This window comes from Mycolicibacter kumamotonensis, assembly GCF_002086285.1.
In the GTDB taxonomy this organism is placed as follows: Bacteria; Actinomycetota; Actinomycetes; order Mycobacteriales; family Mycobacteriaceae; genus Mycobacterium; species Mycobacterium kumamotonense.
This window is the reverse complement of sequence record NZ_MVHU01000032.1, coordinates 1-54,730: the sequence shown is the minus strand read 5'-3', so window position 1 is coordinate 54,730 and position 54,730 is coordinate 1. Positions and strand designations below refer to the sequence as shown.

The window sequence follows — 54,730 nt, the reverse complement described above, 5'->3', positions numbered from 1 at the left end:
GGGTCGACGCCGATGACGGTCTTCACCTTGGGCTCGGCGGTCAGCGAGATCTCCTTCACCGCCCCGGGGGTGATGCAGGGCTGCCTGGAGAGCACCAGCGGCTTGATCATGCACGCCGACAGCAAATCGGCGCTGGTCGCCGAGCGGACCACCGGCGCGGTGAAGGAGATCTCGCTGACCGCCGAGCCCAAGGTGAAGACCGTCATCGGCGTCGACCCGGCCGGCGACGGCGGGCTGATGGACATCGTGCTGTCGCCGACGTACATGCAGGACCGGTTGATGTACGCCTACATCAGCACCCCCGCCGACAATCGGGTCATCCGGATCGCCGACGGCGATGTGCCCAAGGACATCCTGACCGGGATCCCCAAGGGGGCGACCGGCAACACCGGCGCGCTGATCTTCACCAGCCCCACCACGCTGGTGGTGCAGACCGGCGACGCCGGGAATCCGGCCGCTGCCGCCGACCCCGGGTCGACGGCGGGCAAGCTGTTGCGCATCGAGCAACCGACGACGATCGGTCAGGCCCCGCCGACCACCGCGCTGAGCGGGCTGGGCGCGGGCGGAGGACTGTGCATCGACCACGTCGACGGCTCGCTCTACGTCACCGACCGCAGTCCGAGCGGCGACCGTCTGCAGCGCATCACCAAGGACTCCCGCGTGTCGACGGTGTGGACGTGGCCGGACAAGCCCGGAGTCGCCGGCTGCGCCGCGATGGACGGGATCGTGCTGGTCAATCTGATCAACACCAAGCAGACGGTGGCGGTGCGCCTGGCCGCGGGCACCGGTTCGGTCACCAGCGAACCCGAGGTCATGCGCCAGGACACCCACGGTCACGTCTGGGCGGTCAAAATGTCGCCGGACGGCAATGTCTGGGGCGCGACGGTGAACAAGACCGCCGGGGACGCGGAGAAACTCGACGACGTCGTGTTCCCGCTGTTCCCGTCCGGCGGCGGGTTCCCGCGCGCCAACGACGACAAGGACTGAGCCGATCGCCCCGGAGCTGTGCGCTCATTAAATCGATTTAGGCGAACCTTTGTTATTGCCGGTTCCCCGGCTCTCGCCCGCGGAGCTCGGGCAGAACACTACCGCTCCGTTACCCGTCGGACAGGAACGAATAATGGACCGAATACTGCTACCACCTGCAATTTTTAATCGATGAGTCCGTTATTGTGGAAAGAAGTCGAACGCAATACTGACGCCCGCGTAAAACCCGTCGACCTCATTTGGTCTCCTAAGCTACTTTCAAGTAACTTTTCGCCTACTGTGCGACCCGTCACAGCAGATGTAACTAGGAGCCACATGCACAACGTTGTTCGCTCACCGTGGATCGTCGCCGGAGCGGCGCTCGTCGGCGCCGGCGCCATCGCCGCCACCCCGGTCACCGTGCCGGTGGCCGGCCTGCCGGCCGGGCACTCACCCGCGGTAGCGCTGACCGCCGACTTCGATCCGTTCGCCGCCTGGCAGGACGTGTTCGACACCGCCAAGACCAACGCCACCACGCTGTGGGACTCCATGTCTGCCGCCCCGATGGTGGCCGCGCAGCAGCTGATCGCGGACCTGATCAACGGCACGGCGATCGACCCGCAGGCCGTCATCGACGCCGTCGTGCAGCCCAGCATGCAGACCGACCTGCCGATGTCACCGCTGCTGTTGAGCAACGACGCGCTGCAGGCACTGATCACCTTGGTGATGCCGCAGTACATGCCCGAGGACTTCCCCCTCAGCACCGATGAGCTCACGCCGGTTCTCTCGTTCCTGGCGTCACCGCTCAGCGGGGTGCTGATCGGCGCCCTCGGCCCGTCCCTCAGCCCGCTGGTGGCGCTGAGCAACAGCATCGGCGAGATCAGCACCGCGTTGTCCGGCGACAACCCGGATTGGACGGCGGCGCTGCAGGATATGGCCAACATCCCTGCCAACATGGTCGGCGGGCTCCTCAACGGGGCCACCCTCAACCTGGACGCGCTGCTCCCGAGCCTGACCGAGGCCGGCCTGCTGCCCGCAGATCTGAACGTCACCTCGCTGAGCTACACCTTCGGCGGTCTGTTGTCGCCCGGCCTCACTGGCACCGACGTCGCGGGCTACGTCAACGAGATCAGCGACGGCAGCTCGCCCGGCATCGGCGGCTCGATCATCAACGGCCTGGGGCTGACCACCGGCCTGATGGGTTTCCCGCTGGTGGTTGAGGGCCAGGGTGTCGGCCTGCTGGGCGCGTGGCAGAGCCTGCAGGAGATCATTGCCAACGCTCTCGGCTGGGATGGGGTGGGCAACCCGCTCGACGACCTGGCCGCCGGCGGCAGCTCCGCGGCGAGCGACCTGCTCGCCGACCTGGCTGGTTCCATCGGTCTGTAATCGTTTCTCCAGCTCACGGGTGGCCCCCTCCGATCGCGGAGGGGGCCACTTTCGTCGTCAGAGCCACCGGATCGGTTCTCACAGAAGCATTACCGACTCCGCCCGACTGCCTTAAAAAAGCGGCCTACCTTGGAACTCAGTTCAGGAGCCCGGTAGCTGTGACCGCGACCGTCTAGGGAAAAGGGATGACGACACCATGTTGATCGACGTTCGGTGGCTGCAGTTCATGTTCGAGCACTGGGGCCACCAGTCCGCTCGACGCCTCCCGCAGACTCAGGGCGCCACCACCGGCTGACCGAACGGCCTACCCGCAGGCCTCCAGCACCAGCTCGCGTACCCGGGCGGCATCCGCTTGGCCCTTGGTGGCCTTCATCACCGCGCCCACGATGGCACCCGCGGCAGCCACCTTGCCGCCCCGAATCTTCTCGGCCACATCGGGGTTGGCGGCCAGCGCCTCATCGATCGCCGCCTGGATCACCGAGTCGTCGCGCACCACGACCAGGCCACGATCGGTCATCACCTGCTCCGGCTCGCCCTCACCGGCGAGCACCCCTTCGACCACCTGGCGGGCCAGCTTGTTGGACAGCTTGCCCGAATCCACCAACGCCACCACCTCGGCGACCTGCTTCGGGGTGATCGCCAGGGCATCGAGTTCGACGCCGGCCTCGTTGGCCTTCTGCACCAGGAAGTTCCCCCACCAGGCCCGGGCCGCCTCGCTCGATGCCCCGGCCGCCACGGTGGCCGCCACCAACTCGACCGCGCCCGCGTTGACCAGATCACGCATCACCTCGTCGGAGACGCCCCACTCGTCTTGAATCTTCTTGCGGGTCAGCCACGGCAGCTCGCCGATGGTGCCGCGCAGCTCCTCCACCCACGCTGCGCTCGGAGCCACCGGTTCCAGGTCTGGTTCGGGGAAGTATCGGTAGTCCTCGGCGGTCTCCTTGGCCCGTCCCGGGCTGGTGTAGCCGGCTTCGTGGAAGTGCCGGGTCTCCTGGATGACGGTTCCACCCCCGGTCAGCACTGCGGCCTGGCGCCGCATCTCGTAGCTGACCGCCACCTCGACGCTCTTGAGTGAGTTGACATTCTTGGTCTCGGTGCGGGTGCCGAATTCCGTTGTGCCGATAGGCATCAGCGAGACGTTGGCGTCACAGCGCATGGACCCCTGATCCATCCGCACATCAGAGACGTCCAGGGAGCGGAGCAGATCCCGCAGGGCGGTCACATATGCCCGCGCGATCTGCGGGGCGCGCTCACCGGCACCGGTGATCGGCTTGGTGACGATCTCGATCAGGGGTACGCCGGCCCGGTTGTAGTCCACCAGAGATTCACTGGCGCCCTCGATGCGACCGGTGTCGCTGCCCACGTGGGTGAGCTTGCCGGTGTCCTCCTCCATGTGGGCACGTTCGATGTCGACCCGCCAGACCGACCCGTCGTCGAGCGGCACGTCCAGGTGACCGTTGAATGCGATCGGCTCGTCGTACTGGGAGATCTGATAGTTCTTCGGCTGGTCGGGATAGAAGTAGTTCTTCCGGGCGAACCGGCACCAGGAGGCGATCTCGCAGTTGAGCGCCAACCCGATCCGGATCGCCGACCGCACCGCGGCGTCGTTGAGCACCGGCAGCGAACCGGGCAGCCCGAGGCAGACCGGGCAGACCTGGGTGTTGGGTTCGGCGCCGAACGCGGTCGAGCATCCGCAGAACATCTTGGTGGCGGTGGACAGCTCGACGTGCACCTCCAGGCCCAATACCGGGTCGAAGCGGGCGACGACGTCGTCGTAGTCGAGCAGTTCGGCGACAGCAGCGGTCATAGCCGAAAGTCTAGGTGAACCGATCAGACCGGCCAGTCCTCCATCCGGTAGGCGGCTTCGAAGAACATCCACTCATAGCGTGCGGTGGTGTGGAAATGCCGGCGCATCAGGCCCCGCTCGGTCGGCGACGCGTGCTCACCGACTCGGTCGGCGACGGCGAGCACCGCCTCGACCACCGCCTGAAACTCCGGGCCCCCGTACATGTCGATCCAGCGTTGGAACAGCGGCTCCGGCGAGCCGCGCTGTTGCAGGTGTTCGCCGACCTTGGCGTAGATCCAGTAGCAGGGCAACACCGCCGCCACACCTTCGGCGTAGGAACCGGATCCGATAACCGCCAGCAGGTAGCTGGTATAGGCCTGAGTGGCCGGGGCGACCGGTGATGCCGCGGCCTCGCTGCCGTCGAGGCCCAAGTCGGTGAGCAGCCCGGCATGCAGTTCGGCTTCCGCGCCGATCGCCACCCCGGCATGCTCGACGAACATCCTCACCTCCGCCTCGACCGGCGCCTTGAACGCACAACCCGCCAGCGCCCGCGCATAAGCCCGCAGGTAGTGGGCGTCCTGCTCGATGTAGTAGCGGAATCGGTCGTGGCTCAAGGACCCGTCGGTGAGTCCGGTGATGAACGGGTGCGCGCAGATTCGCCGGTAGATCTCGGCGGCCTGGTCCCAGAGTGCGTCACGTGTGCGATTGACCATGACCCACCGTAGCCCGGCCACTAAACTGGCCGGGTGTCCGAGCGCAACGTATTGGGCGATCCGCTAGAACCGTGCGGCAGTGACCCGATCACCGGTTTCTACCGGGACGGCTGCTGTTCTTCGGGTCCGGAAGACATTGGGCTGCATACTATTTGCGCGGTGATTACCGCCGAGTTCCTCGAGCACCAGCGTTCGATCGGCAATGACCTGTCCACCCCGATGCCGGCCTATCGGTTTCCGGGCCTGACCCCCGGTGACCGCTGGTGTGTCACCGCGGTGAATTGGCTGCGGGCGCACCGCGACGGGCGCGCTGCTCCGGTGGTGCTGGCCGCCACCCATGAACGCACCCTCGACGTGGTGTCACTGGGTGTGTTGCGCACGTACGCCGTTGACGTGCCCGATGACCTGGGCAGTCTGTGAGCCGCTACGAGCCGAGCACGGCGCCGATACCGCCGTTCTGTTGCTGTTGGCGTTGATGCACGTACCGGATGAATTGCTGCACCAGCTCGCCGTATTCGGGGCAGTCAGCCATCACCGATCCGGCCAGCAACTGTCCTGTCTGATCCTGGGGCAGACCGCTGGTGGCCAGGATGTGGTTGACCGCGCGTTTGACTCCCGCCAGGTTCGGCTGGTCGGCCATGAACCCGCAGACTTCGCGGCCGTGATCGTCGACGTATCCGGAGATGGCATCACCGCTGCCGCGGGCCGGTCCGGCGAGGACAAGCCCGATCGGCAAGGCGCACAGCGCCGCGGTGACCCGCGAGACCGTTCCCATTGCCGCCCCCCAACCTTCATCCATCCCGGCCAGCGAACCGCAGTCCGGCGAACACAAGTCAACCATTGGGTGACCATTGCCCCAACGCGTCATGCACAAACGCGAACTACCCGAAGAAGGCCGCGGCGTCGTCATAGCGACTCTGGGGCACCACCTTGAGCTGGCGCACCGCGTCGGCCAACGCCACCCTGCCGATCTCCTGGCCGCGCAGCGACACCATCATGCCGTACTCGCCGGCGTGGGCAGCGTCGGCGGCGTTGACTCCGAACCGGGTGGCCAGCACCCGGTCGTAGGCGGTCGGAGTGCCGCCCCGCTGCACATGCCCCAGCACCGTGGTGCGCACGTCCTTCTTGACGCGCTTCTCGATCTCGACGGCCAACTGGGCCGCGACCCCGGTGAATCGCTCGTGGCCGAATTCGTCGATGCCCCCGGACCTCAGCTCCATCGACCCGGCCGCGGGTTTGGCGCCTTCGGCGACGACGCAGATGAAGTGCGAGGAGCCGTGCTGAAAGCGTTGCTTGACCAGCCGGCAGACCTCTTCGACGTCGAACGGCTGCTCGGGGATCAGTGTCATATGCGCACCGGAGGCCAGCCCGGCGTTCAGCGCGATCCATCCGGCGTGACGACCCATCACCTCGACCAGCATCACCCGCTGGTGGGACTCGGCGGTGGAATGCAACCGGTCGATGGCCTCGGTGGCGACCTGCAGGGCGGTGTCGTGGCCGAAAGTGAAGTCGGTGCAGTCGATGTCGTTGTCGATGGTCTTCGGAACCCCGACCACCGGGACGTTCTCCTGCGACAACCAGTGCGCCGCGGTCAGGGTGCCCTCCCCACCGATCGGAATGAGCACGTCGATGCCGTTGTCGTCGAGGGTCGCCTTGACCTGATCCAGGCCGGCACGCAGCTTGTCCGGATTCACCCGGGCCGTGCCCAGCATGGTGCCGCCCTTGGCCAGCAGCCGGTCGTTGCGGTCGTCGTTGGCCAGCTGGATCCGCCGGTTCTCCAGCAGTCCGCGCCAGCCGTCCTGAAATCCGACCACCGACGAGCCATAGCGCGAATCGCAGGTGCGCACCACGGCCCTGATCACCGCGTTCAGCCCGGGACAGTCACCGCCACCGGTGAGGACTCCAATCCGCATGAGACCCATCTTGCCGGGTCACTCACCGCGAGGCTGTAGTTAGCGCGAGCTCTACTCGAACTTTTCCACGCCAACTACAGCCTCGGCGCGGCTAAACCGGCGTCGGCAGCGCTCCGCGGGCGGCCTCATAGGCGGCCCCCACCCGGTACAGCCGGTCATCGGCCAGCGCCGGCGCCATGATCTGCAGGCCCACCGGAAGCCCGTCGTCGCCGGAGAGACCCGACGGCACCGACATGCCGCAGTGTCCGGCCAGGTTCAGCGGCAGGGTGCACAAGTCGAACAGGTACATGGCCAGCGGGTCGTCGACCTTCTCCCCCAACCGGAATGCCGTGGTGGGCGTCGTCGGCGAGACCAGCACGTCAACGGACTTGTACGCCTCGTCGAGGTCGCGGGCGATCAGCGTGCGCACCTTCTGCGCCTGGTTGTAGTAGGCGTCGTAGTAGCCCGCCGACAGCGCGTAGGTGCCGAGCATGATGCGGCGTTTGACCTCAGGACCGAAGCCGGCCGCGCGGGTCAGCGCCATCACCTCCTCGGCGCTGTGGGTGCCGTCATCACCGATCCGCAAACCGAAGCGCATCGCGTCGAAGCGGGCCAGGTTCGACGAGACCTCCGACGGCAGGATCAGGTAGTAGGCGCTCAACGAGTAGTCGAAGTGTGGGCAGTCCACCTCGGAGATCTGCGCGCCCAGCGCCTTCAACTGTTCGACGGCGGCATTGAACGACGCCAGCACACCCGGCTGGTAGCCCTCCCCGCTGTGCAGCTGGCGCACCACCCCGATCCGTACCCCGGACAGGTCACCGCCTGCCCCCGCCCGCGCGGCGCCGACGACGTCGGGCACCGGGACGTCCAGCGATGTGGAGTCACGCGGGTCATGCCCGGCGATCACCGAGTGCAGCAGCGCGGTGTCGGCCACGGTGCGCGCGCACGGCCCGCCCTGATCCAGCGACGACGCGCACGCCACCAGGCCGTAACGGCTCACCGTGCCGTAGGTGGGCTTGACGCCGACGGTGGCGGTCAGCGCGGCCGGCTGGCGGATCGAGCCGCCGGTGTCGGTTCCGATGGCCAGGGGCGCCTGGAACGCCGCCAACGCCGCGGCGCTACCGCCGCCGGAGCCGCCCGGCACCCGCTCGACATCCCACGGGTTGCGGGTCGGGCCGTAGGCGGAGTTCTCCGTGGACGAGCCCATCGCGAACTCGTCCATGTTGGTCTTGCCCAGGATCGGGATGCCGGCCGCGCGTAGCCGCGCGGTGACGGTGGCGTCATACGGGGCCCGCCAGCCTTCCAAGATCTTCGATCCGCAGGTGGTGGGCGCGTCGATGGTGGTGAACACGTCCTTGAGGGCCAGCGGCACCCCGGCCAGCGCCGACGGCGCCTCCCCGGCGGCGATGGCCTGGTCAGCGGCTTCCGCCGCGGCGAGCGCCTCATCGCCGCCGACATGCAGAAACGCCCCGTACTGCTCGTCGGTGGCCGCGATCTGGTCGAGGTGTGCCCGGGTGACTTCGACCGAGGACACCTCGCGGGCGGCGATCTTGGCCGCCAGGGTTGCCGCGTCGAGTCGGGTCAGCTCACTCACTGGCCCTCCCCCAAGATCTGCGGGACCGCGAAGCGGCCGTCTTCGGCGCGGGGGGCGGCCGCGAGCGCCTGCTGCTGAGTCAGGCACGGCACGATCTCATCGGGACGGGTGACGTTGACGGCCTTGAGCGGGTTGTCCGTCGCTTCGACGCCGGTGACGTCGACGGACTGGATGGTGCTGACATGGGCCAGGATCGCGTCGAGCTGGCCGGCGAAGCCGTCCAACTCGGCGTCGGTCAGCGCCAGCCGGGCCAGCCGGGCCAGGTGCGCTACATCGTCACGGGAGATCTGGGACACGGCCGCCAAGCCTAGTCGGGCCTGTGAAACAGTGTTCGCCGTGTCTTCCTATCTGCTGCGCGTCGAGCTCGACGACCGCCCGGGCAGCCTCGGCTCGCTGGCGGTTGCCTTGGGCTCGGTGGGTGCCGACATCTTGTCGCTGGACGTCGTCGAGCGTGGCAGCGGCTCGGCGATCGACGACCTGGTGGTCGAGCTACCGCCCGGGGCGATGCCCGACGTGTTGATCACCGCCGCCGAACGGCTCACCGGGATACGGGTGCACAGTGTGCGCCCGCACACGGGACTGCTGGATGCGCACCGCGAACTCGAGCTCATCGACCGCGTCGCGGCGGCCGGTGACCGCCAGGCCAAGCTGCAAAAGCTGGTCGACGACGCGCCCCGGGTGCTGCGGGCCAGCTGGTGCGTGGTGCTGCACGGCGAAGGGTCCGACGGGAAGTTTCGCCGGCTGGCCGGTAGCCCCGGTACACCCGAGACCGAAGTCGGTGCGGTGCCCTGGCTGCCGCTCGACCGCGCCACCGCACTGGACAACACCGCAGACTGGGTGCCCACGGTGTGGCGGGAGATCGACACCGCGCTGCTGGCCGCCCCGTTGGGTGACCCGGGCACCGCGGTCGTCTTGGGCCGCACGGGCGGCCCGGCATTTCTACCGGCCGAAGTGGCGCGGCTGGGCTATCTGGCCGGAATCGTTGCGACCCTGCTGCGCTAATCCGTGGTCGGGTCCGCCGGTCCCTCGGCCAGCAGCCTGACGAAGCCGTCCTCGTCGAGGATCGGGACCCCGAGTTCGACGGCCTTGTCGTACTTCGAGCCGGGCGCATCGCCTGCCACCACATAGGCGGTCTTCTTCGACACCGACCCGGCCGCACGGCCGCCGCGCGCGATGATCGCCTCCTTGGCCTCGTCGCGGGAGAAGCCGGTCAGCGACCCCGTCACGACGATGCTGCACCCCTCCAGCGTGCGTTCGATGCTCTCGTCGCGTTCGTCGGCCATCCGCACCCCGGCGGCCCGCCACTTGTCGACGATCGCGCGGTGCCAGTCGACGTCGAACCATTCGGTGACCGCGGCGGCGATGGTGGGCCCGACGCCCTCGACCGCCGCCAGCTGCTCGGTGGACGCCGCGGTGATCGCCTCCAGGCTGCCGAATTCGGTTGCCAGCGCCCGGGCCGCGGTCGGACCGACATGGCGGATCGACAACGCCACCAACACCCGCCACAGTGGTTGGGACTTGGCCTTGTCGAGGTTGGCCAGCAGTTGCCGGCCGTTCTTGGACAGCCCACCGCCTTTGGTGGTGAACAGCTCGGTGCGCAGCAGGTCGTCTTCGGTGAGGTTGAACAGATCACCCTCGTCGGTGATGACGCCGGCGCTCAGCAACGCGGTCGCCGCTTCGTAACCCAGGGCCTCGATGTCGAAGGCACCGCGGCCGGCGACGTGGAACACCCGCTCGCGCAGCTGGGCCGGGCAGGACCGGGCATTGGGACAGCGGATGTCGACGTCGGCTTCTTTGGCCGGCGCCAGCAGGGTTCCGCATTCCGGACAGTGGGTCGGCATGACGAACTCCCGCTCGGTGCCGTCGCGCAGATCCACCACGGGGCCCAGCACCTCGGGAATCACGTCGCCGGCCTTGCGGATCACCACGGTGTCGCCGATCAGCACGCCCTTGCGCTTGACCTCCGAGGCGTTGTGCAGGGTGGCCAGGCTCACCGTGGAGCCGGCCACCTTGACCGGGGTCATGTAGGCGAACGGGGTGACCCGGCCGGTGCGCCCGACACTGACCCGGATATCGACCAGCGTGGTCTGCGCCTCCTCGGGCGGGTACTTGTAGGCCACCGCCCAGCGCGGCACCCGCGAGGTGGCGCCGAGCCGGCGCTGCAGTGCCCGGTCATCGACTTTGACGACCACACCGTCGATTTCGTGGTCGACGTCGTGGCGGTGCTCGCCCCAGTAGGCGATGCGCTCGGCCACCGCGGCCATGCCTTCCACCCGGGCGGTGTGCGGTGAGACCGGCAGGCCCCAGGCGCTCATCGCGGTGTAGGCCTCGTGCAGGGTGGCCGGGCTGAATCCCTCGGTGTAGCCGAGACCGTGACAGACCATCCGCAGGTTGCGCCGGGCGGTGACGGCCGGGTTCTTCTGCCGCAGTGATCCGGCGGCACTGTTGCGGGGGTTGGCGAACGGCGCTTTGCCCTCGGCGACCAGGCCGGCGTTGAGGGTTTCGAAGTCCTCCAGCCGGAAGTACACCTCTCCGCGCACCTCCAGCACCGCCGGGATCGGGAATTCGCTGTCCGCGGTGAGGGATTCGGGGATATCGACGATGGTCCGCGCGTTCAGCGTCACATCCTCGCCGACCCGGCCGTCACCGCGGGTGGCACCGCTGACCAACCGGCCGTCGCGATAGACCAACCCGAGCGCCACCCCGTCGACCTTGAGCTCGCACAGGTAGGTGGTGTCACCGCCGATCTCGCTGGTGACCCGGCCCGCCCACGCGGCCAGCTCATCGGGCGAGAACACGTCCTCCAGCGACAGCATCCGCTCCAGGTGCTCGGCGGGCGTGAAGTCGGTGGTGAAGCCGGCCCCGCCCACCAGCTGGGTCGGCGAGTCGGGGACGCGCAGTTCGGGGTAGGCGTCCTCGAGGGCGAGCAGCCGGTTGAACAGCTCGTCGAACTCGCTGTCGGGGATGACCGGCGCGTCTTTGATGTAGTAGCGGAACTGGTGTTCGCGCACCTCTTCGGCCAGGTCGTACCATTGCCGCCGCAGATCCGGGGTCACGCTGTCGGCCTCTGGACTCACCCCCGCAGGTTAGCTGCTGGCTACCCTGACGGCATGCCGCACCCGATCATGTATCGCGACGACGACCCTGGCCTGGCCCGGCTGCGGCGCATTGCGCTGGGCTATCCCGAAACGTTCGAGAAGATCTCTCACGGCCGGCCGGTGTTCTGCGCCCCCAAGATGTTCGCGGTCTACGGCGGCAGCAGCAAGACCACCGGGGCGATCGTCCCCTACCCCCATGCGCTGCTGGTCAAGGTCGACGAATCCGAGCGGCGGGCGCTGGAACAAGACGCCCGGTTCTTTTATCCGATGTATCTGGGGCCGTCCGGCTGGCTGGGGCTGGATTTCGGTGCGGCCCCGGTGGATTGGGACGAAGTAGGCGAGCTGGTCGACGCGTCGTTTCGGCTGGTTGCACCGCAACGGTTGATCCGGCGCCTGGACGGGGATTAGTCCTCGACTTTCTCCACGAACGCCCGCAGCCGCTCGATCGCGGCGTCCCAGCGGCGCGACAAGACGCTGAGATAGTCGCCGGCTTCGGCCAGCTGGTGCGACCGCACCGCCCAGATGCGTTCGCGGCCGCGACGACTGCTGGTGACCAGTCCCACCGTCTCCAGCACTTGCAGGTGTTTGGTCGCCGCCTGACGCGTCACCGGAATCGCGTGGGTGAGCTGCGAAGTCGAACACGGCCCGCCGTCGCAGAGGAGCCCGATGATCCGCAGCCGGTTCGGGTCGCCGAGCGCATCGAAAACCGGTGCCTCGATGCTCGTCACGCCGCCTGCAACTCCAGGTACTTGCGCACCAGCGCGACCTGATGCGCCCAACCGCCGGCGTTGGCCTCGAACGCGGTCGATCGCCGCGACGGCGGCAGTGCGTCGAAGCCGCTCTCGACGATGGTGAGCAACACCCCGTCGGGCGTCTCGGCCAGGGTGAACTCCACCAATGTTGTCGGTTCGTCGTCGGCGTCGGCGTCGGCGTCGGCGTCGGCGTCGGCAGCGAACGGGTGCCAGCGGTAGGCGAACCGTCGCTGCGGTTCGACCGCGACGACGTGCCAGGTTCCCCGGTTCCCGGCATGGGGTTCCTGCAGTCGGGCGACCTCGGCGTCGACGCCGGTCGGCGTGATCGTCGCGGTCACGGACGCACCGGCGACGAACGGCCCGTCGAAGCGGACGCCGAACCACTGCCCGAACTCCCCCGAGTCGCTGATCGCGCGCCAGACCCGGTCCAGCGTCGCCCGCAGCACGACCTGCTTTTCGATTCGATCGGTACTCATATGCAACCTCCCGGTTGCCTATCAGTAGAGCAGGTCGACGGTCGATGTGCAACCTTTCGGTTGCCTTTAGATCGCCTCGGGGTCGGTCGCCAGCACCTCACCGGCCTTGCGTACCAACCCTGCCGCGGTGCGCGCCCAGGCGGCACTGGCGCCGGCCATCCCGCAGACCGGGCTGATCCCGACCCGCTCGGCCAGCACCGAACGGGCGAACCCGATCCGGTCGGTGATCGCCGCGACCGCCTTCGCCAACTCTTCGACAGCGGGCGTTCGTGCCGGGGCGAGCGCGGGAACCAGCCCCATCACCACGGTGCGGCCGGAGTCGACGAAGGCACCGATCTGGTCGTAGTCACCCGGGCCCAACGCGGTGCAGTCCAGCGCCAGCGCGGTGATGGTGCTGCGCTGCAACACATTCCACGGGAGCTCCGATGCGCAACTGTGCACCAGTACCTCGCCGCCGATCGTTTCGGCGCAGCCGTCGAGCAGCGCGGTGGCCACCGCCTCGTCGACAGCGGGCACCGGGCTCAACGCGGTGACCCCGGCCAGCCGGCCGGCGACCGCGGCGGCCAGTGACGGCTCGTCGAGCTGCACGATCACCGGGGTGTCGAGCCGCCGCGACAGGTCGGCCCGCTGCGTCTTCAGTCCCTCGGCAAGCGATGCGGCCAGGTCCCGAACCGCACCGGGGTCGGTGATGGCGCGGTGCCCGTTGGCCAATTCCAACTCGGCGGCCAAGGTCAGCGGCCCGGGCGCCTGCACCTTGACCGGCCGTCCACCGCCGCGCAGGCCGGCGATCTCCCAGGCCTCTTCGAGGGCGTCGGTGTCCTCGGCGAGCAAGCTGACCGCGCGCCGGCTCACCGCGCCCGGGCGTGCCGCCAGCCGGTACCCGCGGGGGGCGGTGTCGATGGCGATCTCGACCAGCAGCGCGCCGGCGCGGCCGATCAGGTCCGCGCCCACCCCGCGGCCCGGGAGCTCGACCAGGTGGGCCAGGCTGCCGCCCAGCTCACCGACCACCACCTCGGCGGCCGCGCGCGCCGACGTGCCCGGCCACGACCCCAGCCCGGTCCCGGTGGCGAAAGAAGTCACCGGGCAACCGTATTGAACTGACATAGCCCCGGCTACGGCGGGCTAGCCTTCATGAGTGAGGTTCTCGCGGCTGGTGCCCGTCTGGGCGGTGATGGCCGCGGTGGTGGGCTGCACCCGCGTGGTCGGCGGGGCGGCGCTGCCAGCCGCGGGACCGCTGACGCCGGACGACGGCGTGGACCTCGGCCGGGTCATCCTCGACACGCCCCGGATGCGGGCCATCGTCGGCGCCGACGAGCAGCTGACGATCATCCCCACCATGGACTCCAGTGCACCGGCCGACATCGACGAACTCGCCGCGACCATCCCGGCACCATGCCGTTTCATCTTCGTCGAGACCGCGGTGTTCGGGGCCGCGCCGACGCGATTCCACAAGACCACCTACCAGTACCCGCCCAAGGGCGCGCTGGTTTCCGAGGGCGCGGCCGTCTACCCCGACGCCGAGTCCGCCCGTCGCGCTCTCGACGCCCTGTCAGCCACCGTCGCCGAGTGCGCCGACACCCCCGCCGGACCCGGATTGATCAGCGACTGGGCATCCGACGAGGAGTCCCTGCGCACCCGCGCCGGAGACTGCGGCCGGGCCTACCAGGTCAAGTCAGTGGTGCTGCTGGAGGTCACCTACTGCGGATTCTCGGAGTCCGACGCCGATCTGGTGCTGGTCAACATGGCGGCCGGGATTCCGGGCTAGGGATCAGTCGGGCCGCTACGTCTCAGTCGTCGGGCCTGACCCAATGCGAACCGGAGGCGCCACCGACCTCGGGTTCGTTGACTCCGAACACGAAGGGCGCGAAAACAACCTCGCGACCGTCGGGGTCGCGATACGTCTCGGCCCCGGTCGCCGCCCAATACGGGTGGGACTCGACCGGCACGACACCTGCGGCCCGAAGACGCCTCGTCGCCGCGCCCCGTGCTGTCTCGTCGGGGAAATAGAGGCACAGCTGTTCATGCGTGTCCACCGCGATGCCGTGCGCGGCTTCGACGATTTCGAGGGTGAGAGCGGAGCCCGGCAAGCCGAATATCGCACCGTTGCTGCCATAGCTTCCGGTGAACGTCGAATACAGCGGCAGTCCGACTAAGTCGCGGTAAAACGCCACCGCCGCAGTGAAGTTGGATGAGTGTCGGGCAAATCGGATCGCGCCGATCGAGCTCAAATCTTCGGGCCAGTCCGCCATGCTCACTACCCCTGCGTGCTGGGTTACGGCCGATCCGAGGTGCCCGAGATCGTCGCGCTGGCGATCACCTCGTCGCCTCGGGCATCCGGGCGGTAACAGGCCAGGGTCTGGCCGCGGGCCACGCCGCGCAGCGGCGCCCGCAGCCGCACCTGCAGCTCCCCGCCGACGAGTTCGGCCACCGCGCCGACGGTCTCGCCGTGCGCGCGCACCTGCACTTCGCACTCGACGGGGCCCGACCACGGAGTCCCCGAGGTGAACACCGGAGCCCGCCCGGTCAGCTCCACCACGTCCAGGTCGCCGGCAGCCCCGACGGTGACGGTTCCGGTGGCCGCGTCGATGCCGGTCACGTAGCGCGGCCGGCCGTCCGGGCCGGGTCCGGCGATGCCCAGGCCCTTGCGCTGGCCGATGGTGAAGCCGTGTACCCCGTCGTGTTCGGCCAGCACGGTCCCGCCGGCGTCGACGACGGCCCCGGGCCGCACCCCGATGTGGTTGCCGAGGAAGGTACGGGTGTCACCGGTCGGGATGAAACAGATGTCGTGACTGTCGGGCTTGCTCGCCACCGCCAGGCCGCGGTCGGCTGCTTCGGCGCGGATCTGGGTTTTGGGGGTGTCCCCGACCGGGAACGCCGCGTGGCTCAACTGCTCGGCGGTCAGCACCGCCAGCACGTAGGACTGGTCCTTGTCGGCGTCCACCGCGCGGCGCAGTCGTCCGTCTTCGAGCCGGGCGTAGTGGCCGGTGGCCACCATGTCGAAGCCGAGTGCCAGGGCGCGGGCGGCCACCGCGGAGAACTTGATCTTCTCGTTGCACCGCACGCACGGGTTCGGCGTCTCGCCGCGGGCATAGGACTCGACGAAGTCGTCGATCACCTCTGTTTGGAACTGCTCGGAGAAGTCCCACACGTAGAACGGGATGCCCAGCACGTCGGCGACGCGGCGGGCGTCATCGGAGTCTTCCTTCGAGCAGCACCCGCGCGAGCCGGTGCGCAGGGTGCCTGAGTTGCGCGACAGTGCCAGGTGCACGCCGACCACGTCGTGACCGGCATCGACCATGCGGGCCGCCGCCACCGAGGAGTCCACTCCGCCGCTCATCGCGGCGACGACCTTCACCGAGCCACCTTCATCGCGCCCACTCCCGCGGCGGCCAGCATGGCGTGACGGGCCCGGTCCACCGCGCCGGGCAGCACCGCCAGCACCGCGTCGACGTCACTGTCGACGCTGGTGTGCCCCAAGGACAGTCGCAGCGATCCTCGGGCTGCGACCGGGTCGGCGCCCATCGCGGTCAGCACGTGCGAAGGCTGCGGCACACCCGCGGTGCATGCCGATCCGGTGGAGCATTCGATGCCGTTGGCGTCCAACAACATCAGCAGGGAGTCGCCCTCACAATCGGCGAAGGTGAAATGTGCGTTGCCGGGTAGCCGTTGGGTACGCGAACCGTTGACGCGGGCGCTGTCGATCCGGGTCAGTACTCCGTCGATGAGCCGGTCGCGCAGGCCCGCAACCCGGGCGGCGGTGGCCTCCAACGAGCCGACGGCGACCCGCAGCGCCGCGGCCATTCCCACTGCCCCAGCGACATCGGGTGTGCCGGAACGGATGTCACGCTCCTGTCCCCCGCCGTGCGTGAGCGGGACACAGCTCACGTCACGGCGAATCAGCAGCGCGCCGGCCCCGCACGGCCCACCGAACTTGTGGGCGGTCAGGCTCAGCGCGGACAACCCGCTGGCACCGAAATCGACCGGCAACTGCCCGACGGCCTGAACGGCATCGGAGTGCATCGGCACCCCGAACTCCGCGGCGATCGCGGCCAGTTCGGCGACCGGCAACACCGTTCCCACTTCGTTGTTGGCCCACATCACCGACACCAGCGCGACATCGTCGGCGCGGCCGCCCTCCAATTCCTCGCGCAGCGCTTCGGGTGACACCGACCCGTCGATGTCGGTGGGCAGCCAGGTGATCTCCGCGCCCTCGTGTTCGGCGAGCCAGCCCACCGAATCGAGCACCGCGTGATGCTCGATCTCGGTGGTGATGATCCGGCGCCGCCGCGCGTCGGCATCGCGGCGGGCCCAGTAGATGCCCTTGACGGCCAGGTTGTCGCCGTCGGTGCCGCCGCCGGTGAACACCACCTCCGACGGGCGTGCGCCCAGCTGGGTGGCGATGGACTCCCGGGACTCCTCCATCCGGCGGCGCGCGCTGCGGCCGGCGGCGTGCAGCGAGGAGGCATTGCCGACGGTGCCCATCACGGCCGTCATCGCCTCGATGGCCTCGGGGTACATCGGGGTGGTGGCTGCGTGATCCAAATAGACCATGACCCGGCAAGGATACCGGGCACTTCGAGTAGGGCCCGCGCTGCGGCGGGCGGGCCGGGCGGTCAACAGAAGATGCAGGCCTGGCTGGTCGGCCGCGCCCGGCACCCCACCGCCGCCTGACAGCGGGCGGCCAGGTCCCGCCGATCCGTCCCGGGCAGCTGCAGGGACGCGACGTGTACCCGTGCGACGGTGCGCCGTGCGGTGATCACCCGCCGCATCGATGCGACCAGGCTGTCATCACCGACGAAGGCCGGCAGGGTCGAGCGCGATCCGTCGTGGTGGTGATAGCTGAGTCGCAGGGGCTGCACCGGCCGCGCGGCGTCCACGGCGGCCTGGAACATCGCCGGATAAAACCGCCCGTGCGCTCGTCCGCACCAGGTGGTCCCCTCCGGGAACGCCACCACGGTGCGTCCCTCCCGCAGTCTGGCCGCCACGGCCTCGACCACCGCCGGCAGGCCGCGCAGGCTGTCCCGGTCGATCGGGATGATCCGCGTCAGGCGGGCCAGCGCTCCGATGCCGGGCCAGCGGATCAGGTCGGCGCGCGCCACGAAGGTCCCCGGCGACACCGCACCGATCACGAACACGTCCAGCCAGGACACGTGTGGGCTGACCACCAACATGCCGCGCAGGTTGCGGACCGGCCCGCCGCTCGCGGTCACCCGCACCCCGAAGCAGCCCAACACCGCCCGGCAGCAGCCGCGCCGCAGCCGGGAACCACCCGGGATCGGCACCGCCAGCAGCGGCAGCAGCGGCGCCAGCAGCACCGCCAGGGCCAGCCGCAGCGCCACCACCGCCGGGGCCAGCCGCTCGGCGCCGCCGTGCGCGCATGCCGGCGTGCAGAACGCCCGGGGCGCCCAGGCGTGTGCCACGGCCCGGGTCACGCGCCGGCGGGGCCGTCTGCGGTCGGCGAAGCCGCCGACACCGACCGCAGGCGGCGCAGGTAGCGGGCATCGGCGTCGCTTCGGCACAGCAGCGCCGGGAAGTCGCCCACCCCGAAGGCGGGGTCGTGGGCCGGTTCGCCGCAGATCCGCGCCCCCAGGCGCAGGTAGCCGCGCAGCAGCGGCGGCAGCGCCAGGCGGGCCGGCGGCGCGATCTCCTCGAGGCTCTTGCCGTCGATTACCACCGGCCGATACGGCATCACCCGGTGCGGTGAGGTGTGGCGGCGCCGCACGAAGTCGCGGATACCGCGGATCTGACTGCCGGGGGCGCCCTCGCCGCACACCGGCACCGATACGCAGCCGGTGATGAAGTCGTACTGGTAGCGGTCCAGGTAGGCCAGGATCCCGGCCCACATCAACAGCACGACGGCACCGTTGCGGTGGCCCGGGCGCACCACCGCCCGGCCCATTTCGACCAGCGACGGCCGCAGCGGATCCAGCGCGCCGACGTCGAATTCGCTTGCGCTGTAGAGGCCTCCGGCGGCGATGGCCCCGGCGGGAGGCAGCATCCGGTAGCAGCCGACCAGCTCACCGGAGTCATCGTCGCGCACCAGCAGGTGCTCGCAGTATTGGTCGAATCGGTCGGCGTCTCGTCCGTCGGCACAAAGCGGCAGGGTGAATCCCGGCTCGGTGCTGAACACCTCGTACCGCATCCGCTGCGCGGCGTCGATCATGGCGGGGTCGGTGGATACCAGTAGCGAGTAGCGCGGGGTGTTGTCGTTCGTGGTGGCGGGCTCGGGGGCGATGAGGACAGAACCGGTGCTCACACTCAAGCACGGTCGCGCAGCGATGCGGCGCAGAGGCAATCACCGCATGACATGTGGGTGCACGCTCGGTGACGAATTGTGCGCACCACCCGAATGACGGCTCAGGTGTCGAGAAACACCACGTTCTCACCGACGGGGTTGCGTGGGATGTGCAGGCTGTTGGCCGGAAAGGCGGGGTCGGCGTATCCGATGCACACCCCGCACAGGATCCGGAGTTCGTCGGGGATCTCGAGCTGTTCACGCACGATGTCGGGATACATGGCCGTGGAGACCTGCACGCAGCTGTCCACGCCTCGTTCGGTCAGGGCCAACAACAGGGTCTGCAGAAACCCTCCGACACCGACGGCGTCGGCAAATCCCAAATCCCGATGCATACACACGATCCCGGCTACCGGGGCACGAAAGAACTCCCAGTTGCGGAGCTGGGCGTTCCACCGGCCGTCGCGGTCTTCGCGAGCGATGCCCATCGCCCCGTACACCAGTGCGCCAAGCTGCTGGCGTAACCGGTTGTGCGACTCGGGAAGTCCCCCGATCACCTTGGGCCGATTGGCGCGCGCCTCGGCAGACAGTGCCGCGACCAGACTTTCTCGGCGTGCGCCGGTGGCCAGGAACAGGTGCCAGGGTTGGATATTGGAATTCGATGGCGCCCGCATCGCCAGTGCGAGCGCCTCGTTCAGCAGTTCAACCGGGACGGGCTTGTCGGGCAGGAACATTCGCGATGAATGCCGCTGGTTGACCACGTCGTCGAAGGTGGACATCGTCCTTCCGATCTGCTCAGGCGGCTGCTCCGCCGCCGTCGGCGTGCAGGGTCGATCCGGTGATGAAGCTGGACCGCGGTGAGGCGAGGAACAGCACGGCTTCGGCGATCTCGGTGGCTTGTGCGGTGCGCCCGAGCGGAAGAGCCCGGCCCAGCTCGTCGTTGACGTCCCCCCATTCGGCGACCACTCCCTCGGTGGCGGTCGGCCCCGGTGCAACGCTGTTGACCCGGACGCCGTGCGGCCCGAACTCGGCGGCCCAGGTGCGCGTCAGCGACTCCAATGCGGCTTTGGAGGCGCTATAACTCGACGCACCGGCAACGCCCTTGAAGGCGACCATGCTGGTGACGTTGACGATGCTGCCGCGACCGCGTCGCATCATGCCCGGCGCCAAGCCGGCGACCAGGAAATAGGCGCCGCGCACGTTGGTGTCGAACGTCGAGGTGAACGACGCCACGTCCTGCTCGACGGTCAGCGCCCCGGGGAAGCTGGCGGCGTTGTTGACCACGATGTCGACGCCGCCGTCGCCGCATTGCCGCACCAACGATCTCACCGAATCGAGGTCGGCAAGATCGGCGGGCACGAATCGCACCCCGGCACCGAGTTCGGCGACGGCGGCGGCGCCACGTTGTGCCGAGCGGCCGGTGATGATCACCGAGGCGCCGTTTTGCGCCAGCAGCCGTGCGGATTCGAGCCCGATGCCCGCGGTCCCGCCGGTCACCAAGGCGGCCTGGCCGACCAGCTCGTTCACTGGTTCGCCAGCCAGTCGGCCAGACGGGTGGTCGCCAGCGTCGCGTCGTCGCCGGTGACCAGGCCGGTGTCGCCGACCTTGGTGCCGAAGTAGACCGCCGCCGGGTCGAGGACGATCGGAAGGTTCTCTCCACGGTGGGCCAGTGCCAGGGCGGCCATGTCGGCGAAGGTCATCTTCTCCGGGCCGCCGACGTTGACGATCCCGTCGACCGGGGCGGCCTGGGCGGCGCGGGCCACCTCGGCGGCCACGTCGGCGCCGGCGATGGGCTGGATCAGACCTTCGGGCACCCTGACTTCGCCGTTGACGGTCAGCGACGCGGTGATGGCGTCGGCGAACTCGTGAAACTGGGTGGCACGGACGATCGTGTAGGACAGTCCGGACTCGGCGATGATGCGCTCTTGGGCGACCTTGGCCCGCATATAGCCGCTGTCGGGCAGGCCGTCGCAGTTCACGATGGACAGCGCGACGTAGTGACCGACATCGGCGGCCTTGGCCGCGGCCACCAGGTTGGTGGCGGACTTGGTGAAGAACTCCAGCACCGGGCCGTCGGCGAAGTCCGGCGAGTTGACCACGTCGACCAGCACGTCGGCACCCGAGAGGGCCTCGGCCAAGCCCTCTCCGGTCAGCACATCGACACCGGTATTGCGGGCGGCTGCCACGGTCTCATGGCCGGCGGCCCGCAGCAGCTCGACGACCTTGGAACCGATCTGCCCGCTGGCGCCTATCACAGTGATCTTCATTCTCGACACATCCTCTCTGCACACGGTTTCGATACCTCGACACTGGCACCGCAGCGCCGTGGGGGAACCCCGGAAAATCCGTAGTCTGAGCGGGCGACCCCGGGGTCGGGACCCGGCTCAGCGCCCGACGGCGGTGTCGCGCAGCTCCCGGCGGGAGCGGATGCCCAGCTTGGCGAAGACCTTGCGCAGGTGCCATTCGACGGTGTGGGCGCTGATGAACAGCTGCGCCCCGATCTCGGCATTGGTCAAGCCGGCACCCGCCAGCTCGGCGATCTGCTGCTCCTGCGGTGTCATCACGTCACCGCCGGCCCCGGCCCGGCCGCTGACCTTCTCCCCGAGCGCCTGCAGTTCGCGGCGGGTGCGCTGCGCGAACGCCTGCGCCCCGAATCCGGTGAACATCTCGTGCGCCGTGCGCAGCTGCGTTCGGGCATCGCCGCGCCGCTTCTCCCGACGAAGCCATTCCCCGTACACCAGGTGCGCGCGCGCCGACTCCACGGCGATCCGGGTTCGCCCCAGCCGCTCAACGGCCTCGACATAGTGGTCCTCGACGGTCGACCCTTCGCCCAGCAGCGCCCGCGACCGGGCCAGCACACCCAGCCCCCAGTCCGTTCCGCTCACCGTGGTTCGTTCCTCGAGCTGCGCCAGCGCGTCCGCGGCCAGCGACGGCTCGCCGGCACGCACACCGGACTCCACCAGTTCGACCTGGTTCCACCCGTAGATGCCGAGATCTTCGTAACCGCCCGTCCGGCGCAGCGCCTCCACCGCCGACTGGTAACGGCCCAGCCCGTTGTACAACACCGCGGCGGCGTAGCCGATCAGGGCGATGATCCGGCCCTCCCCGCGGGCGGCCCCGCTGCGTTCGGCGGTGTCGATCAGCACGCGTGCCTCGGTTTCCTCGCCCGTCCACGCGGCCAGCGCCAACGCGTGGTAGCGCACCGGAGCCTGACCGGCCGCTGCGGTCAACGCGTCGGTGTCGGCGATCAGCGCCCGTGCCGCGCTGAATTCACCCGCCTGCACGTGAACGCCGGCCCGCGTCGCCAACGCGGTGGGCAGCATGCCCAGCGCGCCACTGTCGGTCGCGACCCGCACCGCGTCGTTGGCGATCCGATACCAGGACTCGTCGTCCCACAGGTCGTGTACGGCGGCTTCGTATCCGACCGGAAACGCTTGCCAGGACCAGGAGTCCGGGGTGAGCGCGGTGACCGCCGCGCGCAGCGGCGCCACACCGGCGCGCGGGCCCGCACTGATGCGGGTGGTCAACGCCCGCAATAACAGATCAGCCGGCCGGTCCGAGTCATGCGGCGAGCCGGCCGCCAGTACCGCCGCGGTGTGGTTGCGTACGTGTTTCCCGAACGCCCGGCCGGCGTACATCGCGGCGCTGACCGCCTCCAACAACGTCTCCTGCGCCATTGCCGGATCAAGCGACTCCAAATGGCTTGCCGCACTGAAGAACTGGTGAACCGAATCGAGAATGACGCGGGCGTGCCCGCTGCCGCGCCCCTGGGTGAAGCCCAATTGCGCCCGCATCCGGGCCAGCCGGGCGCGCTGCAGCTCGTCCAACGGCGCCAGCTCGGCGATGGCCAGCAGCTCGCCGGCGGCATCGATTTCGCCCACGGTGCGCTTGACGTCGGCGGCATTGAGCGCGCGGGACCCTCGCCGCTTCGCGTCGGGAGTGAGTTCGGTCGCGCGAGCCAGGAACGCCGCCGCGGCAGCGGTACCACCGCGCAGCGCCGCCCGGTCGGCGGAGCGTTCCAGCTCCGCGGCGACCGATTCGTCGGCGCTGGCTGCGGCGTGCGCACGATGCCATGCGCGCCGGTCCGGGTCGTGCGCCGGGTCGGTGGCCTGCGCCAACGCGCGGTGGGCCGCCCGGCGGTCCTGAAGCTGCGCCGCGCGGTAGATCGCCGAGCGCACCAGCGGATGGCGGAACCGCACCCGCGCACCGACTTCGATCAGGCCCGCCTCCTCGGCCGGGGCCATCGCCTCGGCGGTCAGGCCCAGTACCTGCGCGGCGCCCAACAGCAGCGCCACATCCCCCACCGGCTCGGCGGCAGCGACCAGCATCAGCCGTTGGGTGTCATCGGGCATGGCGCGAATCCGGCTCAGATAGTTGCGTTCGATCTGGCCGGCCACCGGCACCACGTCGGGCCGGTAGTAGCCCCCGGCCAGCTCGGCCGCAGACAGGTCCCGCGGCAACTCCAGCAGTGCCAGCGGATTACCGTGGGTTTCGGCGACGATCCGGTCGGCGACCTGGGGATCGATCCGGCCCGGCAACGCCGATTCCAGCAGGGCACGTGCCTCGGTGTCGGGCAGGCCACGCAGCATGAGCTTCGGCAGCCCGGTCAGGCCGTCAACGGGATGGCGCAGCGCGCACACCAGCACGATGGGTTCGGCCAGCAGCCGGCGCGCCACGAATCCCAAGGTCTGAGCCGAGACCCGGTCCAGCCACTGGGCATCGTCGATGAGGCAGAGGACCGGTTGCCGCCCGGCCTTCGCGGCCAGCAGCCCGAGCACCGCTAATCCGACCAGAAACCGGTCGGGGGTGGCTCCGGTGCTCACACCGAACGCGATGTCCAACGCGGTGCGTTGCGGCTCGGGTAGCTGCTCCAGGCTCTCGGCGAGCGGTGCGCACAGCTGTTGCAACCCGGCGAAGGCGAGTTCCATATCGGACTCCACGCCGGCCGCCCGGACCACCTGGAAATCCGGAGCGGATTCGACCAGGTCGTCCAGCAGCGCCGTCTTTCCGATACCGGCCTCACCGCGCAGCACCAGCACCTGACTACTGCCGCTTCGGGCAGCGGCGAGCAGGTCGCGCAGTCGGCTGCGTTCGACGTCCCGACCACGCAGCCCGCCGGGCTCCCCGGCAGACGCGAAAGCCCCCGACACGTCAGACGTGCGGGGGCTTTTGCGTCTGCTCACGCAGAAGAAATTAACCCTTGCGGGCCTTGACCGCCTCGGTCAGCTGCGGGGCGACCTTGAACAGGTCCCCGACAATGCCGTAATCGGCGATCTCGAAGATCGGCGCTTCCTCGTCCTTGTTGACCACCACGATGGTCTTGGACGTCTGCATGCCGGCCCGGTGCTGGATCGCGCCGGAGATGCCCAACGCGATGTAGAGCTGCGGCGAGACCGTCTTGCCGGTCTGGCCGATCTGGAACTGGCCCGGGTAGTAGCCCGAGTCCACCGCGGCACGCGAGGCGCCCACGGCCGCACCGAGCGAGTCGGCCAGCTCCTCGACCACCGAGAAACTCTCGGCGCTGCCGACGCCGCGGCCGCCGGCCACCACGATGGGGGCCTCGGTGAGCTCCGGACGGTCACCGGCCACCGCAGGCTCACGCGAGGTGATCTTGGTGGCGTTCTCGGCGGCTGCGGGCACCTCCACGGTGACCTGCTCGCCGGCACCGGCGCTCGGGGCCGGCTCGACGGCGCCCGCCCGCACGGTGATCACCGGGGTCTCGCCGGTGGGCTCGGCGTCGACGGTGTAGGCACCACCGAAGATGGAGTGCACCACCTTGGCGCCTTCTTTGACCTCGACCACGTCGACCAGCAGACCGGATCCGATCCGGGCTGCCAGCCGGCCGGCGACCTCCTTGCCGTCGGCGTTGGCGGCGATCAGCACCGCTGCCGGGGTCGCCGATTCGGTCAGCGCGGCCAGGACGTCGACGGTCGGGGTGACCAGGTAGTTCTCCACCACGTCGGACTCGGCGACGTAGATCTTCGCGGCGCCGGCCTCCTTCAGCCCGTCGACCAGCGGGGCGGCGGTGCCCGGGGCACCGACGACGACCGCGGACGGCTCGCCGAGCACACGCGCGGCGGTGATCAATTCGGAGGTGACCTTCTTCAGGGCTCCTTCGGCGTGCTCGACGAGCACCAGTACTTCAGCCATGTTTGTCTTCGTCTCTCTCTAAGTCCGGGGATCGCCTAGATGATCTTCTGAGCTACCAGGTACTCGGCGATCTTGGTGCCGCCGTCGCCTTCGTCGGTCACCTTCTCGCCGGCGGTCTTCGGCGGCTTCGGCGTCGAAGCGGTCACCTTGGACCCGGCGTTGGCGACCCCGACCTCATCGGCCTCGACCCCGATCTCGGCCAGGGTGAGCACGGTGACTTCCTTCTTCTTGGCGGCCATGATGCCCTTGAAGGACGGGAAGCGCGGTTCGTTGATCTTCTCGTTGACGCTCACCACCGCCGGCAGCGAGGCCTCCAGGGTGAACACGCCGTCGTCGGTCTCGCGCTCGCCGGTGACCTTGCCGCCCTCGACGGTCAGCTTGCGCAGGTGGGTCAACTGCGGCAGGCCCAGGTACTCCGCGATGATGGCCGGAACCGCGCCGCCGACACCGTCGGTGGACTCGTTGCCGGCGATGACCAGCTCGGTCCCCTCGATGGCACCCAGCGCCCGGGCCAGCGCCCAAGCGGTCTGCACCACGTCGGAGCCCTTCATGCCGTCGTCGAGGAGGTGCACGGCCTTGTCGGCGCCCATCGACAGCGCCTTGCGGATGGCCTCGGTGGCCCGCTCGGGACCGGCGGTCAGCACGGTGACGGTGCCCTCCGCGCCTTCGCGCTCACGGATCAGCAGCGCCTCTTCGACGGCGCGCTCGTTGATCTCGTCGAGCACGGCGTCGGCGGCGTCGCGATCCAGCGTGAAGTCATCGTCGCTGAGCTTGCGCTCCGACCAGGTGTCTGGGACCTGTTTGATCAGGACCACGATGTTCGTCATGAGTGTGGTTCGTCCTCCTCGAAGGGGTCCTGCAGCGGCCGGCCACAAGACTTGGGTCACGATTCACGCAGCCGCACAAACATATTACTCATCGGTAACTTAGTGCGGTTCGCCTGTACAGAGTAGCGGGTCGTGATAGAGCCACCACGGGGTAGCCGGTTCGTAGACGGCGCCGTTAGCGTTAGCCTGCCTGTGCAATGAAATCTACTGAGGGTCCCGACTCCCCCGCCGACACCACCCTGATGCTGACGGGCGAGCGCACCATTCCCGGGCTCGACGTCGAGAACTACTGGTTCCGCCGTCACGAGGTGGTCTACCGCCACCTCGCCCCGCGCTGCGCCGGCCGCGACGTACTAGAGGCCGGCTTCGGCGAGGGCTACGGCGCCGACCTCATCGCCGAGGTGGCGCGTCGGGTGATCGGTGTGGACTACGACGACGCCGCGGTGGCGCACGTGCGGGCCCGTTACCCCCGGGTGGAGGCGGTGCAGGGCAACCTGGCCGACCTGCCGCTGCCCGACGCCGCCGTGGACGTCGTGGTCAACTTTCAGGTCATCGAGCACCTGTGGGACCAGGCTCAGTTCATCACCGAATGCGCCCGGGTGCTGCGCCCCGGTGGGCTGCTGATGATCTCGACGCCCAACCGGATCACCTTCTCCCCCGGCCGCGACACCCCGATCAACCCGTTCCACACCCGCGAGCTCAATGCCGCGGAGCTGACCGAGCTGCTGGTCGGCGGCGGGTTCGAAATGGACGCGATGCTCGGTGTCTTTCACGGGCCCACGCTGCGCGAGATGGACGCCCGGCACGCCGGCTCGATCATCGACGCCCAGATCGAACGCGCGGTCGCCGACGCGCCCTGGCCGGCCGAACTGCTGGCCGACGTCGCCGCCGTGACCAGTACAGATTTCGACATCCTCCACGCCACCGAACGCACCATCGACGACAGCTTGGACCTGGTGGCGATCGCGGTGCGGCCGTGAGCGAAAAGCCCTTGGTGCCGGGCCTGTTCACCCTGGTGCTGCACACCCACCTACCGTGGCTGGCCCACCACGGCCGCTGGCCCGTCGGTGAGGAGTGGCTCTACCAATCCTGGTCGGCGGCCTACCTGCCGCTGATGCGGGTGCTGCGGACGCTGGCCGCCGAGGGTCGGCGAAACCTGCTCACCCTCGGGGTGACGCCGGTGGTCGCCGCCCAGCTCGACGACCCGTACTGCCTGGACGGCATGCACCACTGGCTGGCGAATTGGCAGCTGCGCGCCACCGAGGCCACCACCCTGCCGGACCTGCGCGACTTCGGCCGGCATCAGTGCGCCGCAGCCGAGCAGGCCCTCGAGGACTTCGCGCTGTTGTGGCGGCACGGTGCCAGCCCGCTGCTGCGCGAGCTGGCGCAGGCCGGCACGGTCGAGCTGCTCGGCGGCCCGCTGGCCCACCCGTTCCAGCCCCTGCTGGCCCCCCGGCTGCGTGAGTTCGCGCTGCGTGAGGGCCTGGCCGATGCCCGGGCGCGGCTGGCCTACACCCCCACCGGGATCTGGGCGCCCGAATGCGCCTACGCTCCCGGCCTTGAGCACGGCTACGCCGCGGCCGGGGTGTCGCACTTCATGGTCGACGGGCCCTCGCTGCACGGCGACACCGCGCTGGGCCGCCCGGTCGGTGAGACCGACGTGATCGCGTTCGGCCGCGACCTGCAGGTCAGCTACCGGGTGTGGTCGCCGAAATCCGGGTACCCGGGACACGGCGCCTACCGCGACTTTCACACCCACGACCACCGCACCGGGCTGAAGCCGTCGCGGGTCACCGGCCGCAACGTCGACCCCGAGCTCAAGGCGCCCTACGACCCGCTGCGCGCCGACGCCGCGGTCGACGCCCACGTCGCCGATTTCGTCGAAGTGGTCCGAAACCGGCTCAGCAGCGAATCCGAGCGGATCGGCCGCCCCGCCCATGTGGTCGCCGCCTTCGACACCGAACTGTTCGGCCACTGGTGGTACGAGGGACCGCTGTGGCTGGCCCGGGTGTTGCGCGCACTGCCGGAGGCCGGGGTCCGCGTCGGCACCCTGTCGGACGCGATCAGCGCCGGGTTCGTCGGCGACGCGGTCGACCTGCCGCCCGGCTCCTGGGGTTCGGGCAAGGACTGGCAGGTGTGGTCCGGCGAACAGGTCGCCGACCTGGTGCAGTTGAACACCGAGGTGGTCGAGACCGCGCTGGGCGCCGTCGACAAGGCTCTGTCCCAGACGGCGGCGCCGTCGGGCCCGGCGCCGCGCGACCGGGTCGCCGACCAGATCCTGCGGGAGGCGCTGCTGACGGTGTCCAGCGACTGGCCGTTCATGGTGAGCAAGGACTCCGCCGCCGACTACGCCCGCTACCGGGCGCAGCTGCACGCGCACGCCACCCGGGAGATCGCGGACGCGCTGGCCTCGGGGCATCGCGACACGGCCGAACGGCTCGCCGAGGGATGGAATCGGGCCGACGGTCTGTTCGGCGCGCTGGATGCCCGTAGGCTGCCACGGTGACCCCCCGCCCGCGCGACTGTGCGTGTCACCGGCGCGACACGCCGCGATACGACCACTCGCGCGCAACCTCGCGCCGACCGCGCCGACAAGGAACAGCCGCGTGAAAATCCTGATGGTGTCGTGGGAGTACCCGCCGGTGGTGATCGGCGGGCTGGGCCGGCACGTCCACCACCTGTCCACCGCACTGGCCGCCGCCGGTCACGACGTCGTGGTGCTGGCCCGCCGGCCTTCGGGCACCGACCCCAGCACCCATCCCCTGTCGGACGAGATCAGCGAGGGCGTGCGGGTCGTCGCCGCGGCCCAGGATCCCCACGAGTTCTCCTTCGGCGAAGACATGATGGCCTGGACCCTGGCGATGGGTCACTCCATGGTGCGCGCCGGGCTGTCGTTGAAGACCGACGGCGGGCAGACCTTGTGGCGCCCCGACCTGGTGCACGCCCACGACTGGCTGGTGGCACACCCGGCGATCGCCCTGGCCGAATTCTATGATGTGCCTTTGGTTTCCACGATCCACGCTACTGAGGCCGGACGGCACTCCGGCTGGGTGTCGGGCCGGCTGAGCCGCCAGGTGCACGCGGTGGAATCGTGGCTCGTTCGCGAATCCGACTCCCTGATCACCTGTTCGGCCTCCATGCGCGACGAGATCACCGATCTGTTCGGCCCAGGGCTGGCCGAAACCACCGTGATCCGCAACGGCATCGATGCCGCACGTTGGCCGTTCGCCCGCCGCCGGCCCCGCACCGGCCCGCCGGAACTGCTGTTCGTCGGGCGGCTCGAATACGAGAAGGGCGTTCACGACGCCATCGCGGCGCTGCCGAGGATCCGGCGGGCCCACCCGGGAACCACGCTGACCGTCGCCGGTGACGGAACACAACAGGACTGGCTGATCGAGTGCGCCCGAAAGCACCGGGTGCTCAAGGCGACCCGGTTCGTGGGGCGGCTGGACCATGACGAACTCCTGGCACAGCTGCATTCCGCGGACGCCGCCGTGCTGCCCAGCCACTACGAGCCTTTCGGGCTGGCCGCGCTGGAGGCCGCTGCCGCCGGTACCCCGCTGGTGGCATCGAACGTCGGTGGCCTCGGGGAGGCCGTGATCGACGGTGATACCGGTATGTCGTGCCCGCCGCGCGACGTGCCGGCCCTGGCCGCGGCGGTGTGCGCGGTGCTCGACGATCCGGTCGCGGCCCAGCACCGCGCCGTGGCGGCCCGGGACCGGCTCAGCGCCGACTTCGACTGGCACACCGTCGCCGAGGAGACCGCGCAGGTGTATCTGGCCGCCAAACGACGCGAACGCGAACCGCAGCCGCGCCGACCGATCATCGAGCACGCGCTCCCGGACCGGTAACCCCGCGCGTGTGGGACCGTATCGCGGCAGTAGTCACGCACCGTCGTTCGTGGCTGATCGCACTTGCGGTCCTCGCCGCCGCCGCCGCGCTGATGGCGTTGGGCGGCCAGAACAGCGACGCCACCACATCCCCCGCGCTGCTGCCCGACTCCGCGGAGTCCGCCGCAGCCGCCGCAGCGCAGCGCGGGTTCCCGGGCGGTGATCAGGCGGCCGCGATCCTGGTCGTGACGCGCCACGACGGCGTGGCGTTGACCGAGGCCGACCTGGCGGCGGTCGGGCAAGCACGCGAGCGGATGCAGCAGGTTCCGCAGGCACTGCCCGGCGCGACGGCTCCGACAGCGGTCTCCGCCGACGGCAAGGCGGCGATCGCCACCGCGCAGTTGAGCACCGCCCTGTCCGGATTCGAGCTTCGCGACGCCGTTGCGGCGCTGCGGTCGGCGGTGACCGACGGGTTGCCCGGTCCGCTCACCGGCCACGTCACCGGCGGCCCCGCGTTCGGCGCCGATATCGCCGATGCCTTCTCCGGCGCCAACATCACCTTGCTGGTGGTGACCGCGCTGGTGGTGGCCCTGCTGCTGATCGTCACCTACCGTTCACCGGTGTTGTGGCTGCTACCGCTGCTGGTGGTCGCGTTCGCCGACCGGGTCGCCACCGTGGTCGGCAGCCTGGTCGCCGAGGCGGCCGGGGTCACCTTCGACGGCTCGACATCCGGGATCACCAGCGTGCTGGTGTTCGGCGCCGGAACCAATTACGCACTGCTGCTGATCTCCCGCTACCGCGAAGAGCTGCGCCGTCGCGGCGACCACCGCAGCGCACTGTATGCCGCCGTGCGTGCCGCCGGCGCGGCGATCGTGGCCAGCAACGCCACGGTGGTGCTGGCGCTGCTGACCCTGATCGCCGCGAGCATTCCCAGCACCCGCAGCCTGGGGATCTGCGCGGCCTGCGGTCTGGTGGTGGCGGCCGTGTTCGTGCTGCTCGTTCTCCCCCCACTGCTGGCGTTGTGCGGACGAAACATCTTCTGGCCGTTCATTCCCCGTGTCGGCGAGAATGCGACGGACACCGGCTGGCGCCGGATCGCCGATGCGGTCGGCCGCCGGCCGGTCCCGGTCTGCGTCATCACGGTGGTGCTGCTGGCGCTGTTGACCGCCGGGCTGTTCGGCACCCGGATCGGTCTTTCCCAAACCGAACAGTTCCGGGTCCGCGCCGACTCGGTGACCGGGTTCCAGACATTGGCCGAGCATTTCCCGGGCGGGGCCTCCGACCCGACGGTCGTCATCGGAGCCACTTCCCGCACGGCACAGCTGCGCGACGCCATCACGCGGGTCCCCGGGGTGAGCTCGGCGGTCCCCACCGGGCTGTCGCCGGCCGGCTCGACTCGGTGGTCGGTCGTCATCGACGCCGCACCGTCGACCGACAGGGCATTCGACACCGTCACGGCACTGCGGGAATCGGTCCACGCCGCCGATCCCGGGGCACTGGTGGGCGGCGCCGACGCCCAAGCACTCGACATCCGCGACGCCGCAGACCGCGACCGCCGGGTGTTGATCCCGGCGATCCTGGTGGTGGTCCTGCTGGTGCTCTACGCGCTACTGCGCGCCACGCTGGCCCCGCCGGTGCTGGTCGCCGCGACCGTACTCAGCGCGCTGGCCGCACTCGGGCTGGGTGGCTGGGCCAGCACCCACCTGTTCGGATTCCCCGCCCTGGACAACAGCACGCCGCTGTTCGCGTTCCTGTTCCTGGTCGCGCTGGGCGTCGACTACACCATCTTCCTGGTGACTCGTGGCCGTGAGGAGAGCGCCGAGCACGGCACCCGCGACGGGATGGTGGCCGCGGTCGCCGCCACCGGCGGTGTGATCACCAGCGCCGGAATCGTTCTGGCGGCGGTGTTCTGCGTGCTCGGCGTGCTGCCGCTGATCGTGCTGACCCAGTTGGGCATCATCGTGGGGATCGGGATCCTGCTGGACACCTTCGTGGTCCGCACCCTGGTCATTCCGGCGTTGTTCACCGTGATCGGCGACCGGATCTGGTGGCCGAGCAGACCTGCGGGTGTCCGCGAATGAGAAGCCGCGCCGCGATTCTGCGGCGCTACGGCGCCCCGTGGTCGGTCGAGGAATTCGAGCTCGATCCGCCGCGTGCCGGCGAGGTCCTGGTTCAGCTGGCGGCAGCGGGACTGTGTCATTCCGACGAACACATCCGCCGGGGGCACCTGGCCGCCCCGTCGCAGCAGGCGCCGACGGCCCCGACCATCGGAGGCCACGAGGGCTCCGGGGTGGTCGTCGAGGTCGGCGACGGGGTCACCGACCTGTCCCCCGGCGATCACGTGGTGACCTCGTTCGTCGCGGTATGCGGCCGATGCCGTTGGTGTGCTTCGGGAATGGAGTACATCTGTGACGTCGGCGCGGGAACGATGCTGCCCGGCATGCCCACCGACGGGACCTTTCGGCACCACGACCGCGACGGGCGGGATCTGGCGCACGTGTCGAAGATCGGGGCATTCGCCGAGCACACCGTCGTGGCAGCGGCTTCGCTGGTCAAGATAGAACCGCAGCTGCCGCTGCTGCCCGCCGCCCTGCTGGCCTGCGCGGCGCCCACCGGATACGGCTCGGCGGCCTATCGCGCCGGGGTGCGCGGCGGAGACACGGTCGTGGTCATCGGGGTGGGCGGTATCGGCGTGGCCGCCGTGCAGGGGGCCCGTATCAACGGGGCCGTCCGGATCATCGCGGTGGATCCCGTGGCGTTCAAACGAGAGTCGGCACTGGCGTTCGGCGCCACCCACACCGCGGCCACCGCGGGTGAGGCCTTCGCTCTGGTCGCCGATCTGACCCGTGGAGTGATGGCCGACGCCGTGGTGGTGTCCTCGGCGGTGATCGCCGACACCGATATCGAAGACGCGCTGCGGCTGACCCGCAAGGCGGGGACCTGCGTGCTGACCGGAATGTCGGCGCAGGGCACCCGAACGGGTCTGGATCCGCAGGATCTCGTGCTGATGAACAAGACCTTGTGCGGCACGGTCTTCGGGTCGTGCAATCCGCGGACCGACATCCCGCTGCTGGCCACATTGTATGCGGCGGGACGACTGCGGCTCGACGAGATGATCACCAAGCGTTACCGGCTCGACGACATCAACGACGCCTACGCCGATCTGGCTTCCGGCTCGTTGATCAGGGGCGTCATCGATTTCGGCCTCGATTCGGCGACCGCTATCGGGTGACGGCGAGCCCGTCAAGGGTCCCGGCACTTCGCCAGGAGCACAGGATGTCGGCGTATTCGGTTGGACTGCCGAAGAAGAAGCTGTCCTGGCGCAGCCGCGCGTTGGCATGGCCCTCGCGGTTGTAGTAGCCGGGGGTGCACGTCTCTCGCCGGCCGGCGATGAACTCGGAGCGCGACACCACGGTGTCGACCCAGCGTTGTTCGGCGTCCGCGGTGGCCTCCAGCGTGGTGATCCCCTGCTGCAGCGCGTGGGCGATCACCCAGGCCACGTGGCGGGACTGGGTGTCGATCAAATAGGGGAAGTTCACCGTGAACCCGGATTGGGCGATGCTCTCGATGAAACAGTTCGGGAAGCCATGGGTGTGCAGACCGTGGAAGGTGCGCACCCCGTCGGCCCACCTGTCGGTCAGGCTCACGCCGTCGCGGCCGACGACCTCGAATCCGGTGCGTCGGCAATAATCGGTGCCCACCTCGAAGCCGGTCGCGAAAACCAAGCAGTCAAGCCGGTATTCGGTACCGTCGACCACCGCCCCGCCGCGGGTGATCCGCTCGACGCCGCGCCCGCGGGTATCGACCAGGGTGACGTTGGCACGGTTGAAGGCCTGCAGGTACTCGTCGTGAAAGCAGGGCCGTTTGCAGAAGTAGCCGTACCAGGGTTTGAGGGCCTCGGCGGTGGCCGGATCGGTCACCAATTCCTCGACCCGGCTGCGGATCTCCTCCATCTTGGCGAAGTCGGCGAGCTCGGCGCGAACGGATTGGTCCAGGACGGCGCCGTCACCGCTGACGATCGGCAACTTCTTGGTGAGGCTGGTCCAGGCGTCATCGACCAGGTCCTCGTCGGCGTGACCGCCGGCGGTGAGGATCTGGAAGTTCTCCATGCGCCGCCGCTGCCAGCCTGGCTGCAGCTCCGCTGCCCACGTCGGGTCGGTGGACCGGTTACCCCGCACGTCCACCGTGGACGGTGTGCGCTGGAAGACGTACAGCTGCCCTGCCGCCTCGGCCAGCCGTGGCACGCACTGGATCGCCGTGGCGCCGGTACCGATGATCCCGACCTCCTTGTCGCCCAGCCACTCCAGCGCGGTGCCGGTGTAGTGGTAATCCCACCGACTGGTGTGAAACGCCCGGCCGGAGAATTCGTCGATCCCCGGGATGCCCGGCAGCTTCGGTTTCTGCAGGTATCCGTTGGCCATCGACACGAATCGGGCCCGGATCGCATCTCCCCGGCTCGTGGCGACCACCCAGCGTGATGCCGCGGGGTCCCAACGGATTTCGAGAACTTCGGTCTGCAGGCAGGCGTCCCGGTACAGGTCGTAGTGCTCGGCGATGCGCCGGCAGTGCTCGAAGATCTCCGGTCCTTTGGCGTATTTCTCGCTGGGCACGTAGCCGAGCTCTTCCAGCAGCGGCATGTAGACATAGGACTCCACGTCACAGGCGATGCCGGGATAGCGGTTCCAGTACCACGTACCGCCGACGTCGGCCGCCTTGTCGATCAGCCGGATGCTTCGCACGCCGAGCTCGCGCAGCCGGGCGCCGGTCAGCAGCCCGCCGAAGCCTGCACCCACGATCGCGACGTCGACCTCGTCGGACGTCGGCTCGCGGGTGAATCCCGGGTCAGCCCACGGATCGTCGGCGAACCGCGCGAACCGGCCCGCCACCTCGAGGTACTGGTCGATGCCGTCGGAACGTAGCCGACGCTGACGCTCCCGGGAATATCTGTCCCGCAACGCATCCGGGTCAAAGGCCACACCTTGGCCATCCTGGCCGTTCGCCACGATCGAGGCACCTCCGGATCACCGCCGGCCCAGCAACCCGCTCAGCATATAATCAATCAGTTGATCACATCAATGAGTCTGGAACAGGGTTCCCCGGATCAACCGCTTGGCGGCGGCCAGCGCTGCGTGATACTCCCCCGGCGTACCGGTGGCGGCCAGCTCGGTAAGGCCGTAGACCAGCGCGTAGGTGACCTCACCCGCGGATTTCCGAACCGATCCGCCATGACGGCGGGCATCTTCGACGATGCCGGTGATGATGTCGCGCAACGCCTCGAGCCCCACGCCGCCGGCCTCGCCCGGGTACACCCTGACCGCACTCTGGGCCCGGATCGCCCACTCGAATGCGGCGAGATCGGGATACTCGCGCATCAGGCGGCCGGACTCGTCGAGCACGGCCTCGATGCGGTCCACCGCCGATCCCGGGCGCTGGGCGGCACGCCGCAGTCGCGGCAGCGCGATCTCGGCACGCGCGGCGATCGCCGCCGCCACCAGCTCGGCCTTGTTGGGAAAGTAGTTGTAGAGGTTGGCACTGGTGACGCCCGCCGTGCGCGCGATCTGGCGGATCGTGGTGCGCGAGTAGCCCGATTCGGACACGCAGCGCATGGTGGCCGCGATGATTCGCTGACGGGTCTGTTCGCCAACTGCGCCGACCGGGCGGCCCAGCTGCGATGTCGTCATGTGCACATCCTCCCAGCGGCCCCGCCTCGCCGCGCGGCAACCCGGCGGGAGTGTTTGACCGGCCAGATCGCCGACGGCCATACTCGGGTGATCATGCCCCCGCGTTCGTCGCCCCGGGGTCGGCCGGCCGGGACGACCGCCGACGAGACCCGTCAGCGGATCATCACCGCAGCGATCCGGTGTGTCGCCGAGGTCGGCTGGCAAGGTGCGACGATCCGCGAGATCGCCGCCACCGCCGAGATGACCAGCGGTAGCCTGTACCACCATTTCCCGAACAAGGCCGACCTGCTTGCCGAAGCGGTCGCCGCCGCCCGCGAGATCGCGCTGCCCCGGCTGCGCGCCGCCGCCCAGCGCAGCGACAACGTGGTGGATCAGCTTGTCGGCGTGCTCGATGAAGCCGATCGATTGGCGCGCGATCATCCCGACCTGGCCGCGTTCGATCGCGCGACCGGTGCGGTGCCGCCGTTGCGTGCCGCCATCGGCGAGATCGTCGCCGAGGCGCGACACAGCGCAACGCTGGCGTCCGGTATCGGCACCGACGCCGCCGCGGATGCGGTTTACGCACTGACCCGCGGGTTGACCGAACAGGCAGCGCACCTGTCACCGCCCGCCTACCGCGCCACCCTGCGCAGCGCCGCAGAGCTCATCCGCGGCACGTTGTTCTAACCGCTTGTCGCGGAGTCGATTCCCACATCTATCCATTCGGCCAGCTGATGCCGGGAGCTCACGTGCTCGGCATCGACATGGACCCAGCCGCGCACGATCCGCTCTCCCATCTGCATGGGCCGGGCGGCGGTGGTCCTCACGATCTCCTCGGCGCGCGCGGCGCCGACGCGCACCAGCAACCCGCCTTGGGCACTGGCGGCGACCGCGATCTTCCCGGCGACCAGGAACGCCAGCCCACCGAACATCGCCCTTTCCAGCACCGGTGGGCCATCGGCGAAGATCTCCCGCACCCGGGAGGCCAGCTGCATGTCGTAGGCCACTATGGCCCCGAAGGGGCGTTCCGGTCGCGGATCGCCACCGCGAAGTGCTCGGGGGCATCGAGGGGCACGAAGTGCCCGGCGGCTGACGACGGCACTGCGCCGGCCGGGGCCGACGGTGATGAATCGGCCCTACCCGCGTTCTTCGATCCGACTATAGCGATGCCAGGTACCTTACTCGGTGCGTGATAACCCGTTGCGACACATCGGTGCCGGGAGCCAACAGGTCGAAGGCGTGCGGGCAGCCGGGGTACACGTGCAGCTCGACGGGGACGCCCGCGGCGATCAGCCGGTGGGCGTAGCCGACGTCTTCGGACGCGAAGATGTCCAGCCCGCCGACATCGAGGTAAGCCGGTGGCAGGCCGGCCAGGTCGTCGGCGCGAGCCGGTGCGGCGTAACGGTCCGCAACGCGCCCATCCAGCAGTGCTTCCCAACCGGTCGCGTTGTCGTCGTAGCTCCAGGTGAGCAGCGTGGCCGCGCCCGTCCCGGCACGGGTCCGGTCGTCGAGCATCGGATAGATCAGCAACTGAGCACAGATCGTCGGCCCGCCGCGGTCCCGGGCCAGCAGGCACACCCCGGCCGCCAGGCCCCCGCCGGCGCTGTCGCCCATCACCGCCACCCGGGACGCGTCGACGCCCAGCTCGCCGGCGTGACCGGCAAGCCAGCGCAGCGCCGCGTAGCAGTCCTCCAGCGGAGCCGGATGCGGGAACTCCGGGGCGACTCGATAGTCGACGACCAGCATCGGCACTCCCGAGGCGGCGACGTAGCCGCGCACCGCGGCATCGTAGAGCTCGCCGACACGCTCGAGATCCAGGATCATCCCACCGCCATGCAGATACAGCGCGGCACTGCCGGGCTGATCGGCTCCGGCCCGCCGGTACCAGCGCATCCGGATGGTGCTGCCGTCACGGTCAAGGGAGAACTCCTGGGTCTGCACGCCGGTGATCGGTGGCCGCGACGCCAGCGCCCGGCGGAACGTGTGGCCCGCGTTGGCGCGGCGGGCGGCGACGTCACCGACCGCCGGCGGCGGGGTATCCCCGGCACCGTCCCGCAGCGCCAGCAGCGCGGCCAACACCTGGGCGTCGGGCGGTCCGGCCATCAGCTCCCCCGAACCGCGGTCGCGATCACCTTGGTCTCCAGATACTCCTCGAATCCGGCCAGCCCCATCTCCCGGCCTATGCCGGACTGTTTGTAGCCGCCGAACGGCACGTCGGCGCAGTACCACGTGCCCCCGTTGACGTTGACGGTCCCGGCCCGCAACCGGGAGGCCACCAGGGCGGCGCGGTCCTCGGTGCCGAAGACGGTGGCCGACAGCCCATACGGCGAATCGTTGGCGATCCGCAGCGCGTCGGCGTCACCATCGTGCGCCAACACCACCAGCACCGGGCCGAAGATCTCCTCGCGGGCGACCCGGGCATCGTTGGTCAGCCCGGCGATCACCGTCGGCTCGAGGTAAAAGCCCCGCTCCAGGCCGGCCGGCCGCCCGCCACCGCAGGCAAACATTCCGCCCTCGGCGATCGCCAGGTCCAGATAGGACTGCACCCGGTCTCGTTGCTTCCCCGAGATCAGCGGTCCACACAGGGTTTTCGGGTCACTGGGGTCACCCACCGGGACCCGCGACATGGCAGCGGACACCGCATCGAGCGCCTCGCCGTAGCATTCGCGCGGCACCAGCAGCCGGGTGGTCAGCGCACAGCCCTGCCCGGCGTGCATCGCCACCGTCGATGCGGCGGCGGTGCACGCGGCGGTTAGGTCGGCATCGTCGAGGACCACGAACGCCGACTTGCCGCCGAGCTCCAGAAAGACCTTCTTGATGGTCTGGGCCGCCGCGGTCATCACCGAGCGGCCGGTCGCCGTCGAGCCGGTGAAGGAAACCACGTCGACGCGCGGGTCCTCGGCGAGCCTGGCACCGATACGGTGGTCGGATGCGGTGACGATATTGACTACGCCGGGCGGAAAGTCGGTCTTCTCGGCGATGATGCGGCCGACTTCGGCTGCGCACCAGGGGGTGTCGGGTGCCGGCTTGAGGACGACGGTGTTACCCGCGGCCAGCGCCGGCCCGAGCTTGGCGAAGGTGACCTGGTGGGGGAAGTTCCACGGCGTGATCGCTCCGACCACGCCGAACGGTTCCCGAACCATGGTGCGCGCGGTGCTGATCCCCATCGGGGCGGCCACCCCGAGATCCACCCGCCACGGATAGCGCTCCGCGGTGGCGGCCGGGAACTCCAGATCGTCGACCGGGGTCTGCAGCTGACCTCGGAAGGTCAGCGAGCGGGGTGCCCCGGCCTCGGCAATGGTGATCTCACGCAGCGTCTCGATCTCGTCGTTGAGCGCGTCGCGTAGCTGGCCCAGGCAGTGCACCCGTAATGCGGTGTCACGGCACCAACCCGAGGAGTCGAACGCGGACCTGGCGGCGGCGATGGCGCGGTCGAGGTCGGCGGCGTCGGCGTCGGCGGCCACTCCGAGGGGTTCTTCGGTGGCGGGGTTGATGGTGAGAAATACGCCCGCGCCACCGGCGGCCAGCGCGCCGTCGATCAACAGCTGCGTCGACGGCCCGGTCACCGTCCTAGGCTAACGGCGGGCACGCAGCGTAATCAATCGATTGATTATTTCGTACGCTACGGTGACGCCCAGGAGGTGACCGGTCAGCCCCATGCCATTACTGAGCGCCCTGCGCCTGAACATGACCAACGTCCCCGGCGCAGAGCACGCCGAGCGGTACCGGGCGGCGCTGCAGATGGCCTCTTACGCCGACGCCAACGGGGTGACCGCGATCGGTTGCGAAGAACACCATCTCGCGGCCACCGGCTGGCTGCCCGCGCCGCTGTTGTTGGCCGCCGCCGTCGCCGGATGCACCACCGATATCCGCATCAGCATCAATGCCCTGCTGGTGCCGCTCTATGATCCGGTGCGCCTCGCCGAGGACATCGCGGTACTCGATCACCTGTCCGCCGGACGGGTCAGCTTCGTGGCCGGAATCGGTTACCGCCCCGAGGAATACCACGCCGTCGGCAAGGACTTCCGGCGGCGGGGCCACTTGATGGACGAATGCCTCGGGGTGCTCCTCCGAGCCTGGGGTGACGAGCCGTTCGAGTATCATGGCAGGTTGGTCCAGGTCACCCCGAAGCCGTACACCAAGCCGCATCCGGTGTTCTTCGTCGGCGGGATGAGCACCGCGGCCGCCCGCCGGGCAGCCAGGTTCGGGTTGCCCTTCTCTCCGCCGATGCCCATGCCCGAGCTCGAAGCCGTGTATCGAGCCGAACTGGAACACCACGGCAGACAGGGTTTCGTGTTCAGCCCCGAGAACGGCAACACCGTGACGCATCTGACCACCGACCCGGAGGCGGCGTGGGTCCGCTGTGGTGACCATTTCCTGCACGAGGCAGTCGAATACAGTTCTTGGGCGGTTCCCCACGTGCCTCGCCCCAACGAGAGCCCGGCCGCCACGGTCGATGAGCTGCGCGCGTCCGCCAAGGTGGAGGTACTGACCCCCGACGAGCTGATCACCCAGTGCCGCGCCGGTCGGACCGGGGTGACCCTGCATCCGCTGATCGGCGGGCTGCCGCTCGACGAGGGTTGGGAGAGCCTGCGGCTACTGGTCGAACAGGTGCTGCCCGCGCTGAGGCCCTAGCTGGGCCGGCCCGGCCCACGGTTTCTCCGATAGCATGGGCGCGATGGACCGTCCATCCGAACCCAGAGTCGACGCCCGTGCGCTCAATGGAGTTTCGGAAACCGCCCTGATGACGCTGAGCGGACGGGCACATCAGGCCGCACACTCCGACGCCGTCATCGAGGACCCGGAGGCAATTCGGCTCGTCGAGTCCATCTCGTTCGACTTTGAGAAGTTCGGACGCCGCGGCCAGGAGATGGCGTTGCGGTCGCTGGCCGTTGATCGATGTGCGACGGCGTATCTCCATGCGCACCCTGACGCGACGGTCGTCGCGCTTGCCGAAGGCTTCCAAACCAGCTTCCGGCGCTTGAACAGGGCGATACCGGGTTCGCGTTTCCGTTGGGTGTCAGTGGATTTGGAACCCGTGATGCGGCTTCGCGAACAGTTGCTGCCGGCATCATCACGCATCACCAACCTCGCGCAGTCGGCGTTGGACTACAGTTGGATGGCGCAGGTCGACACCAGCGCCGGCGTCTTCATCACGGCCGAAGGTCTGCTGATGTATCTGCAGCCGAGCCAGGCGATGGACCTCATCGCGGCGTGCGCCGATCGTTTTCCCGGCGGTCAGATGTTCTTCGACCTCCCACCGACCCTGGTCAAACGACTGGCTCCGCGCGGAATGCGGTCATCTCGGCACTATCGCGTGCCCCCGATGCCGTTCAGCATGTCGGCGCGTCAGCTCGCCGGGCTGACACGGACGGTGCCGGGTATCACCGCGGTACGCGATGTGCCGATACCGGAGGGGCGTGGCCTGTTCTTCGGGACAGTGTTTCCGGCGTTATGGCAGTGGCGGCCCATGAAGAACTTCCGGGGCGCCTACACGCTGCTGGAATTCGGCTGATAACGCCAGGCGGGATCAGGTGCCCGCGGGTACGGCGGTGATCTCCAGGCCGACATGCACCTTCTCGATGCCACCGCGAACCAGCGAATGCGGGACGAACCACCAGGCATGCCACCAGTACCGCTTCACGACGGCGTCATAGACCCGCCGGGTCTCGGATTTGGGCAGCACCCGGGCCAGCGCCTCAACGGGGTCGCCTTTGGGTTTGCCCAGGACTCCACATTTCTGGATGGTGACCCGCGGAGTGTTGTTGATCCGCTTGGTTTTCCACGACCCGTCATCGGTGATGACCAACAACCGGTCCCCGACCGGCGCCCCCCATACCGGCGTCGGTTTGGGTTTGCCGTCCTTGGTGAATGTCGTCAGCAGCAGGTATTTCTGCCGGTACACGTCGGAGAATTCCGGTTTCACCATCACCCGATTCTCGCATTTTGCAGCGGATCGTTGGGGCCTACGCCGCGGTAGATACCGCGCCGGACGATCCAGGGATACAGCACCCGCTCGACCGACCACGCCGGGAATCGGAGCGCACGCCCCGACGGCGCGAACACCTCCAGCCCCTCGGGCTGCACACCCAGCACCGAGCCCCAGCGCCTTCGAGGTGGCCGGTAGGTGCGCAGCGGCCTGTTGGCGGCACTGCTGATCGCCGCGGCGCCGCCGCCCACGACGACGACCGATTGCGCACTCGCCAGCCGGTGGTGCGCGGCGGTCAGATCCGCGGCGATGTCATCGGCCGACTGCGTCGTGGGCCGGCGCTAGAAGCCGTTGCTGACTCCGGTCGCGTCGATCAGGGCGTCGTAGGGCTCGTCGCGGGTGGAGCCGTCGGCACACGCCACGGTCACTGCTCTGGTCTCGAGGTCAACGCCGGACACCGCGCCGTGCACGGTGCGCACCGTATCCAGGCGGGGCAACCGGTCGAACGGCAGCCAGTAGTCCCGCGCCCACTGGTGCGGGCGAGCCAGCCGCAGACCGAGCTCCTGGCCACTGACCAGGGCGGGTTTCACCGAGATGCCGACCACGTCGGCGTGCCTGGCCAGCCGGATCGCGGTGAGAACGCCGCCGTCGCCCAGCCCCGCTATGACGACCCGCGGTCGCGTCACCGGCACGACTCAGCCCCGGGCGGCCTTCTTCCGTTCGATGTCGGCCAACGCGGCGGCCAGCTCGGCTCGCTCGGCGGCGGTGGTCTCCCAGGCCAGCTTGCGGTTCTTGACCACCTTGGCCGGTGCGCCCACCGCGATCGAGTAGTCCGGGATGACACCCTTGACCACCGCGTGAGCGCCCAGCACACAGCCGCGGCCGATGCTGGTCTCACGCAGAATGGTGACCTTCGCCGCGATCCAGGTGTCCGGCCCGATCCGCACCGGGCTCTTCACGATGCCCTGGTCCTTGATGGGCACGTTGATGTCGTCCATCTTGTGGTCGAAGTCGCAGACGTAGCACCAGTCGGCCATCAGCACCGAGTCACCGAGTTCGATGTCGAGGTAGGTGTTGATGACGTTGTCCCGGCCGAGCACCACTTTGTCGCCGAAGCGCAATGATCCCTCGTGCGCCCGGATGGTGTTCTTGTCGCCGATGTGCACCCAGCGGCCGATCTCCATATATGACATCTCCGGGGTGGCCTGGATCTCCACGCCTTTACCCAGGAACACCATGCCGCGGGTGATGATGTGCGGGTTGGCCAGCTTGAACTTCAGCAGCCGCCAATACCGCACCAGATACCACGGGGTGTAGGCCTTGTTGGCCAGCACCCAGCGCAGCGAGGCCAGCGTGAGGAATTTGGCCTGACGCGGGTCGCGCAGACGCGAACCACGCCAGCGTTTGTGGATTGGTGCACCCCACATGGTCGTCATGGCCGGAAAGCCTACGCGAGCGGATTCGACGCACGCGCTACCCTCACCTGGACTCGTTCACTGGCCTGCCGATGATTGGGGATTGCCACTGTGGTGCGGCGACGTGGTGTCCTGGCGGCCATCGCGGTGACGGCGATGGCCTCGGCGATGGGCGGCTGCGCCAACACCGATTCGTGGGTGGACGCCGCCCCCGCACCGGGCTGGCCCGCCCAGTACGCCGACGCCGCCAACAGCAGCAATACCGCCGCCGCGGGCGCCACCGACCTGCAATTGGACTGGACCCGCTCGGTCAAGGGCGAATTGGGAGCCGGCCCGGCGATCGGCGTGCACGGCTGGCTGGTGCTCAACGGGCAGACCGAGGCCGGTTGTTCGCTGATGCAGTGGGAGAACGCCGACCACGGCAGGCAGCGCTGGTGCACCCGGTTGCATCAGGGCGGCGGGTTCTTCGGCCCGCTCATCGACGGCTTCGACAACGTCTATGTCGGCCAGCCCGGTGCGATGCTGTCGTTTCCGCCCACGCAGTGGATCCGCTGGCGCGCACCGGTGATCGGGATGCCCTCGACACCGCGGATCCTCGGCGACGGCCTGCTGCTGGTGGTGACCCACCTGGGCCAGACCCTGGTTTTCGATGCGCACCGCGGCACCGTCGTCGGCACCCCGCTGGACCTGGTCGACGGCATCGACCCCACCGACTTCCGCCGCGGCTTGGCCGACTGCGCCGCGGCCCGGCCGGACTGCCCGGTCGCCGCCGCACCCGCGTTCTCACCGGCGAGCAACACCGTGGTGGTGAGCCTGTGGCAGCCGGGCGCCAAGGAGCCCGGGCTCGTCGGCCTCAAGTACCACCCGGGCGGCACTCCCCTGCTCACCCAGGAGTGGACCAGCGACGCCGTCGCCGGCGGGGTGCTGGCCAGTCCGGTGCTGTCCGCCGACGGCTCGACGGTCTACGTCAACGGGCGCGACCAACGGTTGTGGGCGATCAACGCGGCCGACGGGAAGCCGAAATGGTCGGTTCCGCTGAAGTTTTTGGCCCAGACGCCGCCGGCGGTGACGCCTGGCGGGCTGATCGTCTCCGGCGGCGGGCCGGAGACCGGCCTGGTCGCGTTCGCCGACCGCGGTGACTACGCCGAGCAGGTGTGGCGCCGCGACGACACCACTCCGCTGTCGTCGTCGAGCCTGGCCGGAAAGGTCGGGTACACCGTCGTCGCCGGCACCAGCGTCGGCCCGGCCGGCTTGTCGCTGCTGGTCTTCGACCCGACCGACGGTCATACCGTCAACAGCTATCCGTTGCCCGAATCGCGCGGGTTTCCGCTGGGGGTGTCGGTCGGCCATGACCGGCGGGTGGTGGTCGCCACCAGCGCCGGGCAGGTCTTCAGCTTCGCCCCCGCCTAGCGCTGGTCTTTCCCGCGCCGCAACGCCTCAGAGCCGTTACGGCGACCCGCCGCGCTCGCGGTCGCCTCAGACGGCCAGTGGCGGCAGCGCGGTGCGCGGCACCCGCACCGAGGTGGCACCGGCGCTCATCGGCAGCAGCTCGCCGGGAGCGAAGTAGAAGATCACTTCCTCGTTGGTGATGGCGAAGTTCTGGTAGTGCGACGGGTCCATCCCCGAACCCGGCGAGATCAGGATCGCCGGCACACCGGTCTGACGCTCGAGGTCGCGCTGCACCACCGGAAAGATCACCTCCAGCGGCTTGCTGTTGGGCGTGAACAGCGTCTCGAAGGTGATCGGCTTGCGGGCCGCCAGATCGTAGTTGAAGGACTGGTACCAGGTGGACGGCTGGGGGCCGCCGAGATCCTGGAAGATCTTGAGCACGACGCTCTGAGTTCCCCTGGGCGGCTGACCCGAGCGGTGCTGCTCGGAGGTGGCGTCCATTTCGTAGGGCAGGTCGCGTGAGCCGGGCGACTTGGCGACGGTCAGGAACCCGTCACGGTTCTGCACCAGGTAGTCGGTCAGTGTCTGCTGATCGGGGTAGTCCACCGGGAACTTCATGTCCAGGGTGTAGCTGGAGTTCGAGGAGTGGACGTGACACAGTCCGCCGGCCTCGATTGTCCCGCCCAGTTCGGCACACGGCGCGGCCGCCGTCGCCGAGGGCAGGCCGGGAACACCCAGCCACCCGCCTACTGCCCCGCCCGCCAACAGGGCGGCCACCACTATGCGCATTGTCGGTTCGTCTCGCTTTGTCTCGACTTGCCGCAGCAAGCAGGAATGGCCCCGAAGCGCATAGCCTACCGGGCCGCTCAGCGGGACGGACGGCAGACGAACGCAATCGGCCGAGCCGCTGCCCCCGTCCCGATGCGGGTGATGACCACCGACAGCGCCTGCTGCCCGCGCAGTCGCAGCCGCCGGCGTAAGCCGTCGGGGTCGGCCTGCACCTCGCGCACGCCGCGAACCAGGATTTCCAGAGTGCCGCAGTCCAGCGCCGCCAGCGCCTGACGCAACCGCTTCTCGCTGTAGGCCAGCGTCTCGAGCACCTCGAATCCGCGTACCCCGTCCGGCAGTTCATCCCCGGACAGGTAGGCGATGTCGGGGTCGAGCTGCCAGAGCCCGTGCCGGGCAGCGTACTGGCGGACCAGCCCGGCCCGCACCACCGCGCCGTCCGGGTCGATGATCCACCGCCCGGCCGGTGCCACGTCGCAGTCGGCGGGTTCTGCGTCGGTGACCTGCTCGTCACGATCGAGGATCACAGCGCGGCGGCGCACGCCCGGCTCGGCCAGGCCGGGCGACCACAGGCAGGCCTCGCGTACCGAAGCCCGCCATGAGGTCACTTCGATCTCGCCCTGAAAGCCGAGCCGTCGAACGCTGTCGAAATCGATTCCAGGAGCGGTCTTTACCACGATGTCGCGCCCCTGGTAGATATCCAACAGCCGGTCGAGGGCGGGTTGGTAGTCGGCCGGGTCGAAGCGGCGCCGGCCGCCCCCGCGGCGTCCCGGGTCGGCCAGCACCACCGTGTCGCTGCTGACCGGGGTCAACGCGTCGGCTTGAACAAGACCGAGCACCGCCTCGCCCAGGTTGTGGTGTGCCATCGCCAGCCGCACCCGGTCCAGGTCGCTACCCAGCACCCGGTCGGTCTCCTCGGACAGCGCCGCCAATTCGGTTCCGACCGAGCAGGTCACGTCGTGCACGACGGCGTCCGGCACTGTCGACGCGATCCGCCGGGCCCGGTGGCGTGCCACCGGCGCGGCGCTGGCCTGCTGCAGCGCTTCGTCGGTGAACAGCCACTGCGAGGTGCCCGGCAGCTCGGCGAGTTTGGCCGGCGCGCGTCGGCGCAGCAGGACGGTCTCGGCCAGTGCCGGTGTCCGCTCACCGAAACGGCGCCGTATGGCGGCGATGTCGGCCAGGTGCGTGGTGTCACTCAACGCGAAGCCGGCGACCTCGGCCAGGGCCGCGGTGCCCGCCGGCGACGTCAGGTATCCGACATCGGCCGGGCAGAAGGGGTAACCGCTGGTCAGGAGGGCTTTACCCCGGTGACCATCAGGTTGTAGAACCAGCCCTTCGGGACCACGCGACGCCACACGTTGGCGTCCACCCAGCTCAGCGCCGTCCAGCTGCGGAATGCGAATCGCGCCCAACCCCACCCGAGCTTGCCCGGCGGCACGGTCGACTCGAAGGTCCGAACCGGCCAGCCCAGCATGGCGGCGGTGAACTCCTCGCTGGCGGTGCGCACCTCGACGGCACCGGCGTTGGCGGCCATCCGCTCGAGGTCGCGCGGCTCGAAGGTGTGCAGGTCCACGATCCATTCGAGCGCAGCGGCACGGGAGTTTTCGTCGAGCTCTTCCTGCGGCCGGCGCCAGGAGCCCATCCCGGGCAGCTTCATCGCGGCGACCGTGGTCTTCCAGGTCAGGTCGGCCAGCCGGCGCGCGTAGAAGTTGCCGACCGTGGTGGGCTCGCCGGCGAAGATGAACCGGCCACCGGGTTTTAGCACCCGGACCACCTCACGCAGCGACAGCTCCACATCGGGGATGTGGTGCAGCACCGCGTGGCCGACCACCAGGTCGAAGGTGTTGTCCTCGTACGGAATGCCCTCGGCATCGGCGACCCGGCCGTCGACGTCCAGGCCGAGGGCCTTGCCGTTACGGGTGGCGACCTTGACCATGCCCGGAGACAGGTCGGTGACCGATCCGCGCCGCGCCACGCCGGACTGCATCAGGTTGAGCAGGAAGAATCCGGTGCCACAACCCAGCTCCAGAGCCCGCTCATAGGGCATGCGGTCGCGATCCGCGGCGGGCACGATCGCATCGAAGCGGCCGCGGGCGTAGTCGATACAGCGTTCGTCGTAGGAGATCGACCATTTCTCGTCGTACTGCTCGGCCTCCCAGTCGTGATAGAGCACCTGAGCGAGCTTGCTGTCGTGCCGGGCGGCCTCTACCTGCTCGGCGGTCGCGTGCGGGTTCGGCGTCGGGTCCGTGCTCGTCATGGTGAGACAGCCTAAGCGGTGGCTGCACGCGCGGCGAAGCCGGGCGCAGCCAGGTCACCACCGGTATGCACGGGTGGCCCCGATCGGGCTCAGATCGCTCCCATCAAACCGTCGGCGAGTGAGTCGGCGGCAGCGGCGGCGCCGCCCCCGAACGCGCCGGTGATGGTGTCGATCACCGCCTGGGGGAAAGCTTCGAACGCGGAGACAACCTGGTTGAAGCCGGTTTCCAACGCGGCGGTGATGTCGGCCTGGTCGCCGCCCTGGATGGCCTCCCAGATGTGCCACAGCGCGATCTGCGGCGCGGTGATCAGGTCGCGGTAGTCGACGAACAATCCGGTGATCAGATCCGGGGTCGGCGACACCGCTATCCCGTCCCAGCTGACCAGCGTCCAGCCGTCGGTGGGGTTGCCCTCGAGTATGGCCTGGCCGGCGTTGGGGGGCGGACCGCCGTTTTCGAGCACCGTCTGCAGGATCGGCCAGATATCGGGGTTCTTGACGTTCATCAGGATCCAGATGGCGATGTCGCCGCCGCTGGAGGACGCCACGGCGGTCGTGGGGCCGTCACCGGCAATGGTGTTGTCGTACATGGTCTGTACGGCTTGGTTGACCTGATCCTCGAAGACCACCCCGTTGTAGTTGGTGCCGGGCTCGGCGACGAAGAGGTTGCCGAGGATCCACATGGCCATCGGGAAGAAGAAGGAGGCTTCGCTGATCAGGTCGCGAGGCTGTCCTTCGAAGATGCCGGCGGGAATCTCGTTGAGATCCGACAGCACCTGCACGTCCGGCATCCCGGGCAGTGCGGCCAGCGCGGCCATGGTTTCCTGGGTCCGGATGAGCTCCGAGGCGTAGATCCCGGCGATACCGTCGGGGAACGCCTGCTGAATATCCTGGGCGACCTGCGCGGACTGCTGTTCTCCCAGGTCGGTGAGGGGGGCACCGGGCGGCAGCGTGCCGAGAATGTTGTTGACGTCGTCGGTCGATTGCCCGTGCCGCACGAGATCGAGCGTGATGTCCTCGGCGGTGAGCTGAATGTCGAAGGCCTGCGCGCCGGCCGGCGGTGGCGCCGTTACCGGCGTGCCTGCGACAAATCCGGCGCTGACCAGCGCTATTCCGGTGGCAGCGGCCCACGGACGGGTGACAAGTCCATTCATGTCCATTCCTCCCCTAGCGGACATATTGTGACTGAATTCACACTACATACGTGTGGCCGAGCCGGGCAACACCAATCCTTCAGCGAATCTCTGTTCGGTGCTCAGGCGCCGTCGCGACGGGTGCAAACGTAACAGCCGGGCGCAGCGGTGTCACCGCCACGCCCGGCTGCACACCGGTTGCCGGTCAGCCCGCCCAAGCCGCCAGCACGTCGCCGGCCGCGTCGCCGGCACTGCTGCTGGCGGCATCGCCCATCGCCCCGGTGATGGTGTCGATCACCGCCTGCGGGAACGCGGCGAACGCGGCGAGCACGTCATTGAAGCCGGTCTGCAGCGCGGCGGTGATGTCGGCGGGGTCCCCGCCGCCGATCGCCTCCCAGATGTGCCAGCCGGCCATCTGGGGCGCGACCATCAGGTCGCGGACGTCGACGAACAACCCGGTCAGCAGACCCGGGTTCTCCGCCACCTCCGTTCCGTTCCAGCTGACCAGGGTCCAGCCGTCAGTGGGGTTGCCCTCGATCACGACCTGGCCGGTGTTGGGCAACAACCCCTGCATCAACGACTTGAAGTAGAGCTCGAAGTCGGGGTTCTTCACGTTCATCATCACCCAGGTGGAGATCGCCGCCGCGTGCGAGAACGCCACGCTGTTGAGGTTTCCGTCGGCGTCGACAGTGCCGCCGTTGGCATAGATCTGCTCGATGGCGTCGGAGAACCGGTCCTGGAACGCCATGCCGTTCGGGTCGATGGTGGAACCCAGCTGCGGCACCCAGTATTGGCCGAACATCCACGCCAATGGGCCGACCAGGTACAGCAGGGCGGTCGCCTGGCTGGACTGCGAGGTTCCCTCGAGGAAGCCGGCATTGAGTTCGTTGAGTCCGGCTAACACCGTCGGCGACGTGTCGGTCGCTCCCGCGGCCGCCAGCCAGTCCGCCGCGGTCTGCTGTGTCCGGATGAACTCCGACGCGTAGACGCCGTCGTAGAAGCTCGGGTCGGCGAGATGCAGCGGGTTGGTGGGGTCGGCGAGGTAGGCCGCCTGGGTACCGCCCTCGTCGGTGAGCGGCGCGCCCGGCGGCAGGGTCCCGATGACGCCCTCGACGTTGTCGACCGACTGGCCGTGCCGCACCAGGTCGAGCACCATGTCGGTGGCGGCCAGCTGGATGTTGGGCATGGCTACCAGCGCGGGCAGCGGGCCGCTCACCGGCGCCGAGGGTGTGGCGACGACGCCGGCAGCGACCAGGGCGACTCCGGCGGTGATCCACGGGCGGGTCTGGTTCATGACCTTCTCCTTCAACGAACTACAGATTCCGTTACGCTACGCCGCGTAGCGCAAATAGTTCGCTGAGGGTAATCTGATGTTTTCCCTATTGTCAATGGGTTGCCCGCCAATTCTGCGGGCGACCGCTAACCGCTCAACGCACCGGTGAGGGTGTCGATCACCGCCTGCGGGAAAGCGGTGAGGGCGGCCACGACCTGGTCGAATCCGGTCTGCAACGCGGCGGTGATGTCGGCCTGGTCGCCGCCCTGGAATGCCTCCAGGATGTGCCAGGCGGCGATCTGCGGAGCCGTCGCCAGATCCCGCCAGTCGACGAACAGTCCGGTGAGCAGGTCCGGGGTGGCCGACACCTCGTGGCCGTCCCAGCTGACCAGCGTCCAGCCGTCGGTCGGGTTGCCGTCGAGGACCACCTGAGCGGTGTTGCCCAGGGGGCTGAGCGTCTTGAGCGCTTCGGTGAGGACCAGCCCGAAGTCGGGATTCTTGACGTTCATCAGCGTCCAGACCGCGATCGTGCCGGCATGCGCGAACGCCACACTGGTCGTCGGGTTGTCCGGGTCGGCAACAGTGTTGCCGTAGATGGCCTCGATCGCCTCGCCGACGCGGTCGTTGAACACCACCCCGTTGGTATCGATCGCGGAGCCCAGTTGGGGAACCCAGTACTGGCCCATGATCCACATGAGGGGGGCGAGGATGTAGCCGACCTCGGTGAGGGTGTTGAGCGGTTGGCCCTCCAGCCAACCCGCGTCGAGTTCGTTGAGTCCGGACAAGATGGTGACGTCCGCCTGCAACAGATCGGCCAGCGGCTGGGCGGTGTCCTGGGCGCGGATCATTTCCGAGGCGTAGAGCCCGGCGATCCCGTCAGGGAACGCGTCGTGGATCGCCGGGGCGACGTCCGCAGCCTGCTGATGCCCGAGCTCGGTGAGCTCGGCGCCCGGGGGCATGGTGCCCAGGAAGCCTTCGGCGTTGTCCACCGACTCGCCGTGGCGCACCAGGTCGAGGGTGATGTCCTGGGCGGCAAGCAGGATGTCGACCGCTAGGGCGTCGGGCAGCGGCGCGGCAACCGGCGTGACCGCGACGGCTCCCGCCGCGACGAGCGCGACGGTGGCGGTGACCCACGGACGGGTGGCACGTCGTTGCATGTGGTCTCTCCCTCGGCCCGCACAGCGCGGCCAACGCCGCGTGACTGAACGTTAGCTGATAGGAGCGTGAAAATGCGCGATTATCGGGTGTTCTCGCCGAGTCCGGCAGCAAACACCTGCGCGTAGCGGCGGCGGTCGGCTGCGGCCCGCTCGGCGGGGGGCAGCGTGGCGACGGTGTCGATCGAGGCTTTGGCTGCCGCCAGCGCCTCCCCCGGAGCGTCGACGAAGCGCCGGGCCCAACTCATGGCCGCGTCGTAGACCCCGTCGGGGGCCACCATGTCGTCGATCAGCCCCAGTGCCAGCGCTTCCTCGGCGTCGAAGAACCGCCCGCTGTAAGCCAGCTCCTTGGCGCGGCTCGCGCCGATGGTGCGGGTCAGCCGGGCCAGCCCCGCACCGTCGGCAACGAGGCCGGCCAGAATCTCGGTGGCGCCGAATTTGACGTTGTCACCGCTGATCCGCCAATCCGCCGCCAACGCCAGCGCCAGGCCGCTGCCCAGCGCATAGCCGGTGACCGCGGCCACCGTCGGCTTGCGGATCGCCGCCACGGCCTCCACGGCGTCATGGCGGATGCGAGCGAACCCCTCGGCCTCGGCGGGTATGAGGGTGCGAAGTTCAGGCACGTCGTCACCGGCGCAGAAGATCTCGTGGCCGCCGAACAACACCACGGCGGCGACATCGTCGCGCGCCGACACCTCCGTGGCCGCCTCGGTGATCTCCCGGTAGACCTGCCGGGTCAGGGCGTTGGTCGGCGGACGTGACAGCACCAGGGTGGCCACCCCGGCCGATGACGAGTGGACCGCGACGAATTCGCTCATCCGGGCCACCGCGTCCCGCGCGCTTCGTTGTAACGCGTCGAATCGAAGAACTCGATCTCCCAGTTGTCGCCGTGCCGGGCCATCGTCGGCTGGGTCACCACGATCTGGCGTTCCAGCCCCAGCACCTCCGGCACGCTGCGGCCGACCAGCGAATCCAGCTGGGTCCAGGTCGGCGGCAGCAGGAAGCTGCGGCCGGTCGCGAAGTCTTCGATCGCGTCTTCGGGGGTGACCCAGCCGGCGTGGTCGGACTCGGTGTTCTCGCCGTCGGCGCGCTGCCCCACCGGTAGCGCGGCTGCGAAGAAATAGGTGTCGTAGCGGCGAGTGCGTTCGGCCTCGGGTGTCACCCAATTCGCCCACGGCCGCAACAGTTCGGCGTGCAGCACCAGGTTCTCGGTGCGCAGGAAGTCGGCGAACGACAATTCGCCAACCGCCAGGGCGCGGCGGGACTCGGCATACACCGACGCATCGGCGACGACGCGCTGCGGGTCGTCGGCGGGCCCGGCGAACAGCACGCCGGATTCCTCGAAGGTCTCCCGTACCGCCGCGCACACCAGCGCCGCGGCCAGGTCGATCTCGACGCCGAAGCGCTGGGCCCACCAGGCCGGATCGGGCCCGTGCCAGGCGACCTCGGCGCTGCGGTCGCGGTCGTCGACCCCGCCGCCGGGAAACACCATCACTCCGGCGGCGAACTCCATGGCGGCGTGACGGCGCATCAGGAACACATCCAGCGGCCCGCGCCCATTGTCCCCGTCGCGCACCAACATCACCGTCGCGGCGGGCCGGGTCGGCAGCGGCGGCTGTGCGGAGTTCATGCGCGCCTCCGATGGGCCGCCCGGCTGCGGGTCCGGCGGGCGAAGTAGCGCCCGTCGATGACGTCCAAGGAGATCGCCTGCCCGAACGCGGCGGACAGGTTCTCGGCGGTCAGCACGTCACTGAGCAGGCCGGCGGCGACGGTGCGGCCCTCGGCCAGCAGCAGGCAGTGGCTGAAGCCGAGGGGAATCTCCTCGACGTGGTGGGTCACCAACACGATCGCCGGCGCGTCCGGGTCGGCGGCCAGATCGGCCAGCCGGGCCACCAGTTCCTCACGACCGCCCAAATCGAGGCCGGCCGCCGGTTCGTCGAGCAGCAACAACTCGGGATCGGTCATCAGCGCGCGAGCGATCAGCACCCGCTTGCGCTCCCCTTCCGACAGGGTCCCGTAGGTGCGGTCAGCCAGGTGTTCGGCGCCCAGGCTTTCCAGCAGGTCCACGGCCCGGTCGTGGTCGACCGCCTCATAGCGTTCCCGCCACCGGCCCAGTACCGCGTAGCCGGCCGAGATGACCAAGTCCCGGACGGTCTCGTTGCCCGGAATCCGCTGCGCCAGCGCCGAGGAGCTCAATCCGACTCGGGCCCGCAGTTCGGTGGTGTCGACCCGGCCGAGCTGTTCGCCGAGCACCACGGCCACGCCCGAGGACGGGTGTTCGGTGGCGGCGGCGATCCGCAGCAGCGATGTCTTGCCCGCGCCGTTGGGGCCGATGATCACCCAGCGTTCGTCGAGTTCGACCGACCAGTCCAGCGGGCCCACCAAGGAGCGCCCGTCACGGCACAGCGAAACACCCTCGAAGTGAATCAGCAGATCTTGGTCGGCCGCTGCGAGGGGGCCGGGGCGTCCGGTGTCGGGCACGGCCCTATGGTGCCGTACCCTGACCCGGTGGCAACCGACCGGGTGCCGCTAGCCGGGTCGACCGCAGCGATCAAGGCACCCATCACCTGGGCGGATCCTTCTCAGACGGGTTGTGCGAGCGGTTAGTCCGGCGGGATCTCCACCCGGCGCAGCACCCCGTCGTGCGCGTCGGCCGCCTCGATCTCGGCGCGGGTGACACCCAGCAGGAACAGCACGGTGTCCAGATAGGGATAGCTCAACGACGCATCAGCGACCTCACGCAATGCCGGTTTGGCGTTGAAGGCCACACCCAGCCCGGCCGCGGCGAGCATGTCGATGTCGTTGGCGCCGTCCCCGACCGCGACGGTCTGCTCCAGCGGCACGCCGGCGCGGTTGGCGAACTCTCGTAGGGCATCGGCCTTGCCGGGCCGGTCCACCACCGGCCCGATCACCCGGCCGGTGAGCTTGCCGTCGACGATCTCCAACTCGTTGGCAGCGACGAAGTCCAGCTTCAGATCGTCGGCCAGCGGTGCGATCACCTGCCGGAAGCCGCCGGAGACCACCCCGCATTTGAAACCCAACCGGCGCAGGGTGCGCAACGTGGTGCGTGCCCCCGGGGTGAGCTCGATCTGCTCGGCTACCTCTTCGATGACATCGGCGGGAAGGCCGGCCAACGTGGCAACCCGGTGATGCAGCGACTCGGCGAAGTCGAGTTCGCCGCGCATGGCGGCCTCGGTGATCGCCGCGACCGCGTCCCCGGCGCCGGCGCGCGCGGCCAGCATCTCGATGACCTCGCCCTGGATCAGGGTCGAGTCGACGTCGAAGACGATCAACCGCTTGGTCCGTCGCGACAGGCTGGCATCTTGGAATGCCACGTCGACCCGCTGCTGCGCGGCGACCTGGCTCAGCGCGGACTGCAACCGGCCCGCCGCGCCGGCCGGCACCGACACTCGCAGCTCCAACCCGGTCACCGGGTAATCCGAGACGCCCCGGATCATGTCGATATTGGCGTCGATCTCCGCGATCTCAGTGGCCAGGGCCCCGAGCGCAGCGGCGGTCACCGGCCGTCCCAGAACCACGATCCGGTGCGTGGACGGCGCGGCGATGATCGGAGCGTCGTCACTGCGCTCGATCGTGACGTCCAGGCCCACGCCGTGGATGGCCGCGGTGACCTCAGCGGCCAACGCCGTTCCGTCTGCCACCTCCGGTACCGCAGACACCAGCACGCCCAGGGTCAGCCGACCGCGGACCACCACCTGCTCGACGTTGAGCAGCTCGACCTGATACCGCGACAGCACCTCGAAGAGCGCCGAGGTAACGCCCGGCTGATCGACGCCGGTGACGGTGATCAACACCGGCACCTTGGCCATGCTCACCCGCGGCGGCCGCCCGATCGGACCCGGCGCCGCCTCACCCCCAGTGGGCACATCAAACTGGTTCGGGCTCGTACAGCTCGTCGCCGGGATGACGTCCGACGTGCGCCTCGGCACGCAGCCGATCGATCATGTGCGGGTAGTGCAGCTCGAAAGCCGGGCGCTCCGAACGGATCCGGGGCAGCTCGGTGAAGTTGTG

Annotated in this window: 54 protein-coding genes and 1 pseudogene; 15 read left to right on the top strand and 40 right to left on the bottom strand. The window is 69.2% G+C overall.

The features are described from left to right. A partial coding sequence (locus BST28_RS18260; protein ID WP_207570129.1) for a PQQ-dependent sugar dehydrogenase occupies window positions 1-987 on the top strand: 987 nt, incomplete at its 5' end. A 315-nt stretch (window positions 988-1,302) separates the two neighbouring features. Further along, the gene (gene gjpA / locus BST28_RS18255) at window positions 1,303-2,352 is read left to right on the top strand and encodes an outer membrane porin GjpA (RefSeq protein WP_019739065.1); all 1,050 of its coding nucleotides are present in this window, start codon (window positions 1,303-1,305) and stop codon (window positions 2,350-2,352) included. A gap of 304 nt (window positions 2,353-2,656) precedes the next feature. On the opposite strand, the gene gatB is transcribed toward gjpA, so the two are convergent. Beyond that, window positions 2,657-4,159, bottom strand: a complete 1,503-nt coding sequence (gatB, locus tag BST28_RS18250) for an Asp-tRNA(Asn)/Glu-tRNA(Gln) amidotransferase subunit GatB (RefSeq protein ID WP_065289073.1) — start codon at window positions 4,157-4,159, stop codon at window positions 2,657-2,659. Between the two features lie 23 nt (window positions 4,160-4,182). Next, entirely contained in the window at window positions 4,183-4,851 is a 669-nt protein-coding gene (tenA, locus tag BST28_RS18245) for a thiaminase II (RefSeq protein ID WP_083082191.1), read from the bottom strand. 33 nt (window positions 4,852-4,884) lie between these two features. Here tenA and BST28_RS18240 point away from each other — a divergent pair, with 33 nt between their 5' ends. Beyond that, window positions 4,885-5,271 carry a DUF2237 family protein gene (locus tag BST28_RS18240; protein ID WP_019734788.1) on the top strand — a complete coding sequence of 129 codons (387 nt, stop codon included), beginning with the start codon at window positions 4,885-4,887 and terminating at the stop codon, window positions 5,269-5,271. 4 nt (window positions 5,272-5,275) lie between these two features. On the opposite strand, the gene BST28_RS18235 is transcribed toward BST28_RS18240, so the two are convergent. From BST28_RS18235 to gatC, 4 genes are all read right to left on the bottom strand, one after another. Continuing rightward, window positions 5,276-5,626 carry a hypothetical protein gene (locus BST28_RS18235; RefSeq protein WP_019734789.1) on the bottom strand — a complete coding sequence of 117 codons (351 nt, stop codon included), beginning with the start codon at window positions 5,624-5,626 and terminating at the stop codon, window positions 5,276-5,278. A gap of 106 nt (window positions 5,627-5,732) precedes the next feature. Further along, window positions 5,733-6,764, bottom strand: a complete 1,032-nt coding sequence (locus BST28_RS18230; protein ID WP_019734790.1) for an ATP-dependent 6-phosphofructokinase — start codon at window positions 6,762-6,764, stop codon at window positions 5,733-5,735. 91 nt (window positions 6,765-6,855) lie between these two features. Beyond that, complete coding sequence (gene gatA / locus BST28_RS18225; RefSeq protein WP_083082188.1) at window positions 6,856-8,337, bottom strand: Asp-tRNA(Asn)/Glu-tRNA(Gln) amidotransferase subunit GatA; 1,482 nt, start codon at window positions 8,335-8,337, stop codon at window positions 6,856-6,858. Continuing rightward, window positions 8,334-8,633: an Asp-tRNA(Asn)/Glu-tRNA(Gln) amidotransferase subunit GatC gene (gatC, locus tag BST28_RS18220; protein ID WP_019736699.1), complete on the bottom strand. Its 300-nt coding sequence runs from the start codon at window positions 8,631-8,633 to the stop codon at window positions 8,334-8,336. Before gatC ends, gatA begins: the two co-directional genes overlap by 4 nt. A gap of 40 nt (window positions 8,634-8,673) precedes the next feature. On the opposite strand from gatC, the gene BST28_RS18215 reads away from it, so the two are divergent. Next, the gene (locus BST28_RS18215) at window positions 8,674-9,339 is read left to right on the top strand and encodes an ACT domain-containing protein (protein WP_109510973.1); all 666 of its coding nucleotides are present in this window, start codon (window positions 8,674-8,676) and stop codon (window positions 9,337-9,339) included. Here the strand turns inward: BST28_RS18215 and ligA are convergent. Next, the gene (gene ligA, locus BST28_RS18210; RefSeq protein WP_019736697.1) at window positions 9,336-11,414 is read right to left on the bottom strand and encodes an NAD-dependent DNA ligase LigA; all 2,079 of its coding nucleotides are present in this window, start codon (window positions 11,412-11,414) and stop codon (window positions 9,336-9,338) included. The two genes, BST28_RS18215 and ligA, sit on opposite strands and share 4 nt — an antisense overlap. A gap of 33 nt (window positions 11,415-11,447) precedes the next feature. Between ligA and BST28_RS18205 the strand changes: the two genes are divergently transcribed. Continuing rightward, the gene (locus tag BST28_RS18205; RefSeq protein WP_019736696.1) at window positions 11,448-11,843 is read left to right on the top strand and encodes an MmcQ/YjbR family DNA-binding protein; all 396 of its coding nucleotides are present in this window, start codon (window positions 11,448-11,450) and stop codon (window positions 11,841-11,843) included. Here BST28_RS18205 and BST28_RS18200 read toward each other — a convergent pair. The 3 genes from BST28_RS18200 to BST28_RS18190 all read right to left on the bottom strand — a co-directional run bounded on the left by BST28_RS18200 (window position 11,840) and on the right by BST28_RS18190 (window position 13,743). Beyond that, window positions 11,840-12,163 (bottom strand): ArsR/SmtB family transcription factor, encoded by a 324-nt coding sequence (locus BST28_RS18200; protein WP_019736695.1) that lies wholly within the window; start codon window positions 12,161-12,163, stop codon window positions 11,840-11,842. The genes BST28_RS18205 and BST28_RS18200 overlap by 4 nt on opposite strands. Then, window positions 12,160-12,663 (bottom strand): SRPBCC family protein, encoded by a 504-nt coding sequence (locus tag BST28_RS18195; RefSeq protein WP_083082187.1) that lies wholly within the window; start codon window positions 12,661-12,663, stop codon window positions 12,160-12,162. Before BST28_RS18195 ends, BST28_RS18200 begins: the two co-directional genes overlap by 4 nt. Window positions 12,664-12,729: 66 nt before the next feature. Further along, window positions 12,730-13,743: a uroporphyrinogen decarboxylase/cobalamine-independent methonine synthase family protein gene (locus BST28_RS18190; RefSeq protein ID WP_065289069.1), complete on the bottom strand. Its 1,014-nt coding sequence runs from the start codon at window positions 13,741-13,743 to the stop codon at window positions 12,730-12,732. Between the two features lie 91 nt (window positions 13,744-13,834). Between BST28_RS18190 and BST28_RS18185 the strand changes: the two genes are divergently transcribed. Further along, entirely contained in the window at window positions 13,835-14,428 is a 594-nt protein-coding gene (locus BST28_RS18185) for a sensor domain-containing protein (RefSeq protein WP_043336304.1), read from the top strand. Between the two features lie 22 nt (window positions 14,429-14,450). Here the strand turns inward: BST28_RS18185 and BST28_RS18180 are convergent, their stop codons facing one another. From BST28_RS18180 to BST28_RS18130, 11 genes are all read right to left on the bottom strand, one after another. Beyond that, entirely contained in the window at window positions 14,451-14,912 is a 462-nt protein-coding gene (locus BST28_RS18180) for a VOC family protein (protein ID WP_043336302.1), read from the bottom strand. Between the two features lie 23 nt (window positions 14,913-14,935). Next, a complete protein-coding gene (gene mnmA, locus BST28_RS18175) occupies window positions 14,936-16,018 on the bottom strand; it encodes a tRNA 2-thiouridine(34) synthase MnmA (protein WP_065289067.1) in 1,083 nt (360 codons plus the stop codon). After that, window positions 16,015-17,214 carry a cysteine desulfurase family protein gene (locus BST28_RS18170; protein WP_019736688.1) on the bottom strand — a complete coding sequence of 400 codons (1,200 nt, stop codon included), beginning with the start codon at window positions 17,212-17,214 and terminating at the stop codon, window positions 16,015-16,017. The genes mnmA and BST28_RS18170 overlap by 4 nt, the downstream gene beginning before the upstream one ends. A gap of 62 nt (window positions 17,215-17,276) precedes the next feature. Continuing rightward, window positions 17,277-18,095: a lysophospholipid acyltransferase family protein gene (locus BST28_RS18165; RefSeq protein WP_065289066.1), complete on the bottom strand. Its 819-nt coding sequence runs from the start codon at window positions 18,093-18,095 to the stop codon at window positions 17,277-17,279. Further along, on the bottom strand, window positions 18,092-18,919 hold the full coding sequence (locus BST28_RS18160; RefSeq protein ID WP_019738447.1) for a GNAT family N-acetyltransferase: 828 nt from the start codon (window positions 18,917-18,919) through the stop codon (window positions 18,092-18,094). Before BST28_RS18160 ends, BST28_RS18165 begins: the two co-directional genes overlap by 4 nt. Window positions 18,920-19,020: 101 nt before the next feature. After that, complete coding sequence (locus BST28_RS18155; RefSeq protein ID WP_065289065.1) at window positions 19,021-19,677, bottom strand: nitroreductase; 657 nt, start codon at window positions 19,675-19,677, stop codon at window positions 19,021-19,023. 16 nt (window positions 19,678-19,693) lie between these two features. Next, window positions 19,694-20,425: an SDR family NAD(P)-dependent oxidoreductase gene (locus BST28_RS18150; protein WP_083082185.1), complete on the bottom strand. Its 732-nt coding sequence runs from the start codon at window positions 20,423-20,425 to the stop codon at window positions 19,694-19,696. After that, on the bottom strand, window positions 20,422-21,165 hold the full coding sequence (locus BST28_RS18145; protein WP_019738450.1) for an SDR family oxidoreductase: 744 nt from the start codon (window positions 21,163-21,165) through the stop codon (window positions 20,422-20,424). The genes BST28_RS18150 and BST28_RS18145 overlap by 4 nt, the downstream gene beginning before the upstream one ends. Before the next feature lie 117 nt (window positions 21,166-21,282). Continuing rightward, the gene (locus BST28_RS18140) at window positions 21,283-24,081 is read right to left on the bottom strand and encodes a helix-turn-helix transcriptional regulator (RefSeq protein ID WP_413784798.1); all 2,799 of its coding nucleotides are present in this window, start codon (window positions 24,079-24,081) and stop codon (window positions 21,283-21,285) included. A 10-nt stretch (window positions 24,082-24,091) separates the two neighbouring features. After that, the gene (locus BST28_RS18135; protein WP_065289064.1) at window positions 24,092-25,048 is read right to left on the bottom strand and encodes an electron transfer flavoprotein subunit alpha/FixB family protein; all 957 of its coding nucleotides are present in this window, start codon (window positions 25,046-25,048) and stop codon (window positions 24,092-24,094) included. Between the two features lie 35 nt (window positions 25,049-25,083). Beyond that, window positions 25,084-25,875, bottom strand: coding sequence for an electron transfer flavoprotein subunit beta/FixA family protein (locus BST28_RS18130; RefSeq protein ID WP_019736406.1), 792 nt, complete (start codon window positions 25,873-25,875; stop codon window positions 25,084-25,086). Between the two features lie 197 nt (window positions 25,876-26,072). Between BST28_RS18130 and BST28_RS18125 the strand changes: the two genes are divergently transcribed. The 5 genes from BST28_RS18125 (at window position 26,073) to BST28_RS18105 (ending at window position 32,937) form a co-directional block, all read left to right on the top strand. Next, window positions 26,073-26,855 (top strand): class I SAM-dependent methyltransferase, encoded by a 783-nt coding sequence (locus tag BST28_RS18125; protein WP_019736407.1) that lies wholly within the window; start codon window positions 26,073-26,075, stop codon window positions 26,853-26,855. Beyond that, the gene (locus BST28_RS18120; protein WP_019736408.1) at window positions 26,852-28,381 is read left to right on the top strand and encodes a 1,4-alpha-glucan branching protein domain-containing protein; all 1,530 of its coding nucleotides are present in this window, start codon (window positions 26,852-26,854) and stop codon (window positions 28,379-28,381) included. Before BST28_RS18125 ends, BST28_RS18120 begins: the two co-directional genes overlap by 4 nt. A gap of 100 nt (window positions 28,382-28,481) precedes the next feature. Continuing rightward, window positions 28,482-29,726 carry a glycosyltransferase family 4 protein gene (locus BST28_RS18115; protein WP_019736409.1) on the top strand — a complete coding sequence of 415 codons (1,245 nt, stop codon included), beginning with the start codon at window positions 28,482-28,484 and terminating at the stop codon, window positions 29,724-29,726. A gap of 8 nt (window positions 29,727-29,734) precedes the next feature. Further along, window positions 29,735-31,786: an MMPL family transporter gene (locus BST28_RS18110; RefSeq protein ID WP_083082184.1), complete on the top strand. Its 2,052-nt coding sequence runs from the start codon at window positions 29,735-29,737 to the stop codon at window positions 31,784-31,786. Then, complete coding sequence (locus BST28_RS18105) at window positions 31,783-32,937, top strand: NDMA-dependent alcohol dehydrogenase (protein ID WP_019736411.1); 1,155 nt, start codon at window positions 31,783-31,785, stop codon at window positions 32,935-32,937. The genes BST28_RS18110 and BST28_RS18105 overlap by 4 nt, the downstream gene beginning before the upstream one ends. On the opposite strand, the gene BST28_RS18100 is transcribed toward BST28_RS18105, so the two are convergent. Continuing rightward, window positions 32,927-34,708 (bottom strand): flavin-containing monooxygenase, encoded by a 1,782-nt coding sequence (locus BST28_RS18100; RefSeq protein ID WP_065289062.1) that lies wholly within the window; start codon window positions 34,706-34,708, stop codon window positions 32,927-32,929. The two genes, BST28_RS18105 and BST28_RS18100, sit on opposite strands and share 11 nt — an antisense overlap. Before the next feature lie 69 nt (window positions 34,709-34,777). Beyond that, a complete protein-coding gene (locus BST28_RS18095) occupies window positions 34,778-35,386 on the bottom strand; it encodes a TetR/AcrR family transcriptional regulator (RefSeq protein WP_019736413.1) in 609 nt (202 codons plus the stop codon). A gap of 93 nt (window positions 35,387-35,479) precedes the next feature. Here BST28_RS18095 and BST28_RS18090 point away from each other — a divergent pair, with 93 nt between their 5' ends. Continuing rightward, window positions 35,480-36,052: a TetR/AcrR family transcriptional regulator gene (locus BST28_RS18090; RefSeq protein WP_085990227.1), complete on the top strand. Its 573-nt coding sequence runs from the start codon at window positions 35,480-35,482 to the stop codon at window positions 36,050-36,052. Here the strand turns inward: BST28_RS18090 and BST28_RS18085 are convergent. From BST28_RS18085 to BST28_RS18075, 3 genes are all read right to left on the bottom strand, one after another. Continuing rightward, window positions 36,049-36,372, bottom strand: coding sequence for a TfoX/Sxy family protein (locus BST28_RS18085; protein ID WP_019736415.1), 324 nt, complete (start codon window positions 36,370-36,372; stop codon window positions 36,049-36,051). The two genes, BST28_RS18090 and BST28_RS18085, sit on opposite strands and share 4 nt — an antisense overlap. A gap of 151 nt (window positions 36,373-36,523) precedes the next feature. Then, on the bottom strand, window positions 36,524-37,468 hold the full coding sequence (locus tag BST28_RS18080; protein ID WP_065289061.1) for an alpha/beta hydrolase: 945 nt from the start codon (window positions 37,466-37,468) through the stop codon (window positions 36,524-36,526). Further along, entirely contained in the window at window positions 37,468-38,931 is a 1,464-nt protein-coding gene (locus BST28_RS18075; protein ID WP_065289060.1) for an aldehyde dehydrogenase, read from the bottom strand. Before BST28_RS18075 ends, BST28_RS18080 begins: the two co-directional genes overlap by 1 nt. 91 nt (window positions 38,932-39,022) lie before the next feature. Between BST28_RS18075 and BST28_RS18070 the strand changes: the two genes are divergently transcribed. Continuing rightward, on the top strand, window positions 39,023-40,000 hold the full coding sequence (locus tag BST28_RS18070; RefSeq protein WP_019737773.1) for an LLM class flavin-dependent oxidoreductase: 978 nt from the start codon (window positions 39,023-39,025) through the stop codon (window positions 39,998-40,000). Window positions 40,001-40,034: 34 nt separating this feature from the next. Further along, window positions 40,035-40,880: a class I SAM-dependent methyltransferase gene (locus tag BST28_RS18065; protein WP_065289059.1), complete on the top strand. Its 846-nt coding sequence runs from the start codon at window positions 40,035-40,037 to the stop codon at window positions 40,878-40,880. A 15-nt stretch (window positions 40,881-40,895) separates the two neighbouring features. Here BST28_RS18065 and BST28_RS18060 read toward each other — a convergent pair whose 3' ends face one another. The 3 genes and pseudogenes from BST28_RS18060 to BST28_RS18050 all read right to left on the bottom strand — a co-directional run bounded on the left by BST28_RS18060 (window position 40,896) and on the right by BST28_RS18050 (window position 42,730). Continuing rightward, window positions 40,896-41,291 (bottom strand): PPOX class F420-dependent oxidoreductase, encoded by a 396-nt coding sequence (locus BST28_RS18060; protein ID WP_029249331.1) that lies wholly within the window; start codon window positions 41,289-41,291, stop codon window positions 40,896-40,898. Window positions 41,292-41,293: 2 nt separating this feature from the next. After that, window positions 41,294-41,980 (bottom strand): annotated as a pseudogene (locus tag BST28_RS18055) (FAD-dependent oxidoreductase). A 9-nt stretch (window positions 41,981-41,989) separates the two neighbouring features. Further along, window positions 41,990-42,730: an acyltransferase gene (locus tag BST28_RS18050; RefSeq protein ID WP_019737769.1), complete on the bottom strand. Its 741-nt coding sequence runs from the start codon at window positions 42,728-42,730 to the stop codon at window positions 41,990-41,992. Between the two features lie 135 nt (window positions 42,731-42,865). Between BST28_RS18050 and BST28_RS18045 the strand changes: the two genes are divergently transcribed. Continuing rightward, entirely contained in the window at window positions 42,866-44,119 is a 1,254-nt protein-coding gene (locus BST28_RS18045) for an outer membrane protein assembly factor BamB (RefSeq protein ID WP_205634631.1), read from the top strand. Window positions 44,120-44,185: 66 nt separating this feature from the next. Here BST28_RS18045 and BST28_RS18040 read toward each other — a convergent pair whose 3' ends face one another. The 11 genes from BST28_RS18040 to BST28_RS24880 all read right to left on the bottom strand — a co-directional run. Next, window positions 44,186-44,887 carry an esterase gene (locus BST28_RS18040; RefSeq protein ID WP_065289057.1) on the bottom strand — a complete coding sequence of 234 codons (702 nt, stop codon included), beginning with the start codon at window positions 44,885-44,887 and terminating at the stop codon, window positions 44,186-44,188. 77 nt (window positions 44,888-44,964) lie between these two features. Further along, window positions 44,965-46,215: a THUMP-like domain-containing protein gene (locus BST28_RS18035; protein WP_413784799.1), complete on the bottom strand. Its 1,251-nt coding sequence runs from the start codon at window positions 46,213-46,215 to the stop codon at window positions 44,965-44,967. After that, complete coding sequence (locus BST28_RS18030) at window positions 46,173-47,141, bottom strand: class I SAM-dependent methyltransferase (protein WP_019737765.1); 969 nt, start codon at window positions 47,139-47,141, stop codon at window positions 46,173-46,175. Before BST28_RS18030 ends, BST28_RS18035 begins: the two co-directional genes overlap by 43 nt. 89 nt (window positions 47,142-47,230) lie before the next feature. Next, on the bottom strand, window positions 47,231-48,292 hold the full coding sequence (locus BST28_RS18025; protein WP_043337192.1) for a phosphoglycerate mutase family protein: 1,062 nt from the start codon (window positions 48,290-48,292) through the stop codon (window positions 47,231-47,233). 184 nt (window positions 48,293-48,476) lie between these two features. Further along, window positions 48,477-49,565: a histidine phosphatase family protein gene (locus BST28_RS18020; RefSeq protein WP_019737763.1), complete on the bottom strand. Its 1,089-nt coding sequence runs from the start codon at window positions 49,563-49,565 to the stop codon at window positions 48,477-48,479. A 125-nt stretch (window positions 49,566-49,690) separates the two neighbouring features. Further along, window positions 49,691-50,701 (bottom strand): histidine phosphatase family protein, encoded by a 1,011-nt coding sequence (locus BST28_RS18015; RefSeq protein WP_065289055.1) that lies wholly within the window; start codon window positions 50,699-50,701, stop codon window positions 49,691-49,693. A gap of 80 nt (window positions 50,702-50,781) precedes the next feature. Next, window positions 50,782-51,516 carry an enoyl-CoA hydratase gene (locus tag BST28_RS18010; protein ID WP_083082189.1) on the bottom strand — a complete coding sequence of 245 codons (735 nt, stop codon included), beginning with the start codon at window positions 51,514-51,516 and terminating at the stop codon, window positions 50,782-50,784. Continuing rightward, the gene (locus BST28_RS18005; RefSeq protein ID WP_019738487.1) at window positions 51,513-52,328 is read right to left on the bottom strand and encodes an NUDIX hydrolase; all 816 of its coding nucleotides are present in this window, start codon (window positions 52,326-52,328) and stop codon (window positions 51,513-51,515) included. The genes BST28_RS18010 and BST28_RS18005 overlap by 4 nt, the downstream gene beginning before the upstream one ends. Next, window positions 52,325-53,179 carry an ABC transporter ATP-binding protein gene (locus BST28_RS18000; RefSeq protein WP_019738488.1) on the bottom strand — a complete coding sequence of 285 codons (855 nt, stop codon included), beginning with the start codon at window positions 53,177-53,179 and terminating at the stop codon, window positions 52,325-52,327. Before BST28_RS18000 ends, BST28_RS18005 begins: the two co-directional genes overlap by 4 nt. 122 nt (window positions 53,180-53,301) lie before the next feature. Then, on the bottom strand, window positions 53,302-54,528 hold the full coding sequence (gene serB / locus BST28_RS17995; RefSeq protein ID WP_019738489.1) for a phosphoserine phosphatase SerB: 1,227 nt from the start codon (window positions 54,526-54,528) through the stop codon (window positions 53,302-53,304). Between the two features lie 58 nt (window positions 54,529-54,586). Beyond that, window positions 54,587-54,730: hypothetical protein (locus BST28_RS24880; RefSeq protein ID WP_165758100.1), on the bottom strand; the 144-nt coding region annotated here is incomplete at its 5' end.

What these genes read in the sequence shown, in the direction of transcription:
- gjpA (WP_019739065.1), top strand. Translation starts at nt 1,303, where the DNA reads ATGCACAACGTTGTTCGCTCACCGTGGATCGTCGCCGGAGCGGCGCTC.
- gatB (WP_065289073.1), bottom strand. Translation starts at nt 4,159, where the DNA reads ATGACCGCTGCTGTCGCCGAACTGCTCGACTACGACGACGTCGTCGCC.
- tenA (WP_083082191.1), bottom strand. Translation starts at nt 4,851, where the DNA reads ATGGTCAATCGCACACGTGACGCACTCTGGGACCAGGCCGCCGAGATC.
- BST28_RS18235 (WP_019734789.1), bottom strand. Translation starts at nt 5,626, where the DNA reads ATGGGAACGGTCTCGCGGGTCACCGCGGCGCTGTGCGCCTTGCCGATC.
- BST28_RS18230 (WP_019734790.1), bottom strand. Translation starts at nt 6,764, where the DNA reads ATGCGGATTGGAGTCCTCACCGGTGGCGGTGACTGTCCCGGGCTGAAC.
- BST28_RS18205 (WP_019736696.1), top strand. Translation starts at nt 11,448, where the DNA reads ATGCCGCACCCGATCATGTATCGCGACGACGACCCTGGCCTGGCCCGG.
- BST28_RS18195 (WP_083082187.1), bottom strand. Translation starts at nt 12,663, where the DNA reads ATGAGTACCGATCGAATCGAAAAGCAGGTCGTGCTGCGGGCGACGCTG.
- BST28_RS18185 (WP_043336304.1), top strand. Translation starts at nt 13,835, where the DNA reads ATGGCCGCGGTGGTGGGCTGCACCCGCGTGGTCGGCGGGGCGGCGCTG.
- BST28_RS18180 (WP_043336302.1), bottom strand. Translation starts at nt 14,912, where the DNA reads ATGGCGGACTGGCCCGAAGATTTGAGCTCGATCGGCGCGATCCGATTT.
- BST28_RS18170 (WP_019736688.1), bottom strand. Translation starts at nt 17,214, where the DNA reads ATGGTCTATTTGGATCACGCAGCCACCACCCCGATGTACCCCGAGGCC.
- BST28_RS18155 (WP_065289065.1), bottom strand. Translation starts at nt 19,677, where the DNA reads ATGTCCACCTTCGACGACGTGGTCAACCAGCGGCATTCATCGCGAATG.
- BST28_RS18145 (WP_019738450.1), bottom strand. Translation starts at nt 21,165, where the DNA reads ATGAAGATCACTGTGATAGGCGCCAGCGGGCAGATCGGTTCCAAGGTC.
- BST28_RS18135 (WP_065289064.1), bottom strand. Translation starts at nt 25,048, where the DNA reads ATGGCTGAAGTACTGGTGCTCGTCGAGCACGCCGAAGGAGCCCTGAAG.
- BST28_RS18130 (WP_019736406.1), bottom strand. Translation starts at nt 25,875, where the DNA reads ATGACGAACATCGTGGTCCTGATCAAACAGGTCCCAGACACCTGGTCG.
- BST28_RS18125 (WP_019736407.1), top strand. Translation starts at nt 26,073, where the DNA reads ATGAAATCTACTGAGGGTCCCGACTCCCCCGCCGACACCACCCTGATG.
- BST28_RS18105 (WP_019736411.1), top strand. Translation starts at nt 31,783, where the DNA reads ATGAGAAGCCGCGCCGCGATTCTGCGGCGCTACGGCGCCCCGTGGTCG.
- BST28_RS18095 (WP_019736413.1), bottom strand. Translation starts at nt 35,386, where the DNA reads ATGACGACATCGCAGCTGGGCCGCCCGGTCGGCGCAGTTGGCGAACAG.
- BST28_RS18090 (WP_085990227.1), top strand. Translation starts at nt 35,480, where the DNA reads ATGCCCCCGCGTTCGTCGCCCCGGGGTCGGCCGGCCGGGACGACCGCC.
- BST28_RS18080 (WP_065289061.1), bottom strand. Translation starts at nt 37,468, where the DNA reads ATGGCCGGACCGCCCGACGCCCAGGTGTTGGCCGCGCTGCTGGCGCTG.
- BST28_RS18070 (WP_019737773.1), top strand. Translation starts at nt 39,023, where the DNA reads ATGCCATTACTGAGCGCCCTGCGCCTGAACATGACCAACGTCCCCGGC.
- BST28_RS18065 (WP_065289059.1), top strand. Translation starts at nt 40,035, where the DNA reads ATGGGCGCGATGGACCGTCCATCCGAACCCAGAGTCGACGCCCGTGCG.
- BST28_RS18050 (WP_019737769.1), bottom strand. Translation starts at nt 42,730, where the DNA reads ATGACGACCATGTGGGGTGCACCAATCCACAAACGCTGGCGTGGTTCG.
- BST28_RS18045 (WP_205634631.1), top strand. Translation starts at nt 42,866, where the DNA reads ATGGCCTCGGCGATGGGCGGCTGCGCCAACACCGATTCGTGGGTGGAC.
- BST28_RS18040 (WP_065289057.1), bottom strand. Translation starts at nt 44,887, where the DNA reads ATGCGCATAGTGGTGGCCGCCCTGTTGGCGGGCGGGGCAGTAGGCGGG.
- BST28_RS18030 (WP_019737765.1), bottom strand. Translation starts at nt 47,141, where the DNA reads ATGACGAGCACGGACCCGACGCCGAACCCGCACGCGACCGCCGAGCAG.
- BST28_RS18025 (WP_043337192.1), bottom strand. Translation starts at nt 48,292, where the DNA reads ATGAATGGACTTGTCACCCGTCCGTGGGCCGCTGCCACCGGAATAGCG.
- BST28_RS18020 (WP_019737763.1), bottom strand. Translation starts at nt 49,565, where the DNA reads ATGAACCAGACCCGCCCGTGGATCACCGCCGGAGTCGCCCTGGTCGCT.
- BST28_RS18015 (WP_065289055.1), bottom strand. Translation starts at nt 50,701, where the DNA reads ATGCAACGACGTGCCACCCGTCCGTGGGTCACCGCCACCGTCGCGCTC.
- BST28_RS18010 (WP_083082189.1), bottom strand. Translation starts at nt 51,516, where the DNA reads ATGAGCGAATTCGTCGCGGTCCACTCGTCATCGGCCGGGGTGGCCACC.
- BST28_RS18005 (WP_019738487.1), bottom strand. Translation starts at nt 52,328, where the DNA reads ATGAACTCCGCACAGCCGCCGCTGCCGACCCGGCCCGCCGCGACGGTG.
- serB (WP_019738489.1), bottom strand. Translation starts at nt 54,528, where the DNA reads ATGGCCAAGGTGCCGGTGTTGATCACCGTCACCGGCGTCGATCAGCCG.